This window comes from Rhodovibrio sodomensis (genome assembly GCF_016583645.1).
Taxonomy (GTDB): domain Bacteria; phylum Pseudomonadota; class Alphaproteobacteria; order Kiloniellales; family Rhodovibrionaceae; genus Rhodovibrio; species Rhodovibrio sodomensis.
In genome coordinates, this window is the sequence record NZ_NRRL01000024.1 from 1 (window position 1) to 53,898 (window position 53,898).

The window sequence follows — 53,898 nt, forward strand, 5'->3', positions numbered from 1 at the left end:
CCCGTGGCGCTGACCGCGCCCGCGCAGTTCGACGCGCTGCTCAGCCAACAGGCGGGGGCGTGATGACCGCGGCGACCGAAACCGACGTCCACAAGCTCCCGGCCCTGCTGAACGCCTTGCGCCTGCCCTCGTTCAAGGCGCACTGGCAGGAGGTGACCGAGATGGCCGACCACGAGGGCTGGGCGACCGCCCAGGCCCTGGCGCTGCTCGCCGAGTACGAACTCGCCGAGCGAGAGACCCGGCGGATCCACCGGAACCTCCAGGCCTCGCGATTACCCGCGGGCAAGACCCTGGCCACGTTCGACTTCTCGGTCGTCCCCGAGGTCTCCAAGGCGCGCGTGGACGCGCTCGCCGCCGGCGACTGGCTCGCCGGGGCGGGCAACCTGATCGCCATCGGCAACTCCGGCAGCGGCAAGTCGCATCTGCTCGCCGCCGTCGGTCACGCCCTGATCGAGGCCGGCTACCGGGTGCTGTACAGCCGCACCACCGACATGGTGCAGCGCCTGCAGGCCGCCCGCCGGGACCTCACGCTCGAACGCGAACTCGCCAAGCTGGACAAGTACCACCTGCTGATCCTGGACGACATCACCTACGCCCAGAAAGATCAGGCCGAGACCAGTGTGCTGTTCGAGCTGATCGCAAGGCGCTACGAGACCCGTAGCCTCGCTGTGGCGGCCAACCAGCCGTTCAGCGCCTGGGAACAGATATTCCCCGACCGGGCCATGACGGTCGCGGCGATCGATCGGCTGGTGCACCACGCCACCATCCTCGAGCTGAACGTCGAGAGCTATCGTCGGCGGACCGCCGTCAGCCGCCAAACCGACCCGGCTGACGCCGCGTCATCCGACAGCGACAGCCTCGGCGACAACCCCAGCGACAACAACCGAGAAGGAGGTGACGACACCGAAAGCTAAGCCCTCAACATCATCGACCCGCACCGGCTACGACCTTGTCGCTCAACCGGTCACGCTGCTTGACGCGCTACAGCGAGCGCCAGAAAAACCCGTGTTCCTTGCCGCATGTGCGCTGCTCCCCCGTGTTCCCGGCCCTGGCACGCCCGCGGACGGAACTGTCCGGCCATCGCGCGCCGAACAGCCCATGCCGAACAGCGCATGGTAGCGCGAGGCAGCCTGGATCGCCAGCCGCGGCCCCGATTTTTCGCGCCGGCGGCAGGCGGGGATTAGAGTCTTGGTAACCACTGATGTGCAGTCTGCACGCGCTATTCCACGCGATCAGACCAGGGGGCCCACGGACGATGGCAGCGGAGTCGGCCGAGCAGCTGCACGCGGAAATGCTGGCGCGCCTCGAGAAGGGCAGCGGCCGGTTCAGCAATCTGTTCCAGAACTGGATCAAGTTCGAGAACAACGGCGAGCGTCTGTTCAAGGCGCGCGGAGCCAACGGCGAGAGCTTCATGCTCCGGCGGCTGGCCGACTACGAGGTGTCCAAGGCCCTGGTCGTGCTCGAAACGGCGATGGCTTTCTGGGACGGCGAACGCTTCGCCCTGTACATCAACGCCGAAGACAACGACGGCAACGGCATCTGGCACTACCTGGCCGACAACCTGCGCCTGAACGAGGGGCGTGAGACGCTCAAGTTCGCGCACATCCTGATCAAGCTCGACGTCGACTTCGCCCGGCGCAACAAGTACGGCATCAGCCCGCTGGGCAAGATGCTGGTGCCCGAGCCGAAGTGGCAGTCGATCAACGCGCTGATCCAGACCAAGCACCTGCAGATCGTCAACGTCGAGAACGCGGTCGCCGAGCAGGCGAAGGGCGACCAGGGCGTACTGGCCAACCTGATGTGCGGGATCTTCGCGGGCGATTTGGCGGACAACCGCGCCCTGCTGTCCCAGCACGTGCTCAAGCAGGCGGTTCAGTCCAACACCGACAAGGAGCAGCGACAGGCGACCTGCCGGCTGTTCTTCGACTATATCAACGCCGAGGACGGCACGACCGCCTTCCACAAGCTGTTGGGCCAGGCCAACTCCGCGATGTTCGAGGATCTGCTGGGCCTGTTGATGCAGCAGACCGAAGAGACGGTGATGGGCATGTCGCCGCCCGACGTCGCGACCAAGAAGGTGTACCGGCAGGCCGTGCTGTGCCGGCGCCTGCTGAAGCGCGACAAGGCCAGGCGCACCCTTTTCGTGCACTGCATGATGCTGGGCAAGACCAATTATCTGCGCAAGCTGACGGGCATGCTGCTGAACGACGACCTGGCGATCAAAAAGCTGGTCCGCGGCGAGCCACAGCCGCAGCCCGTGGTTGTCGACAAGAGCTCGCCCGCGCCGCATAACCCGCTGCTGTCGGCGCTGCTCGCGCGCGACCGGCGCGGCGATACGCTGCTGCACCTCGCGATCCTGCAGAACGACCGGGAGGCGCTGGAGGTGCTGATGCAGGGCCTGGCGTCGAACGACGTCCACGCGATGCTGACCAAGGTCCCGGACGCCGCCGGCGCGGTCCCGGTCGAGATGGTCGAGCTGGAGAAGGCGAAGGCACGGCTGGGCCGCGCGGTCAAGGCCGGGCGGATGCCGATGGAGCTCGCCAACGCCCGGCTCAAGCGGCTGGCCAAGGTGGACAAGGAGCTGCGCAGCTACATCGCCGACAAGATCGCAGAGATCGAGGCGTTGGCCAGCGACACCACCGGCGGCACCCCGCTGGCCCCCAACTTCGACGTCCGCAAACTGGTCGGCGCGGCGTAGAGCAAAAAAAGCGCCGGCCAGGGCGAGGCCCGGCCGGCGCTGTCTCGGCTGACGTCGCTGAAGGCGGCGAGCCTAGCCCTGCAGGGCGCTCATCACGGCCTGCTTCGGGTCGCCGCCGTCGCGGGTCTTCACGCCGGTGAACACCAGCGGCCCGCCGCGGTCGAACCAGCGGTCGAGGATCTCAGGCTTCTCCCGGATCAGCTTCTTGCCGGCCTCCAGGTAGCTCATCTCCTGGTTGATCACGTACTTGCCGAGCATGTTCTGCTCGTCGAGCGTGAAGGTGTAGTTGGTCAGCAGCTGGCCGACGTTGGGGCACTCCCAGGCGTAGCCGGTGCGCACGGCGGTGTAGACCGTGGCGCCGCCCTTGTTCGGGCCCCAGTATTCCTCGCCGCCGGACAGGTAGGCCATGTCGATGTTGAGGTTCATCGGGTGCGGCTCCCAGCCCAGGAAGGCGGCCCACTTGTCCTGGCGGGCGTTCTTCTTCACCTGGGTCAGCATGCCGGCGGAGGAGGAGGGCAGCAGCTTCCAGTCGCCGAGACCATAGGCGTTGTCGGCGATCATTTCCTTGATGATCCTGTTGCCGTCGTTGCCGGCCTCGATGCCGTAGATCGTGCCGTTGAACTTCTCCTTGTATTCATCGAGGTCGGAGAAGTGCTTCACCCCGGCTTCGTAGGCGTTCTTGGTGACCGCGACGGTGTACTTCGCGCCGTCCAGGTTGGCGCCCAGGATGTCGATCGAGCCTTCCTTCATGTACTTGGCGATCATCGACTTCTGGGTCGGCAGCCACAGGCCGAGGAAGACGTCCCGCTGGTTCTTGGCGAGCGAGTTGAACATGATCGGCACGGAAGCCGTGATCAGGTCGGTCTCGTAGCCAAGCTGCTGCAGCACCCAGGCCAGAGTCTCGGTCTTCGCCGTCACGCCGGTCCAGTTGACCTGTTCCAGGCGCACGGTCCCGCAGGAATCGCCTTCCTGCGCGGCCGCCGGTCCAGTGACCAGCGCGGTGGTCGCCAGCGCGAACGCGCCGGCGGCGAACAGTTTCTTGAAGGTCATCAGTGAAGTCCCCTCGTTTGCCATCGTTGTTGTCAGGAGTGTTTGGTCTTCTTGGGCCTGCGGTCGCGCCGATGCGCGCGTTCCGGCCCCTGGATCGCGCGACCCGGGGCGCTGCGCACCCGACCGGTGCCCGTCTTTTTGCCGCCGCACGTGGCCCTGTGCGGCGGGCCGACGTGGCCGCAGTTCGTTCGCCCGCCGTGAGCCGCGCCGCGGTCAGGCACATGGCGCTTTCCGGCCGCGCATCGGCGGATCGGGCTGAGGCGCGGCCCGGGCGCTTGCTTAGGCCGGCGCGGGGTCGGCGGGCCCCGCGGCGCACCAGCGGCGGATAGCTTACGGCGCCGCCAGCGTCCCGGCCAGGATACGGTTTTTGATTGAACGTTCAAACAAAAAAAGCTACACGAGGGATTGCCGGGCGGCCAGCCGGCCCAGCCGCGGGCGTTCGCGCCGTAGGCCGTGCCCCGGATCGCAACGCGGGCAAGACCAACGCCGGGGCGGCTTGGACGCCTTCGGCCGTGCGGGTGTAGGCGGGCGTCGACACCGGGCGTCGACACCGGACGCGCGCCCATCCCGTCGGGTGGCGCCAACCGCCGGTTCACGAAGGGGGACGGTCGCCGATGCCGAAGCGTGGGATGGAGCCGGTCCGCCGGCGCCAGATGATCGACGCCACGATCCGCACGATCCACGAGGTCGGCTTCCCGAACACCTCGCTGGCCCAGGTCGCCCGGCGCGCCGGGGTCAGCCAGGGCCTGGTCGCGCACTACTTCCGCGACAAGGCCGGTCTGCTGGAAGCCACGATGCGCCACATCGCGGGCGAGCTGAAGGCGGAGGTGGTGCAGCACCGCCGGGGCCAGACCGACCCGCACGCACGCCTCGACGCCGTCCTGGAGGCGAACTTCTCGGCGCGCTCGTTCGCGCCGGAGAGCCTCAGCGCCTGGGTCGCGTTCTGGGGCCAGACGCACCGCAACCCGCAACTGGGTCGGATCCAGCGGGTCCTGCGGGTGCGGCTGAAAAGCAACCTGGCCTACGACCTGCGCCAGCTGGTGCCGAACGCCGAGGCGCGCCGGATCGCCCAGGGCCTGTCGATCTTCGTCGACGGCCTCAGCCTGCGCACCGCGATGGGCGAACGCGCCCTCGACCGGCAGGCCGCGCGCGCCTTCGCCTTCGACTATCTCGACACCGAACTCGCCAAGAACGGCGTCACACGGGAGCGCAGCCATGCAGCCCAAGGATGACCTGAAGCTCTACATCGGCGGCGGCTACGTTGCCGCGCAATCCGGAGAGACCTTCGAGACCGTCGACCCGGCGCGCAACACACCGATCTGCCGGGTGCACCAGGCCGGCCGGGCCGACGTCGACGCCGCCGTCGGCTCGGCCCGGCAGGGCTTCGAGGTCTGGTCGCGGATGACCGGCGCGGCCCGCGGGCGCGTGTTGCAGAAGGCGGCCGACCTGCTGCGCGCCCATCGCGACGAGCTGGCCCGGCTGGAAACGCTGGACGCCGGCAAGCCGCTGTCGGAGACGCCGGAGGCGGACGTCGATTCGGGCGCCGACTGCCTGGAGTACTTCGCCGGCCTCGCCAGCAAGCTGGGCGGCGAGTACCAGGAGGTCGACGACGCGTTCTTCTACACCCGGCGCGAGCCGCTGGGCGTGTGCGCGGGCATCGGCGCCTGGAACTACCCGCTGCAGATCATCTGCTGGAAGGCGGCGCCCGCGCTCGCCGCGGGCAACGCCATGGTGTTCAAGCCGGCCGAGCTGACCCCGCTGTCCGCCCCGCGCGTCGCCGAGCTGCTGACCCGGGCCGGGCTGCCCGACGGCGTGCTGAACGTGGTGCAGGGCTTCGCCGAGACCGGCCGGGCGCTGGTCAACCATCCCGGCGTCGCCAAGGTGTCCCTGACCGGCGAGGCGGAGACCGGCAAGCTCGTCGCCAGCGAGGCGGCGAAGAGCTCGCTGAAGCACCTCACCATGGAGCTGGGCGGCAAGTCGCCGCTGCTGGTGTTCGCCGACGCCGACCTCGACAACGCGGTGTCTGGGGCGATGCTGGGCAACTTCGCCACCCAGGGCGAGGTCTGCACCAACTGCACCCGCGTGTTCGTCCACGCCGACGTGGTCGACGACTTCCTGGACCGCCTGGTCAAGCGCACCAGGGCGATCAAGCTGGGCGATCCGTCGGACGCAAGCGTGCAGATGGGCCCGCTGATCAGCCGCGAGCACCAGAAGGTCGTGCTCGACTACATCGAGGCCGGCAAGCGCGAGGGCGCCAATCTGCTGGTCGGGGGCGGCGCGCCCGACGATCCCGCGCTGGCCGACGGCAACTACGTCCTGCCGACGATCTTCGATGGCTGTACCGACGAGATGCGGATCGTGCGCGAGGAGATCTTCGGCCCGGTGATGTCGGTCCTGACCTTCCGCGACGAGGACGAGGCGATCCGGCGCGCCAACGATACGCCCTACGGCCTTGCCTCGGGTGTGTTCACCCGGGACCTGAACCGGGCGCACCGCTGCGCGCGCGAACTGCAGTCCGGCATCTGCTGGGTCAACCACTACAACGTCACCCCGATCGAGATGACCTTCGGCGGCGCCAAGCAGTCCGGGCTGGGCCGGGAAAACGGCCGCCAGGCGATCGAGTACTACAGCCAGCTGAAAAGCGTGTTCGTCGCGACGGGCGACTGCGAAGCGCCGTTCTGAGCCTGAACCGACGCGCCCCGCACCCCGTCCGCCGCCCGACGCGTCCTGCCCAGGAGGCCACGGATGAGCGATACCCCCGAAAGCTTCGACTACATCATCGTCGGTGCCGGTTCCGCCGGGGCCGTCCTGGCGCACCGGCTGAGCGAGGATCCCGACACCTCGGTCCTGCTGCTGGAGGCCGGGCCGCCGGACTGGTCGGTGTTCATTCACATGCCCTCGGCCTTCGCCGAGCCGCTGAAGGGCCGGACGTTCAACTGGGCGTACTACTCCGAGCCCGAGCCCTACATGGACGACCGGCGGATGTACTGCCCGCGCGGCAAGACGCTGGGCGGCTCCAGCGCGATCAACGGCATGGCCTATATCCGCGGCCACGCCCGCGACTACGACCGCTGGGCGCGCACCAACGGCATGGAAGGCTGGGCGTTCCGGCACGTGCTGCCGTATTTCAAGAAGGCGGAGACGCACGAAACGCTGGCCGGCGACCCCTATCACGGCGAGTCCGGGCCGCTCTACGTCACCCGGGGCGAGCGCCGGAACCCGCTGCACCGCGCTTTCATCGAGGCGGGCCAGCAGGCCGGCTACCCCTACACCGACGACATGAACGGCTATCGGAACGAGGGCTTCGGCCCGATGGACCGCACGACGAGGAAGGGTGTGCGCGCGTCCACGGCCAACACCTACCTGCGCCCGGTCAAGGGCCGGCCGAACCTGACCATCCGCACCCGGGTGCTGACCAACCGGGTGGCGTTCGACGGCACGACCGCGACCGGTGTCGAGGTCACCTACCGCGGCCGGACCCAGACGATTCGCGCCGCGCGCGAGGTGCTGGTCTGCGCCGGGGCGATCAACTCGCCGCAGTTGCTGCAGCTGTCCGGGGTCGGTCGGGGCGACCACCTGAAGTCGATCGACGTGCCGGTGGTCTCCGACGTGCCCGGGGTGGGCGAGAACCTGCAGGATCACCTGGAGGTCTATGTCCAGCACAAGTGCAAGCAGCCGATCACGCTCTATTCCGCGACCAAGCCGCTGAACAAGGCGATGGTCGGGCTGCAGTGGCTGGCCACCCAGACGGGCCTGGGCGAGAGCAACCACTTCGAGGCCGGCGGCTTCATCCGCTCGGAACCCGGCGTCGAGCACCCGAACGTGCAGTACCACTTTATGCCGGTGGCGGTGAACTACGACGGCTCGGACGCCGCCGACTTCCACGGCTACCAGGCGCACGTCGGGCCGATGCGTCCGGAAAGCCGCGGGCACGTCAAGGCGCGCTCGAACGATCCCCGGCAGGCGCCGGAGATCCTGTTCAACTACAATCAGACCGAACGCGACCGGAAAGAGATGCGCGACAGCATCCGCCTGACCCGCGAGATTCTGGAACAGGACGCCTTCGCCCCCTACAGCGACGGTGAGCTGGAGCCCGGCCCGGACGTGAGGAGCGACGCCGAGCTCGACGCCTGGGTGCGGCAGAACGGCGAAAGCGCGTACCACCCCTCGTGCACCTGTCCGATGGGCCACGACGACATGGCGGTGGTCGACGGCGAGGGCCGGGTGCACGGCACCGAGAAGCTGCGCGTGGTCGACGCCTCGATCATGCCGTCGATCGTCTCCGGCAACCTGAATGCGCCGACGATCATGCTGGCCGAGAAGATCGCCGATCAGATCCGCGGCACCCACCTGCCACCGGATGATCCGCCGATCTGGATCCACCCCGAGTGGCAGAGCCAGCAGCGGTGAGCCGTGTGCCCTTCTCCCCTAACTGGTTCCCCTCCTCCCGTGGGAGGAGGGGCTAGGGGAGGAGGGACCACGAGCGCCGACGCCGCGGGCAACCTCCTCTCCCCAGCCCTCTCCTCCCAGATGGAGGAGCGGGGATTATTCGGCCCCCAGCCGCGCCAGCACCCATTGGCGCGCGGCCTCGACGTCCCCGACCGTCTCGCCCTCGGGCTCGCTCGGCCGGTCGATCATCACCACCGGCAGCCCCAGCGCACGCGCGGCGGCGAGCTTGGCGTAGGCGCCGTCGCCGCCGCTGTTCTTGGTGACCACGACGTCGATCGCGTGGCGTTCCAACAGCGCGCGGTCGTCGGCTTCCCGGAACGGCCCCCGGCCCGTCACCAGCGTAAAGTGCGCCAGTTCGAGCGGTGCCTTGGGCGGCTCCACCAGCCGCACCAGGAAATGCGTGTCGCCCAGGTGCGCGAACGCGGCCAGATCGGTGCGTCCGGTCGCCAGGAACACATTGGCGCCCTGACGTCCCAGCGCCTGCGCGGCTTCCGCGGCGTCGGCGACATGTTGCCAACGATCGCCCGCGACCGGCTGCCAGGCCGGGCGCTGCAGGCGCAGGCGCGCCACGCCCGCGGCCGTGCAGGCGGCGGCGGCGTTGTCCGTCATCTGGGCCGCGAACGGGTGGGTGGCGTCGACCACCAGGTCGATCCCGGCGGTCGCAAGGTAGGCCGCCAGCCCGTCGACCCCGCCGAACCCGCCGACCCTGAGCGCGCCCGGCAGGTCGCGCCCGCCGGTCGTCCGCCCGGCGAGCGAGCTGGTCACCGCGAGCCCGGGCACGCCGGCCAGCCGGCGGGCGAGGGCGGCCGCCTCGGCCGTGCCGCCCAGGATCAAGAGCTGTGTCGGACCGGCCGTCTCAAGCGCCAAGCGGGACCGCCTCGCTGCTGCCCAGACGGCTGCCGTCGCGGTCGAAGATCAGCACCTCGATCTTGACCTGCCCGCCGGCCGTTTCCTGCGCCACCGCCGCCGCGCGCGCCGCGACGACGTCGGCGAGCGGCAGTTCGTACGCGCGCGCCACCGCCAATACCTGCGCGCCGGTCTCGCAGGCCCGCGCCCGCTCGATCACCTCCGGCGCGGCGCCCAGTTCGCCCAGCACCTCGGCGAGGAAGCCGGTATCGACCCGGCTCTTGCCCGAATGCAGGTCCAGGTGCCCTTGGGCCAGCTTGGCCAGCTTGCCGAAGCCGCCGGCGATCGAGAGCTTCTCCACCGGGTTTTCGCGCAGGTACTTCAGCATCCCCCCGGCGAAGTCGCCCATGTCCAGAAGCGCGATATCGTCCAGGTCGTAGAGCGCCTTGACCGCCGCCTCGCTGGTCGAGCCCGTCGAGCCCGCGACGTGCCGCATTCCGGCTTCCCGCGCGACGTCGATGCCGCGGTGAATCGAATGGATCCAGGAGGCGCAGGAGTAGGGGATCACCACCCCCGTGGTACCGAGCACCGACAGCCCGCCGACGATCCCCAGCCGGCCGTTCAGCGTCTCCTTGGCGATCTCCGCCCCGCCCGGGATCGCGATTTCCAGCCGGACGTCGCCGGGATCGCCGTGGGCGCGGGCGACCTCGGCCACGTGGTCGGTCATCAGCTGCCGCGGCACCGGGTTGACCGCCGCCTCCCCGGGCGGGATTTGCAGACCGCTGCGGGTCACCGTACCGACACCCTCGCCGGCGACGAACACGACGCCGCTGCCGGGGGCGCCGCGGGTCACGGTGACCCGGATCAGGCAGCCGTGGGTGACGTCCGGATCGTCGCCCGCGTCCTTGATCACCCCGGCGGTGGCGCCGTCCGCGGCCAGGCTGTGGGTGGCGAGCGCGAACGCCGGCTGCTGCCCCTTGGGCAGCCGGATCGTCACCGGATCGGGGAACTGCCCGGTCAGCAGCGCGGTATAGGCGGCCTTGGTCGCCGCGGTCGCGCAGGCGCCCGTGGTCCAGCCCCGTCTCAACTCCCCGTCCGGTTTGCGTGCCATGACGCGGAACCTAGCGGTGTTTGGGGATGTGACCAAGGCGGGAAGGCGGCACGGCGCTTCGATACCCGTTCAGCGCGCTTCGACGCGGCGCTTCGGGCCCGCTCGGCATGAAGTCCAGAGTTTTCAACACCCTATACGTCATGCGGAGCGGCCGACCGCGGGTCGGCATGTCGACGCACGGCCGACGGGTATGGAAAACGCCCCGGCCGCTCACCCCGCCCCGCCCCACGCGCCTTGCCTGCATAGACCCCCTAGCCCCCACATAGCCCGGCGGTTACAGTGCCGGGCATGCATGATCTCCCGATCGATTTGCCGCAGATGCAGCCGGGCTGGGTGTGGCTCGTCGGCTCCGGGCCGGGCGACGCCGCGCTGATGACCCTGGCCGGCTATGGCGCGCTGCAGCAGGCCGACCACGTCGTCTACGACGCCCTGGTCGACCAGCGGATCCTCGACATGGCCGGGCCGCACACGGTGCTGGAGTACGCGGGCAAGCGCGGCGGCCGGCCGTCGGCCAAGCAGGTCGACATCTCTTTACGGCTGGTGCAGCTGGCGCGGGAGAACAAGCGCGTGCTGCGGCTCAAGGGCGGCGATCCGTTCGTCTTCGGCCGCGGCGGGGAAGAAGCGCTGAGCCTGGTCGAGGCGGGCGTGCAATTCCGGATCGTCCCCGGCATCTCGGCCGGGATCGGCGGGCTCGCCTACGCCGGCATCCCGGTCACCCATCGGGAGACCAATTCCGCCGTCACCTTCGTGACCGGCCACGGCACGACCGGCGAGGTACCGGACGGCATCGACTGGCATGCGCTCGCCAAGTCCTCGCCGGTGATCGTCGCCTACATGGCGATGAAGCACCTGCACACGATCACCAGCCGTCTGCTGGCGGGCGGGCGCCGCCCGGACGAGCCGGTCGCCGTGGTCTGCCAGGCCAGCACCAGCGGCCAGCAGGTGCTGGAAACCACCGTCGCGCGGGCCCATCAGGACGTCCAGGCGAGCGGGCTGCAGCCGCCGGCGGTCGTGGTGTTCGGCGAGGTGGTGCGGTTGCGCGCCGGGCTGGACTGGCTGGGCGCGATAACCGGGCGGATGCTCGAATCCGATCCGCTCGGCACCCGCGCGAAGCGGGAGACCGGGTGAACCCGGCCGTGGGCCCGACCGCCTCGTCGACGACACCGCCTGGCCTTCTGATCGCCGCCCCCGCGTCCGGCAGCGGCAAGACGCTGGTGACGCTCGCCCTGCTCCGCGCGCTGAAGCGCCAGGGCACGCGCGTCGCCTCACTCAAGGTCGGCCCCGATTACATCGATCCCGCGTTCCACACCGCCGCGAGCGGCCGTCCCTGCCTGAACTTCGACGGCTGGGCGATGCGGCCGGTCACCCGCGCCGATGTCCTGCGGCGTTTGTCGCGGGACGCGGAGCTGCTGCTGGGCGAAGGGGTGATGGGGCTGTTCGACGGCGCGGCCGGCGGCGCCGGCTCGACCGCTGAGACCGCGCGCCTGACCGGCTGGCCAGTCGTGCTGGTGGTCGACGCCAAGGGCACGGCCGCTTCCGCCGCCGCGCTGCTGGAAGGCTTCGCCCGGCACGACCCGGGGATCGAGCTCGCGGGCGTGATCTTCAACCGGGTCGGCGGGGACGGGCATGCCGCGCTGCTGCGCGCGGCGGCGGCGCAGGCCCGCGTCGCCTGCCTCGGCTGCCTTCCGCGCCGCGGCGACCTGGAGATGCCGTCGCGCCATCTGGGCCTGGTGCAGGCCGGGGAGCACGCCGACCTCGACGCCCGGATCGACGCGGCGGCCGACTGGCTAACGCCCGCGGTCGACCTGGACGCGCTGGCCGCCCTGGCCCGGCCGGCCGATCTGCCGGCGGCGCGCGCGGAGCCGAGGGTGCCGCCGCTGCCCCCGCCGGGCCAGCGGATCGCGGTCGCCCGCGACCAGGCCTTCGCGTTCGCCTACACGACCGTGCTGGATGGCTGGCGCGCCGCCGGCGCGGATGTCGTGCCGTTTTCCCCGCTCGCCGACGAGGCGCCGGAACCGGGCGCGGATGCGGTCTATCTGCCGGGCGGCTATCCGGAATTGCATGCCGGCCGGCTGTCGGCCAACGCCCGCTTCCTGGACGGCGTGCGCGCCGCGGCGGCGCGCGGCGCCTGGGTGTTCGGGGAGTGCGGCGGCTACATGGTGCTGGGCCGCGGTCTGGTCGACGGGGCGGGCATGCGCCACGCCATGGCCGGGCTGCTGGACCTGGAGACCAGCTTCGCCGCGCCGCGCCTGCACCTCGGCTACCGCAGCCTGGAGACCGCCGCGTCGACGCCGCTGGGCCCGGCCGGCGTCCGCCTGCGCGGGCACGAGTTTCACTACGCCGCCACCCTCAGCGAGACCGGCGCGCCGTTCGCCCGCGCGGCGGACGCCGCGGGCCGCGACCGGGGCGATACCGGCCTGATCGCGGGCAGCGTGGCGGGGTCGTTCCTGCACTTGATCGACCGGGCATAGCGTGCCGGCCGATGCTGCGGTGCAAGACGCCGGAGTTGACACGAACGTCCCGGTTGCCGAGAAGGGGGACCGGGCACCGGCGCGCGGGCGTTCAGCCTGTCGCCGCCGACACCAACCCAATCCCACGACAAGCCACGCTGGAGAGATCCGCCACATGCGTATGATTCGTTCTTCCCTCCTGGCGCTGCCGGCGCTCGCGCTCAGCGCGCCGGCGATGGCCCACCCGGGCGGCCACCACGGCGGCCTGGAGGCGCTCGCCTACCACCTGCACCCGCACGGGCTGGAAATCGTCCTGGGCGCGCTCGCGGTGGTCGTCGGCGGCCTCGCGGTGCGTGCCTGGCGCAAGAACGGCGACAAGTAGCCGCGCGCCCTGCGCGAGAGGCTTGAAGGCTGGATGGCGCTCTGACGGTTTACTGTGAGGGCAAGCCGCCGAAAGGTGGTTCCACTTTTCAGCGGCTTGCCCGGACGCGCTGACCGACCGCACGGGCACGCCTTAAATCTCACCGTCGCGGAGTTTGCGCTGGGCCTCGGAGATGAACGCGTCGGCATGGATGTCGGCGGCGGCGACGCCCAGGTCGTTCAGTGTCTTGGTGGCGGCCTCGACCATCGGCGGCGGCCCGGCGAGGTAGCCGACCGCGTCCTTCAGATCCGGCGCGTCGGCGCGCAGGGCGTCGGTCACGAAGCCGGTGCGCCGGTCGGTCGGGCCGGTCGGCCCGGACAGCACGGGGACGAAGCGGAAGTTCGGGTACTGGTCGGCCAGCAGGCCCATGCGCTCTTCCAGGTATACGTCGCGCTCGGCGCGCGCGCCGAAATAGAGGTGCACCGGGGCGCGGTGGCCCTGGGCCAGCGCTTCCTCGGCGATCGCGGCCATCTGGCCCAGCCCGGATCCGCCGCCCACCGCGACAATCGGTCCGGGCCGGCTGGCCCGCAGGTAGGCGTGGCCGAACGGCCCGCGGACGATCACGCGGTCGCCTTCGGCCAGTTCGCTGGCGACGAACGCGCTCGGCCCGCTGCCGATGTTGCGGATGTGGAAGGCGAGGTCGCGGTCGCCCGGCCGGCTGGCGATCGAATAGTCGCGCGGGTCGAAGCCGGGGAAGGCGACCCGGGCGTACTGGCCGGCGACGAAGTCGAACGGGCCGCCGTCCAGCACACGCAGGCGCACGATCCAGGTGTCGTGGGTCACCGCCTCCAACGCCGCGACGCGGCAGGTCGCCTCGCGAACCGGAAAATCCGGCGCGTCGGGGTCGATCGCGGTGTCGCCAGTGTCGGGCCGGGGCGCATTGTGGTGGCGCGCGTTGGGGTGGGGCTGCGTCATGTCAGGCGGATCGTTCGCTCGCGGTTGCTACGCTGCACAGGAGACTAGAGCAAGATGCTGAACGGTGAAGTCACCTTTCAGCTAAATCTTGCTCTTTCTTCTAGCAGTTAGAGCAAAATTCACGATGCAGGTCGACTTGACCTTCATCGATTTTGCTCTAGAGCCAACGCCCATGGCGGCCAAGGGCGCGCGCGCCTCGGCTGGGCTCGCGCCGTCGATCGCCGTGCGGACCGTCGATCGCCGTGCGGACATGAAAACGCCGCCCAGCACGGCGATGCAGGGCGGCGCAGTGCCGTCGGTCGCCCGGGCGGCACCAGGCTAGACGGTGAAGCTTTCGCCGCAGCCGCAGCGGCCCTTTTCGTTCGGGTTGTTGAACACGAACCCGCTTTCGATCTTGCCTTCCTGGTAGTCGATCTCCGAGCCGAACAGGAACATCACCGAGGCCGGGTCGATGAACAGCTTCACGCCCTTGTCGGCGATTTCGTCCTCGTTCTGGCGCTTCTCGGCGGCGTACTCGAAGTAGTAGGCCAGCCCGGAGCAGCCGCGCGGCTTGACGCCGATGCGCAGGCCGCTGACCGGCTGGTCGCTCTTGCTCATCAGGTGCTTGACGCGCTGCGCGGCGGCGTCGGTGAGGGAGATCATCGCGGGAGCGGCCATGCTATGCCTTCCCTTTATCCTAACTGATGCGCGGCGGCGACCATCGCCCGCGCCACTACTCGGTCTGCTGGCAAGTCTAACGCGGGACGCCCGAAAAGCCCAGGGCCTGGACGACCTCGCTGAGCCGCGGCCCGGCGTTCAGCGGTCGTGGCCTAGAAGCCCAAGGCCAGCCGTGCGTCCTCGCTCATCAGGTCCATCGACCAGGGCGGGTCCCAGGTCAGGGTGACCGAGACGCGCCCGGTGTTCGGCAGGTCGCTGACCGCCTGGGACACCATCGGCGGCATCGAGCCCGCGACCGGGCAGGCCGGCGCGGTCAACGTCATGACGATGTCCACGTCGCCGGTCTGTTTGATCTTCATGTCGTAGATCAGGCCGAGATCGTAGATGTTGACCGGGATTTCCGGGTCGAAGCATTCCTTCAGCTTCTCCACGATCTCGTCCTCGGTCGCGGGCGTGACCCCGTCCGGCAGGGGCTCGCCCGCGGTTGAGTTAAGCCCCTCGGTCTCCGTGGGGTCGACCGTGTCGTCGATGTTGTTCATATCGACGGTGTACATGGCGCCTCTCCCGGCCGCCGCCTTGTTGGGTGCTACGGGCGCGGCGGCCTTTTCTGTGTGCCCGTCTGCTCTGCCCTGGTTCGGACCACTCGCCGACCGGTCTGACCGGACGGCGGCGCTATTCGGTCGAAATTTCCTCGTTGCCGTGAACGGCGGCTTCCATCGTGTGCCAGGCAAGCGTCGCGCACTTCACCCGGACCGGGAACTCGCGCACGCCGGAGAGCACCTGCAGGCGCTCCATCGCGTCCTCGTCCACGCCCTCCGGCAACTGCGGATCGTCCTGGGTGCACATGTCGTGGAAGGCGTTGAACAGCGTCTCCGCCTCCGCGACCGGCTTGCCCTTGAGGATCTCGGTCATCATCGACGCGGAGGCGACCGAGATGGCGCAGCCCTTGCCCTTGAAGGACACGCCCTGGATTACGTTGTCGTCGTCCACCTTCAGGTAGACCACCAGCGTGTCGCCGCACATCGGGTTGTGGCCCTGAGCCAGGTGGTTGTACCCCTCCAGCCCGCCGAAGTTCCGCGGCTTCTTGCCGTGATCCAGGATCACGTCCTGATAGAGCTCGCGCAGCTCGTCCATCATCAGCCGAACAACTCCTTCACGACCTGCAGCGCGTCGGCCAGTTGGTCGACCTCCTGCTCGGTGTTGTAGATCCCGAACGAGGCGCGCACCGTCGAACTGAGGCCGTAGCGCTCCATCAGCGGCTGCGCGCAGTGGTGGCCGGCGCGGATCGCCACGCCCGCCCGGTCGACGATCGTGCCGACGTCGTGGGCGTGCGCCTGGTCCATGGTGAACGAGACGATCGCCGCCTTGTTCTCGGCACGGCCCCAAATCCGCAGGCCCTCTATGGCAGATAGGCGCTCGGTGGCGTACTCCAAGAGCCGGTGCTCGTGCGCGGCGACCGCCTCCAGATCGTGCGCCTCAAGCCAGTCGGCGGCGGCACCCAGGCCGATCGCTTCGACGATCGCCGGCGTGCCGGCCTCGAAGCCGTGCGGCGGCCCCTTGAAGGTGCTCTCCTCGAAGCTGACCGAGGTGATCATCTCGCCGCCGCCCTGGTACGGCGGCATCTGCGTCAACAGATCGTGGCGGCCCCACAGCACGCCGATCCCGGTCGGCCCGTACATCTTGTGACCGGAGAAGGCGTAGAAGTCCGCGCCCAGCGCCTGCACGTCGACCTTCTGGTGCGGAATCGCCTGGCAGCCGTCGACCAGCACCGGGATGCCGCTGGCGTGCGCCGCGTCGGCGATCTGGCGCACCGGCAGCACGGACCCGAGCGCGTTGGAGACCTGGCTGATCGCCACCATCCCGGTGTTTTCGTTGATCAGCTGGATCACCGCCTCGGGCCGGACGCTGCCGTCCTCCTCGACCGGCGCGACCCGCAGCGTGATGCCCAGCTGGTCGCGCAGCAGCTGCCACGGCACGATGTTGGAGTGATGCTCCAGCGCGGTGATCAGCACTTCCTGGCCGGGTTTCAGGAACGCCCGGCCGTACGACGACGCCACCAGGTTGATCGCCTCGGTCGCGCCGCGGGTGAAGATCACCTCGTCCGTCCTGGGCGCGTTGATGAAGCGGGCAACCTTTTCGCGCGCGCCCTCGTAGTGGTCGGTCGAAACCTGGGAGAGACGGTGCACGCCGCGGTGGACGTTGGCGTAGTAGGTCTCCATCGCCTCGGTCATCGCGGCGATCACCGGCCGCGGCTTCTGGCTGGAGGCCGCGTTATCCAGGTAGGCCAGCGGCTTGCCATAGAGTTCCTGGTGCAGAATCGGAAAGTCCGCGCGCACCCGTTCGACGTCAAGGGTGTTGCGCGCGGACCTCTGGTGCCCGCTGGCGTCGGTCGCGGCCACGTTGCTGTCGGCGTGCCGTGGCACGGCGGCGTCGGTCATGTCGCTCACGTGCGTCGTCCTCCAAGCGGTGCTGTCACGCTCCGGTAGGCTCTCGTCCCAAGGCCCCGGAATCCCGGCAGCCTGGGGCCGGCGCGCCGGCCGCCCGACGCGGCCCATGGCCGCGGACCCGTGGACCGGGGGGCGCCGGCGCGCCTCGCAGTCTTACTGCTCCGAGCGGGACAGCCAGTCGGTGACCCGGTCGAGGAACGCCTGACGGAGGTCCTCGGTGGTGATCTCCTGGACCACCTCGGCAAGGAAGGACTCCACCATCATGCGCCGCGCGACGGGGAAGGGGATGCCGCGCGAGCGCAGGTAGAACAGCGGGTCCTTCTCCAGCTCGCCCGCGGTGCAGCCGTGGCTGCAGACCACGTCGTCGGCGTAAATCTCCAGCTCCGGCTTGGTGTCGATCTCCGCCTGGTTGCTCAGCAGCAGGCAGCGCGACAGCTGGTTGCCGTCGGTCCGCTGGGCGTCCGGGTAGACGTGCAGCTTGCCGGCGAACACCGCGCGGCCCTTGCCCTCGAGCGCGCCCTTGAAGATCTCGCGGCAGTGGGTGTCCGGCACCGCGTGCTCGATCAGGGTGGTGTTGTCGCAGTGCTGCTTGCCGCGCTGCAGGTAGGCGCCGTTCAGCCGCGCGTCGGCAAAGCTGCCCTCCAGCTTAACGTGCGGCTCGTTGCGGGACAGCTGGCCGCCCGTCGTCAGCGTGAAGCTGTCGTAGAAGGCGTTCTCCTGCACCCTGGCGTGCAGGGTGGAGACGTGGAAGGCCGCGTCCGTCTCCGCGTTCAGCTTGTAGTGGTGCAGCTTGGCGCCCGGCTCCACCCGGATCTCGGTGACGTGGTTCGCCAGGGTGTTCGCCTCGCCGATGCCGACGTGGTGCTCGACCAGCGTGGCCTCGCTGTTCTTGCCGGCGACGATCAGGTGGCGCGGGTGGTAGGCGAGCGATTCGTCGTCGGCGGCGGCCAGATAGACGACCTCGATCGGCTCCTCGATCTTGGCGCCTTCCTCGACGTGCAGAACCAAGCCGTCCTGCATGAACGCGCAGTTCAGGTGGTAGAACGGCTGCTCGTCCTGCCCCTCGGCGATCTGGTCGATCTCCTCGGCCAGCAGGTTGGGCTCGGCCTCCAGCGCCTGGGCGAACGACATCACCTTGGCGCCCTTGGGCAGGCGGCCGAGCGACGACATCTCCGCGCGGAAACGGCCGTTGACGAACACCGCCCGGTGGCCGGCCTGCTCGCCGATCAGGGTCGGCACGCGGTCGAGGCCGAGGCTGGCGGTCATCGTGGTCGCGGGGTGGAAGACCTGCCGCTCCAGCGCGCGCAGGTTGGTGTACTTCCACTTTTCAACCCGCGGGGTCGGGAAGCCCAGCTCGTCGAACCGGGTCATCCCGCGCTCGCGCAGGTTGCTCAGCCACGGCAGGGCGCTGCCCGGCAGGCTGCCGGCGTTGGTGAGCGCCGTGTACTGCTCGTGGAACGGCTGGAGCGCGCTTTCGCTCATCGCGCAAAACCTCTCTCGGGACGCTGTTGGGGACGGGGGATCGCGCCGGTAACGGCGGGGAGGTCCGGCGTTACGCCGCCTTCTCCTCGCCGAACTGCGCGTAGCCCTCCGCTTCCAGCTCGTGCGCCAGGTCCTTGCCGCCGGACTTCACGATCTGGCCCTTGACCATGACGTGCACGTGGTCCGGGACGATGTAGTTCAGCAGCCGCTGGTAGTGGGTGATCACCAGCATCGAGCGCTCCGGGCTGCGCAGCCGGTTGACGCCGTCGGCGACCGTCTTGAGCGCGTCGATGTCGAGCCCGCTGTCGGTCTCGTCCAGGACGGCGAGCTTGGGCTCTAGCGCGGCCATCTGCAGCACCTCGGCGCGCTTCTTCTCGCCGCCGGAGAAGCCGGTGTTGACCGACCGGCGCATCATGTCCTCGGGAATGTTCAGCAGCTTGCAGCGCTCGCGCAGCTGCTTGGTGAACTTCATCGCGTCGAGCTCGTCCTCGCCGCGCGCCTTGCGGATCGAATTCACCGCCTCCTTCAGGAAGGTGGTCATGGTGACGCCCGGAATCTCGACCGGATACTGGAACGCCAGGAACAGCCCGACGGCCGCGCGCTCCTCCGGCTCCATCTCCAGGATCGACTGACCCTGGAACAGCGCGTCGCCGCCGGTCACCTCGTAGCCGTCGCGCCCGGTTAGGACGTGGGCGAGGGTCGACTTGCCCGAGCCGTTCGGGCCCATGATCGCGTGCACCTCGCCCGGATCCATCGAGAGGTTGAGGCCCTTGAGGATCTCGGTCCCCTCGATCTCGGCGCGCAGGTCCTTGATCTCCAGCATCGCCATCGTCGCGTGCTCCTTCGCAAAAAGTCGGGTGCGGGCGCATCCCGCCCGCGCTGTGTTGTTTTGAGTTGCCCCGGCGGGCGGCGGCCGCGCCGGACGCGGCCGCCTGCCTGAACCGGGTCGTTAGCCGACGCTGCCTTCCAGCGAGATGCCGACCAGCTTCTGCGCCTCGACCGCGAACTCCATCGGGAGCTGCTGCAGCACTTCGCGGCAGAAGCCGTTGACCACGAGCGCCACGGCGTCCTCCTCGCTGATGCCGCGCTGGCGGCAGTAGAACAGCTGGTCCTCGCTGATCTTGGAAGTCGTCGCCTCGTGCTCGACACGGGCCTGGTTATTCCGGCTCTCGATGTAGGGCACGGTGTGCGCGCCGCACGTGTCGCCGATCAGCAGGCTGTCGCACTGGGTGAAGTTGTGCGCCCCGTCGGCCTTCGGCGAGACGCGGACTAGGCCGCGGTAAGTCTGGTCGGCGTGGCCGGCGGAAATGCCCTTGGAGACGATCCGGGACTTGGTGTTCTTGCCCAGGTGGATCATCTTCGTGCCGGTGTCGGCCTGCTGGTAGTTGTTGGTGATGGCGATCGAGTAGAACTCGCCCACCGAGTTGTCGCCCTGCAGGATGCAGGAGGGATACTTCCAGGTGACGGCCGAGCCGGTCTCGACCTGGGTCCAGGCGATCTTCGAGTTGTCGCCCCGGCAGGCGCCGCGCTTGGTGACGAAGTTGTAGATCCCGCCGACGCCGTTCTCGTCGCCCGGGAACCAGTTCTGCACGGTGGAGTACTTGATCTCCGCGTTGTCCAGCGCGACCAGCTCGACCACGGCGGCGTGCAGCTGGTTCTCGTCGCGCTGCGGCGCCGTGCAGCCTTCCAGATAGGAGACGCTGGAACCTTCCTCCGCGATGATCAGCGTGCGCTCGAACTGGCCCGTGTTCTCCGCGTTGATGCGGAAGTAGGTCGACAGCTCCATCGGGCACTTCACGCCCTTGGGGATGTAAACGAACGAGCCGTCGGTGAAGACCGCGCTGTTCAGCGTGGCGAAGAAGTTGTCGGAGTAGGGCACGACCGAGCCCAGGTACTGCTTAACCAGATCCGGGTGGTTGTGGATCGCCTCCGACATCGAGCAGAAGATAATCCCCTGCTCCTCCAGCTTCGCCTTGTAGGTCGTGGCGACCGACACGCTGTCGAACACCGCGTCGACGGCCACGCCCGCCAGCATCTCCTGCTCCTGCAGCGGGATGCCCAGCTTCTCGTAGGTCTCCAGCAGCTTGGGATCGACATCGTCGAGCGACTGCGGCCGGTCCTTATCCTGCTTCGGCGCGGCATAGTAGTACGCGTCCTGGAAGTCGATCGGCGGGATGCTGCACTTCTGCCAGGAGGGGTGCTTCATCGTCAGCCAATGGCGGTAGGCCTTCAGCCGCCATTCGAGCATCCACTCCGGCTCTTCCTTCTTCTGCGAGATGAACCGGATGATGTCCTCGTTCAGGCCCTTCGGGGGACGCTCTTCGTCGATCTCCGTGACGAAGCCGTACTTGTACTTCTGCCCCGTGACCTCCTGGACCTGCTCGACCGTCTCGGCGGTAGCACCCATGGCTTGGTCTCCTGCTCTCTAGAGCCTTCGTGTGGGCCGTCCGTTGCGGGTGGCGTGTGCAAGCGCCCGGAAAGCGGCCTTGGTTGTCGTCGTGCGTGCGTCGTCGTCGGTGCGACTGGCGTTGCGTTGTACGTCCCGGCGATCCGCGTTGGATCGGGCGGCGCGTTATTCCGCGACCTGCGCGGCCGTGTCGCGCGCGAAGGCCGGCAAACGCGTCTGCTGGTCGGCGATCAGGTCGGCCAGCGTGACTTGCGAAAGCGCCTGGTGGATCACGTCGTTGACCCGGTCCCAGGTGCCGCGCATCGGGCACAGCGATTCGACCTCGCAGCCGGACCCGCCGTTGTCGACGCAGGCGGTCAGTGCGATCGGCCCTTCCAGCGCGCGGATGATCTCCGCCACCGTGATCTCGCCGGCGGTCCGGCTGAGGGCGTAGCCGCCGCTGGCCCCGCGGTGCGAGTCGACCAGCCCCTCGCGGGTCAGGACGTTCAGCACCTTGGCTACCGTGGGCAGCGGCACGGAGGTGTCGCGGGCGATCTGCTGCGCGCTGCGCAGGCCGTGTCCGCTGCCGTTCATCTGCGACATCACCACCACGGCGTAGTCTGTCAGGCGGTTGAGCCGGAACATTCTGCCTCCCAATCCCGACCGATTTGGTCCGGTATCGGGGAAGCTAAAAGATGGTGGCGGAAAATCAAGCCCAATGACGCATCCGACGATCCCGCGCGATCCCGCGGACGGCACGGCGTTGCGGCGGTGGTGGCCGGGCGGCTGGGGCGGGCGCAACGGTTTCGATCCCGAACCATCGCCGGCCCTCGGCGGCGCAACGGCGGTCCCGGCGGGGATCACGGCTCGTGGTGGGTCAGCACGCGCTCGATGTCGCCGGTCAGGTGCTTGCCGGGCAGCAGCTGGTTGAGCCCGATCCCGACCAGCGCCGACAGCGCCATGCCGGACAGCTCGACCACCTCGCCGATCGGCAGCACCGCCCCGCCGATGCCGACCACCAGCACGACCGAGACGATCGCCAGGTTGCGCTTCTCGCCCAGGTCGACCCGGCCCTCGATCATGGTGCGCAGGCCGCTTGCCGCGATGATCCCGAACAACAGGATCGAAACGCCGCCCATCACCGCCGAAGGGATGGTGTTCAGGAACGCCGAGAAGTTGCCCAGGAAGCCCAGCAGGATCGCCAGCACCGCCGCGCCCGCGATGACGTAGATCGAGAACACCCGGGTGATCGCGAGCACCCCGATGTTCTCGCCGTAGGTGGTGTTGGGCGGCCCGCCCAGGCAGGCGGCCAGCATGGTCGCCACGCCGTCACCGGAGAGCGAGCGGTGCAGGCCGGGGTTCTTCACCGTGTTGCGGCCGATCACCTTGGACAGCACGAACTGGTCGCCGATGTGCTCGGCCACCGTCACCACCGCGACCGGCACCAGCAGGAAGAACACCTCGGGCGGCACGCTGGTCTGCTGGGTCACGAACGGGATCACGAAGTCGGGCGCGCGCACCACGCTGGCCTCGAGCACCGGCGTGACGTCGACCAGCCCGGCCGCCGCGGCGATCGCGTAGCCGGCCAGGATCCCGATCAGCACCGGCAGCATCGACAGGAAGCCGGTCAGGAACACCGCCGCCATGATGGTGATCGCCAGCGTCGCCATCGCCACGCCGAAGTGCAGCGCCGAATAGTCGCCGCCGCCGGCCTGGTTGGTCGCCATGTCGACGGCGGTGGAGGCGAGCGACAGGCCGATCACCATGATCACCGGTCCGACCACGACCGGCGGCAGCAGCTTTAAAAGCCAGCCCACGCCGAAGCCGCGGATCGCTGCCGCCACGATCAGGTAGACCAGCCCGGCGGCGAATGCGCCGACCATCGCGCCGGACACGCCGGCCGCCTTGGCGCCCGCGGTGATCGGCGCGATGAACGCGAACGAGGACCCGAGGTAGGCCGGGATTTGCCCCTTGGTGATCACCAGGTAGGCGAGCGTGCCGAGCCCGCTTGTCACCAGCGCCACGGCCGGGTTCAGGCCGGTCAGCAGCGGCACCAGGATGGTGGCGCCGAACATGGCGAACAGGTGCTGCAGGGAAAGGATCAGCCACTTGCCGCCCGCCGGCCGCTCGTGCAGGCCGACCGCGGGCGTGACCGCCCCGTTCGCCGGGGTGTCGATCCGGTCGCTCATGAAGCAAGGTCCGCTTGGTCGTAAGGTGTCTCGGGCGGCGCCGGCCGCTGGGGCGATCGGGTGCGGCCATGGGATTGGGACGGGGGATTGGGACGGGCTGTCCCAGGGGTGGAGCGCGCCGGAGCCTAGCCAAATCACCGACCGACGCCAACCGCATGATTGGGGCGAAACGGCCCGCGGGCACGCTCGACAGCGGCGGTTGGGATCGACTATCACCGGGCGTTGATGGCCCCCGCGCGCGGCGACCGCCGACGTGGGTCGCCGCCGTGCCCGCCCGTTGGTCCGTTTAGTAAGGTGCGCGCCATGCCCGACATCGTTGCCGGCCGCGACATCACCGTCGTCGAGCATCCCCTGGTCCAGCACAAGCTGACGCAGATGCGCCGCAGGGAGACGCCGACCCCGGAATTCCGCCGCTTGGCGCGCGAACTGTCGCTGCTGCTGGCCTACGAGGTGACCCGCGACATCCCCCTCGACACGGTGGCGATCGATACGCCGGTCGCGCCGATGAACGCGCCCGAGGTCGCCGGGCGCAAGCTGTGCCTGGTGTCGATCCTGCGCGCGGGCAACGGCATCCTGGAGGGCATGCTGGACCTGATCCCGCACGCCCGGGTCGGCCACGTCGGCCTGTACCGCGATCCGGAGACACTGCGGCCGGTCGAATACTACTTCAAGGTGCCAGAGCTGCTGGAGGACCGGCTGACGATCGTCTGCGACCCCATGCTGGCGACCGGCCACACCGCCGCCGCCGCGGTCACCAAACTGAAGCAGCGCGGGGCGGCCAACATCAAGTTCCTGTGCCTGCTGGCCGCGCCCGAGGGGGTCGAGGTGCTGAAGGACGCGCACGACGACGTCCCGATCTTCGCCGCCGCCCTGGACGAGCGGCTGAACGACGACGGCTTCATCGTCCCCGGCCTGGGCGACGCCGGCGACCGCATCTACGGCACGGCTTAGGGCGCCTTACGCGCCCCTATTCGGGGGTTGGCAGGGCGCCGCGGCGGGTCCCCTCTCAGCCTGTAGGGGGAGAGGGACAGGGTCAGGTGGCTCTGCAGAGCCGCCGAAGCTTGGGACGCCTCGGAACTGCACGACCGTTTGAACCTCCTCACCCTGACCCGCTCCTCCCAGCGGCGGAGAGGTGACCGGCCGCCGCGCCCGTGCTCGAGCAAAATCGATGGAGGTCGAATCCACCTTCATCTTGCTCTAACCAACCCCACCCGTCGGCCGCCGGCGTTCGGCGCGCAGCAGCGGCCAGGCGAGCGCGCCGGCCGCGGCACTCATCGCCGCCATCGCCAGGAACGCGCCGCCGCCGGTCACGTCGTACAGCCAGCCCGCGCCCAGCATGGTTGCGCCCATCACGATCCCGCCGGAGGTGCCGGCGTAAACGCCCTGCGCGGTCGCCTGCAGCCCGGGCGGCGCGCTGCGGGCGATGTAGTGCATCGCGCCCAGATGCGCCGCCCCGAAGGTAAACGCGTGCAGCGCCTGCACCGCGATCAGCGGCGCCAGCTCCGTGGTCCAGGCGAGCAGGCCCCAGCGCAGCACGCCGGCCGCTGCGGCCAGCGCCAGCAGGCCGACCGGGCCCAGCCGGGCGAGCAGGGCGGCGCCGGCGGCGAACAGCAGCACTTCCGCGACCACCCCTTCCGACCACAGCCAGCCGACGGTAGCCGGGCTCAACCCGGCGGCCTGCCAGTGCACGGCGGAAAAGCCGTAGTAGACCGCGTGACTTGCCTGTAAGAGCGAGCCGATCGCCAGAAACAGCAGGAACCGCCGCTGGCCCAGCAGCGCGGACAGCGGCGCGCGGCTGGTCCGGTCGCGCGGGCGCGCGACCGGCGGCAGCCCGCGGGCGGCCAGCACCACCAGCACCAGGCCCGCCATCACGCCGTACAGCACGGCATCCGGGTCGAGCCGGGTCAGCAGGTCGCCCACGCCCAGCACGCCCAGGATGAAGGCGAGCGAGCCCCACAGCCGCAGCCGGCCGTAGTCGAAGCCGCGCTCGGCGACCGCCGCCATGGTCTGGCTCTCGCCGATCGGGATGGTGGCGTGGAAGGTCGGGAACAGCAGCAGGTGCACCGCCAGCACCGCCCAGAAGCCGGCCACTTGGGTGAACAGCGCGCCCGCGACCAGCGCCGTCAGCGCCAGGGCCGCCAGCACCGTGCGCCGCCGGCCGGTACGGTCGGCCAGCTGGCCGGCCAGGGGGTTGATCGCCGTCTTCATCCAGGTGCCGAGCGCCAGCACCGTGCCGATTTCCGCCCCGCTCAGCTCCCGGCTTTCCAGGAACACCGGCCAGAACGGCAGGTACACGCCCAGCGTCACGAACACCGCGCCGTAGAACAGCGCGAACGGCATGGCGGCGCGCAGGCGGGCGGGCTCGGGAATCAGCGGACGGGCGGTCATGGCGCGCGCACCATCGGGCGCCCGGTCCCGCCGGTCAACGCGGGCGCGTGCGAGCGGTGCCCGGGCGGCGCGTTGCCCAAACCAAAGGTGTTTCTAAGCAAAACATTAACTTTTCGCGCGTGTACTTCGGACCATCGCTGCGTCCCCCGGCCGGGCAGGGCGGGATGGGCACTCGGACGCGGGCTAAGGAGACATCGCATGTTTGATCTGACGTCCCGGCTGCGCGCCGGTGCCGCCGCCCTTCTGGCCGGTTGCTTGGCCGGTTCGCTGGGCGCAGCCGCAATTGCCGGTCCCGCCGCCGCGGCGGACCAGGTTCCGCCCAGTTACGTCGAGCAGGTGCGCGCCTGGAGCCAGGATCCGACGGTCCTGATCACCCTGCGCGCCTGGAACCAGAAGCACGCCGCCCTGACCCAGGCCGAGATCGAGCGGCTGGACCAGGACTGGCGCGCCCAGACGAACAGCGCGCAAAAGCCGTTGATCGCCGAGATCCTGGGCGCGCCGCTGTCGTCGCTGCTGCTGCGCCATCAGGCGGACAGCGGCGGTGAGCTGATCGAGGCGTTCGTGATGAGCCGGCACGGCCTCAACGTCGGGCAGAGCGCCGTCACCAGCGACTACTGGCAGGGCGACGAAGCCAAGTTCCAGCAGAGCTTCGGCCGCGGCGCCCGGGCGGTGCACTTCGGCGCGGTCGAGGTGAAGGACAGCGGCCGGCGCGCGCAGCAGGTCAGCCTGACCATCACCGATCCCAAGACCGGCGAGCCGATCGGGGCGATCACGGCCGAATTCGACCTCGACCTGATCGCCCTGACCTCGGGCAGCTAACCCCAGAGCGCCGAGGGTAGGCCCACCTCCCGCCGTGAATCCTGCCCTCGCATGAAGACCCGAGGGCGGGGGTCAGCCGTCGGGCAGGCCGTTTTGAGCCGCCTGCGTGCTGCCCGCATCGCGTGTTTTCCCGTCCCCGCCGAGCGACCGGAGCCCAAAAGCCATGATCGCGCGTATCCAGAACCAAAGCGTCTCCCGAAAGATCCTGTTGTCCTTCGGCCTGCTGCTGATCCTCAGCATCGGCGTGATGGGCTTCATCATGCTGCAGATTTCGGGCGCCGATACCGCCCGCCAGGAAGCCGCGCAAACCAGCCGCATGATGACCGCCCTGGACCACGTCGAGGCGGCGGTTCGCGACCAGCAGAACGGCATCCGCGGGTTCCTGATCAGCGGCGATTCCGGGAAGTTGAGCAGCTACGAAACCGGCACGAACGCCTACGCCGAATGGATCGACAGGCTGCGCGCCAGCCTCGCGGGCACGGACTACGCCGGCCGGGTGGACGAGATGGACGCGGCCGTGACGCGCTGGGTGTCCGAGGTCGCCGAGCCGCAAATCCGGCTGATGCAGCATCCGGACACCGTGCCGCAGGCCCGCGCGATGGAGGCGACCGGCAGCGGCGCCGAGGCGCTGCAGACCTTCGCCCGGATCGAGAACGAGCTGCGCCAGGCCGGCGCGGCGCGCATGGACGCCCGCAGCGCCGCCCAGGACGCGGCCTTCGCGCGGGTGTTCGCGGTCACGGCCGGCGGCACGCTGGCGCTGCTGGGGGCCGCGATCGCGTTCGGCATCGCGCTCACCCGCCTGATCGGCCGCCCGCTCGGGCGGATGACCCAGGCGATGACCAACCTGGCGAACGGCGACCGCGACACCGCGATCCCGGATACCGACCGGGCGGACGAGTTCGGCGGCATGGCCAAGGCCGTGCAGGTGTTCAAGGAGTCGATGGAGAAGGCCGAACAGCTCGCCCGCAGGACCGCCGAGGAGCAGGAGCAGAGGGCCCAGCGCGCGCAGCGGGTGGAGCAGCTGTCCGGCAACTTCGAGCAGGCGGTCGGCGCGTTGGTGCAGCGGGTCTCCAATTCGACGGATCAGCTGGCCCAGACCGCGAACTCGCTGTCCAGCCTGGCCGAGGAGACCGAGCGCCAGGCGACCGATGCCGCCAGCACCGCCGACCAGGCATCGAGCAACGTCGACGCGGTGGCAAGCGCCTCCGAGCAGCTCGCCTCCTCGATCGAGGAGATTTCACGCCAGATGGGTCAGTCGAGCGAGATCGCCGGTAAGACCAGCACCGAGGCCGGGCAGGCCAACGAAGTCGTCCAGGCGCTGAACAGCCGCGCGCAGGAGATCAGCGAGGTGGTCGGCCTGATCAACGAGATCGCGGAGAAGACCAACCTGCTGGCCCTCAACGCCACGATCGAGGCGGCGCGGGCCGGCGAGGCCGGCAAGGGGTTCGCCGTGGTCGCGCAGGAGGTCAAGCAGCTGGCCAACCAGACCGCCAAGGCGACCGGCGACATCGGCAGCCAGATCCAGTCGATGCAGACCGCCACCGGCTCCGCGGTCGAGGCGCTCGAGCGGATCATCGGCCGGGTCGGCGAGATCAACGAGATCACCACGGCGGTCGCGTCCGCGGTGGAGGAGCAGCAAGCCGCGACCGCCGAGATCGCACGCAACGTCGAGCAGGCGGCGACCGGGGCTAGCGAGGTCTCGCGCACCATCTCCCAGGTCAGCGACGCCGCCGCGACCAACGGCCAGAGCGCCCAGGACGTCTCCGCCGCGACGACCGAGCTGTCGCGCGAAACCGACACCCTGCGTCAGGAGCTCGACGGCTTCCTGACCGGGATACGGGCGGCGTGACAATATCGCGCCCGAGCCCATATACTGCGGTACGAGAGTTGAAAAGGGACCGTGGTGCCGATGGGCGCTCGCGTAAGAGATCAGCGTAAACGAGTGGTTCGCGCTAGCGCATCGCTAAATGCGTTCGGCGCATCTAAAGGCCCAAGGGACCCTAATGTGCCGCGGCGGTCGGAGAATGCCTTCCCGCACACGGACCCGGGGCACAGACCTCACCAAATGGACCCCCAGATTTACCGGGAGATGGAGGCTCCGCCCTCCTCTGGCTTGCGTGCGATCGTGTTGTGCGGGCTGGGTGCCGGCGCCGGGTTTTTGGTGTCCGAGGTCTTAAGCGCCCGTTTCGATTGGTCTGCGCTCGGCCTGATCGCCCTACTAGCAATCTTGCTGGTTGCTGTCGAAAGGGCTGTCTACGGCGCTCAACTCATCGCCCAGACTCTTAGGCTGCAGCGCCAAACGGAACGGGACCTCTCGCGTTTAAGGGACCTGACAGCCGTGTCATCGGCGGACTAAAAACGTTTGCCTCTGCCGCATTCCTTGCCGTCCCCGGGCACAGCGTCCGGTCGGTATCTCCGCCGGGCTATTATCCAATCTCATCTCCCGGAACTGGAGCGCGATCACAAGTGTGCGAAGCGGAAGGTTGGGTATGCCAGCCTCGCGCTTGGTATTTCGGCTTTTACTCTCTTCGGGGCGGCTCTTGCGTTCTGGCGCGTGCTGCTTGAGTTTTGGCTTGGCCACGATGTGTTTACGGCGTTCTGGTTTTGGGCCAGCGCGGTTCCGGGTGTAATCAGTCTGGCCGGCCTGAGCCTATAGGTCGGCCGGTTGGTCGACGCCAATCGCGAACGGCGGCACCTCGCTGCGGAAGTGCGTTTCTGCGTGAACGAGTTGCAGCGTCCCTGAGACCGGATGATCTAAACCGGCTTGACCAGCGCGTGGCGCTTCTTGCCGGCGGAGACCTTGACCACGCCCTCGTCGCTCACGTCCGCGAGGGTCACGGTGTGGTTCTGGTCGGCGACCTTGGCGTCGTTGACCCGCGCGCCGCCGGCCTTGATCAGGCGCCGGGCCTCGCCGCCGCTCGCTGCCATGCCGGCCTCGCGCAGCAGCTCGAACAGCGGCACGCCCTCGCTCAGACGCGCGCGGGCGACCTCGATGACCGGCAGATCCTGGCCCAGCGCCTTCTCCTCGAACACCTGCCGGGCGGTCTCGGCCGCGCTGTCGGCGGCCGCTTCGCCGCGGCACAGCTTGGTCGCCTCGTAGGCCAGCATCTTCTTGGCTTCGTTGATCTCCGCACCCGGCAGCGCCTCCAACTCCCGGATGCGGGCATCGTCCAGCTCGGTGAACAGCCGCAGGAAGCGGCCGACGTCGGCGTCCTCGGTGTTGCGCCAGTACTGGTAGTAGTCGTAGTGCGTGCAGTCCGCCTCGTTGAGCCAGATCGCGCCCTGCGCGGTCTTGCCCATCTTGGCGCCGGAAGCGGTGGTCAACAGCGGCGTGGTCATGCCGAACAGCTCCGCGCCGTCGACCCGGCGGGTCAGCTCGACTCCGCCCACGATGTTGCCCCACTGGTCGGAGCCGCCCATCTGCAGCCGGCAGCCGTAGTTCCGGTACAGCTCCAGGAAGTCGTAGGCCTGGAGCACCATGTAGTTGAATTCCAGGAAGGTCAGCGGCTGTTCGCGCTCCAGGCGCAGGCGCACGTTGTCGAAGCTCAGCATCCGGTTGACCGAGAAGTGCCGGCCATAGTCGCGCAGGAAGGCGATGTAGTTGATCTCGCGCAGCCAGTCGTCGTTGTTGACCATGACCGCGTCGGTCGGTCCGTCGCCGAACGTCAGGAACTGCCGGAAGATCGATTTGATCCCGGCCATGTTGTCCTGGATCTGCGCGTCGGTGAGCAGCTTGCGCTGTTCGTCCTTGCCCGACGGATCGCCGACCTTGGTGGTGCCGCCGCCCATCAGCACGATCGGCTTGTGGCCGCACTTCTGCAGCCAGCGCAGCGTCATGATCGAGACCAGCGAGCCCACGTGCAGGCTGGGTGCGGTGCAGTCGAACCCGATGTAGGCCGGCACCGGCGCGCTTTCGGACATCACCCGGTCCAGCCCGTCCCAGTCGGTCGTCTGGTACAGGTAGCCGCGATCCTGCGCGACCCTCAGGAAATCGGATTTGGGCGGCTGGCTCATGGCGATGCGGTCCGTCGTGTCGTAAATTGGGTGGGTCAAGCGCATGGTTGCGGCGGCGGGGCGCAGTTAGCACACTCGCCCGACCTTGCCAATTCGCCCGCGTTGGCCCCGGGCGCGCGGGCCGTCCGCCTCCTTCGACGCTGTCCACAGCCATCGTTCTTCGCCGATGCCCGACACCGCCCCCCGCCGCCTCGCGCTCGGCCTGATGAGCGGGACCTCACGCGACGGCATCGACGCCGCGTTGCTGGAGACCGACGGCCAGACGTTCGTGCGGGCGGGCGCCTGGCACTCCGCCGCCTATCCGGAAGCCTTCCGGCAGCGGCTGGCCGATGCGATCGCCGGACGCGGGGACATGGATACGGTGGAACGCGAGCTGACCGACCGGCACGCCGCGGCGGTCGACGCCCTGCTGGCCAAGGCGGGCGTGCCGGTACGGGCCGTCCGGGCGATCGGCTTCCACGGCCATACGGTGGCGCACGACCCGGCGATCCGGATGACCCGGCAGATCGGCGATTCCGGCCGCCTGGCGCGGCAGACCGGGATCGACGTGGTCGGCGATTTCCGGCTGGCCGACGTGGCGGCGGGCGGGCAGGGCGCGCCGTTCGCGCCCTATTACCACCGCGCCCGGGCGACCGGGCTGGACCGGCCGCTGGCGGTTCTGAACCTGGGCGGGGTCGGCAACGTCACTTGGCTGGGCCGGCGGTTCCACGAGATCCTGGCGTTCGACACCGGGCCGGGGAACGCGCTGCTGGACGACCTGGTCGCGGCGCGCACGGGCCGGGGCTACGACCGGGACGGCGAACTGTCGGCGACCGGGCAGGTGGACCGGGCGGCGCTGGCGGCGATGCTGGCGCATCCCTTCTTCGACCGCGCGCCACCCAAGTCGCTCGACCGCGACGACTTCACCGGCGCGGCGGTCGCCGACCTGGCCGACGCCGACGCGGCGGCGACCCTGGCGGCGTTCACCGCGGAGAGCGTCGCACGCGCCTGCGGCCAGCTGCCGGAGCGGCCGGTGGGCTGGCTGGTCACCGGCGGCGGCCGGCACAACCCGACGCTGATGCGCATGCTGGCCGCGCGCCTGGACGCGCCGGTAGAACCGGTGGAGGCGGTCGGTTGGGACGGCGACGCGCTGGAAGCGCAGGCGTTCGCCTATCTCGCCGTCCGCTCGTTGCAGGGCCTGCCGCTGTCCGGCCCGACCACGACCGGCGTGCCGAACGAGATGCCCGGCGGCAAGCTATACGCCGCTCGAAACGCCCGTTAGCCAAGAGCTGAAAGGTAGAAACACCTTTCAGCATCTTGCCCTGTCTTCAGGCTGTTACAGCAGAGTGCACGATGAAGGCCGGTTCAGCTTTCATCGTCGGTGCACTAATCCGCCGGGTCGGCGGCGGTGTCGGCGAGTTCGGGGACGTTGGACTGAAGGTAATCCGCGATGTTCTCGTTCAGCTCGTCGAGCTTGTGGGTGAAGAAGTGGTTCGCGGCCTGGACGATCCGGTAATCCACCGTGATGTCGCGCTGCTGGCTGAGCTTGTTGACCAGCTTCTGCACCGAGGGTTCGGGCACCACGTCGTCCTTGTCGCCCTGCAGGATCAGGCCCGAGGCGGGGCAGGGCGCCAGGAAGGTGAAGTCGAACATGTTGGCCGGCGGCGCCACCGAGATGAAGCCGTTGATCTCCGGCCGGCGCATCAAGAGCTGCATGCCGATCCACGCGCCGAACGAGAAGCCGGCGATCCAGCAGCTGCTCGAGCCCGGGTTGTAGGTCTGCAGCCAATCGAGCGCGCTCGCCGCGTCCGACAACTCGCCCTCGCCGCGGTCGAACTCGCCCTGGCTGCGCCCGACGCCGCGGAAGTTGAAGCGCAGTACCGAGAAGCCTTGCCGCGCGAACGTCTGGTAGATGTTGTAGACGACCTTGTTGTTCATTGTGCCGCCGTGCTGGGGATGCGGATGCATCATCAGCGCGATCGGCGGCTTTTCCCCGCGGCCGTGCTGGTAGCGGCCCTCCAGGCGGCCTTCGGGGCCGGGAAAGATAACGTCAGGCATCGAGCTCCCAATCCTGTGTCTTCGCGACACGTCGAAGCGAACGGCCGCGCGGCGTGCGGGGCCGGGCCCAGGCCGCGCGGGTGGCGCGCTTGATCGCCCCGGCGGGGCATATTATATCCGTCGAAACCCGTCGATTCCGGCGAGCCGTGCCGGCTGGTCCGCGTTGTCACCGCGACTCCGGCGCGAGGGCGGGGAAAATAGCACGACGGTCAAAGCCATGTTCAAGTCTCTGCGGGACGAAGTCGACGGGATGATGGCGCGCGACCCAGCCGCGCGCTCCCGCCTGGAAGTGGTGCTCTGCTATCCCGGATTCCAGGTCCTGGTCGCCTACCGGCTGGCGAACTGGCTGTGGCGCAGCGGTTTGCGTCTGCCGGCGCGGTTCATCTCGCACCTCGGCCGGATGCTGACTGGGATCGAGATCCACCCGGGTGCGAAGATCGGGCGCAACCTGTTCATTGATCACGGCATGGGTGTGGTGATCGGCGAGACGTCCGAGATGGGCGACAACGTCACCCTGTACCACGGCGTTACCCTGGGCGGCGTGTCGCCCAGCGAGGACAGCGATTCCCAGCGCGAGCAGAAGCGCCACCCAACCCTGGGCAACGGGGTGATCGTGGGCTCCGGCGCGCAGGTGTTGGGTCCGGTGCGGGTCGGCGAAAACGCCCGGATCGGCGCCAACGCGGTGGTCGCCAAGGACGTCGGCGCCGGCCAGACGATGGTCGGCATTCCGGCCAAGCCCGTGCAGGTGCACGGCGCGTCGGCGTCGGAAGAAAAGTTCGTCGCCTATGGCACGCCGACCGGCGAACTGCCCGACCCGGTCGCCCGTGCGATCGACGGCCTGTTGCAGGAAGTGCACGGCTTGCGCGCCCGGGTGAACGAGCTGGAAAGCCAGGCGGAAGCGCAGCAGCAGCGGGTTTCCGGCGTCGAGGACCAGGACGAGCAGGCAAGCGAGCAGCCGGACCGGATCACCGGCAAGTGCTAGCGCAGGCCGCCTGACCGGGCGGGGTCACTGCCCGGTCAGTCTGGGTCGAACGCAGCCGCCACGCGCAGTTGCGGGTGTGTGGGCGCGCCTCGATGATTTTGCTCTAGAGACCCTACGTCGTGTGGGTTTATCCTTGGGCCCTGCTGTGGCCCAAGCGCTGCGACGCGCGGGATCGCTTCCGCTGGCCTGGGCGTCAGCGGTACGGGTACACGTGCGCGAAACGGAGACCGAACGACATGAAGTTGAGTGCCAAGGGTCGCTACGCCGTGATGGCGATGTGCGACCTGGCGGGACAGAGCGGCGGCAAGCCGATCGCGCTGGCCGATATCGCCGAGCGGCAGGAAATCTCGCTATCCTACCTGGAGCAGTTGTTCGCCAAGCTGCGCCGGGGTGGGCTGGTGCGCAGCGTGCGCGGGCCGGGCGGCGGCTACCTGCTGGCGCACGGCGCCGACGACACCAGGATCGCCGACATCATCCTGGCGGTCGACGAGCCGATCCAGACCACCCGCTGCACGCCCGGTCAGCCGTTCGGCTGTCGCTCCAACAACCAGCGCTGCCTGACCCACGAGCTGTGGGAGGCGCTGGGCAACCAGATCTACCTGTTCCTGGCCTCGGTCTCGCTGGGCGACGTGGTCGCCGGCCGGATCGCCGCCGACCAGTTGGCCCGGCCGGAAGACGCCGTGCGTCCGCTGGCCGCCCAACAGTAGCGCGTCCGCCCCGCAATGCCGGTCTACCTCGACCATAACGCGACCGCGCCGGTCCGTCCGGAAGCCCTGGCGGCGATGACCGCGGCGTTGAACCAGGTCGGCAACGCTTCCTCCGTGCACCGCTACGGCCGCGATGCGCGCCGCCGGGTCGAGGATGCGCGCGAAGCGGTCGCCGGCCTGATCGGGGTGCGGCCGGGCGACCTGGTCTTCACCAGCGGCGGCACGGAAGCCAACAACACCGCGCTGCGCGGCCACGGCCAGGCGCGCACGCTGGTGTCCGCCGGGGAGCACGAGGCCGTGTTGCAGGCGCGCGCCGACGCCGAGACGATTGAGCTCACCCCGGCCGGGACGGTCGACCTGGACGCGCTGGACGCTGCGCTGGCCGCGGACCGCCGGCCGGCGCTGGTGTCGGTCATGCTGGCCAACAACGAGACCGGCGCGATCAACCCGGTCGACCGCGTGGTCGAGATCGCCCGCAAGCACGGCGCCCGGGTGCACTGCGACGCCGTACAGGCGCCGGGGAAGATCGCCGTCGACGCGCAGGCGCTGGGCGTCGATCTGCTCACCGTGTCCGGGCACAAGCTGGGCGGTCCGCAAGGCGCGGGCGCGCTCGCGGTGCTGGACGGCCGGCCGCTCACGCCGCTCGTCACCGGCGGCGGGCAGGAGCGCAAGCAGCGCGCCGGCACCGAGAACGTCCCCGCGATCGCCGGCTTCGGGGCGGCGGCGGCGGCCGCGCAGGCGGACCTGGACCGGATCGCCGGCCTCGCCGCTTGGCGCGACCGGCTGGAGGCGCAAGCGCGCGCGCTGTGCCCGCAGGTCCAGATCCACGGCGCGCCCGCGCCGCGCCTGCCCAATACCAGCTGCCTGGGCCTGCCGGGCGTGCGGGCGGAAACGCAGGTGATGGCCCTCGATCTCGCCGGGGTGGCGGTCTCCTCCGGCGCCGCCTGCTCGTCCGGCAAGGTTCACGCCAGCCACGTCCTGCGCGCCATGGGCGTGGCGGAGGCCGACGCCGAAAGCGCGATCCGCGTCTCGCTCGGCTGGACCAGCGCGGCGGCAGACGTCGACGCGTTCCTCGATGCCTGGGCCAGGCTGGTGCGCAAGCACGGCCTGGCTGCCGACGCGGCATAGAGGGTGCTTGCAGGCCACGCCAGTCCCCATTCGGCCGCTCCGACCGCGGAAGACGGCCTTATCTTATTGAAGAACCGAAAACCTCCTGAGGCGCTTTACCAAGTAAAGCGCCTCAGGAGGGCGCTGACGGCTGCCGAAGCGCCCGCGCCCCAATCACCAGCGCCGGCCGAGACCGTCCCGGCGGCAGCCCTTCCGGCGGCAACCCCGGCCGCGGCACCTGCCGGACCGCCCGGGTCGGTTGGAATTGCGGTCAGAACGCTTAGTTTCACCGTGTGATGCCCAGCGGCCAATCCCCGGTTTGACGCGGTCAAGGAGTGCAGCGAGACCATGACGGAGGCCGAGCAGGCACGTCCGATCTACCTGGACTACCAGGCGACCACGCCGGTCGATCCGCGCGTGGCGGAGGCGATGTGGCCGTACTTCACGCAGGCCTTCGGCAATCCGCACAGCGTCCACCACAGCTACGGCCGGGAGGCCGAGGACGCGGTCGAGGCGGCGCGCGCGGAGGTCGCGCGGCTGATCGGCGCGGAGCCGCGGGAGATCGTGTTCACCTCCGGCGCGACCGAGAGCAACAACACCGCGATCAAGGGCGCCGCGCGCTTCCACGGGCCGATGGGCAAGCGCCATGTCGTCACCGTGGCGACCGAGCACAAGTGCGTGCTGGAAAGCGCGAAGGCGCTGCAGAAGGACGGGTTCGAGGTCGAGATCCTGCCGGTCGAGCCGGACGGGCGGGTCGATCTGGACCGGCTGGCCGCGGCGATCCGGGACGACACGGCGATCGTCTCCGTGATGGCGGCGAACAACGAGATCGGGGTGCTGCAGCCGCTGGCCGAGATCGGTCGGCTGTGCCGCGACAAGCGCGTCCTGTTCCACAGCGACGCCGCGCAGGCGGTCGGCAAGGTCCCGGTCGACGTCAACGAAATGGCGATCGACCTGCTGAGCCTGTCCGGCCACAAGCTGTACGGGCCGAAGGGAATCGGCGCGCTTTACGTGCGCCGCCGGCCGCGCGCGCGGATCGCCCCGCTGCTGGACGGCGGCGGTCAGGAGCGCACGCTGCGCTCCGGCACCGTGCCGGCGCCGCTGGTGGTCGGGCTGGGCGAGGCGTGTCGCCTGGCGAACGCCGAGATGACGGCGGAGGCCGAGCGCCTCGGCGCGCTGCGCCAGCGGTTGTGGGACGGGTTGCGCGGGCACGTCCCGGATGCCTACGTCAACGGCAACTGGGAAGCGCGGCTGCCCGGCAACCTGAACGTCAGCGTGCCGGGGCTGGACGCGGAGACGCTGATCGCCGCCACGCCGGGGGTGGCGTACTCCACCGCCTCCGCCTGCTCCAGTACCTCGGTCGAGCCGTCGTACGTCCTGAGCGCGCTGGGGCTCGGCGACCGCGACGCGGCGGCGTCGATCCGGCTCGGCCTGGGGCGGATGACGACGCGGGCGGAGGTCGACCGGGCCGCCGAGGCGATCGGCCGCACCGCCGCGCGCCTGCGCGCCGAGGGGGCCGGACAGCTGGCGGACACGACGGCGGGCTAGGAACGCTTCGCCGCACGGGTGCACGGCGCTCGCGGTCCTGCCCGCGGGCGACGCCGCCGATGCCGCGCCGCTTTATCCCAGGCATGCGACACGCCGGTCGGCTGGATGCGAAATCGCCTCTGGCAGACGGGTGGGGCGGTCGGCTAGACAGCGCGGTGGCTCAAGCCGCGCCGGTCCAAGACTGGTCGTGAGCCTGGGTGCCGACGCCCGGGCCGCCGGTCGCAGGACGGCCCGCCGCACCACCCGCAACCGCGAAACAAGACGACGAGACAACGAGGTCGAATACCGCCATGCCGAAGATGACCTTCATCGAGAAGGACGGGAACCACAAGGTGGTCGATGCGCCGGTGGGCCTGTCGGTGCTGGAGATCGCGCACCGCAACGGCATCGATATGGAAGGGGCCTGCGAGGGCGCGCTCGCCTGCTCGACCTGCCACGTCATCGTCGAAAAAAAGTGGTTCAAGAAGCTGGACGAGCCGACCGAGGACGAGGAGGACATGCTCGACCTCGCCTTCGGTCTGACAAAGACCTCCCGGTTGGGCTGCCAGATCGTGATGCGCGAGGAGCTCGACGGTCTGGTCGTGCAGCTGCCGGAGCAGGTCACCAACTGGATGGACTAAAGCAAGATGCTGAAAGGTGAAGCCACCTTTCAACTGAATCTTGCTCTCTCTCCAAGCAGTTAGAGTAAAATTCACGATGCAGGTCGCCTCGACCTCCATCGATTTTGCTCTAGCCGGGTTCAGGAGCAGCGCAATGGCCGATCCGCACGCGAACGCCCCAGGCCCGATCGCCGCGAACAGCGTCGCGGCGGCGTTGCGGCGGGCCTGCGCGGACGACTGGGCCGCCTACGTCAACCACGCCTTCGTCCGCCGGCTGGCGGACGGGACGTTGGCGACGGCCAGCTACAAGCACTTCCTGATCCAGGACTATCTGTTCCTGCGCCAGTTCGCGCGCGCCTGGGCCCTGGCCGCCTATAAGGCCAGCGACCTGCGGGAAATGCGCGCCGCTTCCCAGACGGTCGACGCGCTGATCAACCAGGAACTGCAGCTGCACGTGGAGACCTGCGCTGGCTGGGGCATCTCCGAGGACGCGATGGCGGCCACGCCGGAAGCGCGCGCCAACATGGCCTATACCCGGTTTGTGCTGGAAACCGGGCTGGCGGGCGATCTGCTCGACCTGCTGACCGCGCTGGCGCCCTGTGTGATCGGCTACGCCGAGATCGGCGCGCGCCTGGCGGCCGATCCGGACACGGTGTGGGACGGGAACCCGTACCGGGAGTGGCTGGAGCTTTATTCCGGCGACGCGTTCCAGGAGGTTGGCCGCGGTGCCTGCGCCCAGCTCGATCGGATCGCGCAGGCCCGGATCGGCGGCGACGTCACGCAGAGCCCGCGCTGGGCGGAGCTGTGCCGGATCTTCGACCAGGCGACGCGGCTTGAGATCGGCTTCTGGGACATGGGGCTGCACCGGGAAACCTAGGGCAAGCTCGCGCCCGGCTGCCTGATCTTTGCCCGGTCGGGCCGCGCTGGCCTTTTGCCGGCCGCATGGCTATCTCCAGGGCATAGGCGTCGCATCCCGCGTGCGTGTTAAGACCGCAGCCCAAATGCCCGAATCCCACACCTCCACCCGGTCGGCCGACCGTCCCGCCAGCGCCGCGCGGCATGCCACGCTCCCCGCGCCCAAGCGCAAGGTCTGGCTGGACGGGGCGCTGGCCCCCTACACGCTGCGGCCCTGGTTCGACCGGTTTCTGCTGAAGTGGGTGACCAAGACCTATTTCCCGCTGTCGCGCGGCTGGGCGGCGGCGCGCTGGGCGGACGGCGACGTCGACGCCCTGCGCGCGGAGCTTGGGCGCTGCGGCGTGCGGGCGCCCAAGGAGGCGCTGCTCACCAAGCTCGCCGCGGCGCTGCCGCCGGCCGAACGGGCCTACCGCGACGCCGTGGCCGACTGGGAAGCCGCGTTCCATGCCGCCCGGCCGCCAGCGGATGCGCAGCTGGTGGCGGGCGAACGCCGCCGCGAACGCGCCGCCCAGCGGCTGATGGCCCAGCGTGCCTGGGTGGTGCCGATCCACCGGCGCGGCCGGTTGCCGGCGGTGGCGTTCGACATTCGTGACGCGCGCGCGGTCGTGGCCGCCCACGGCGCCCGCGCCGACGGCGACGTGGGCGCGTTTCCGGCGCCGGAAACGCCAATCGTGCGGCACAGCCATCGCGTCCCGGGGCCGGACGGCCCGGTCAGCTGGATCGACTGGCCGGCGCCGATGGCGGGCGTGCGCGACTTTCCCGCGGGCGACCGGGTACGCGCCCGGGTGGTGGAGCCGATGGACCGGCCGGATCCGCCCACGTTCATCCATCTGCACGGCATCGGCATGGAGCCGGAAATGCTGGTCGCCCAGCGCGACACCGTGCTGGAAATGGCGCGCCGGCACGCCGTCCGGGTGGTCCGGCCGGAGGGACCGTGGCACGGCAGCCGGATGGCCGCCGGCTTCTGGGGCGGCGAGCCGGCGCTGGCGCACGCCCCGCTGGGTTGGCTCGACCTGGTGCAGGCCTGGGTGGCGGAGGTCGCCCAGCTGGTCGCCTGGGCGCGCGCGACCTCGGCCGGGCCGGTCGCGATCGGCGGGCTGTCCCTGGGCGCGCTCAATTCGCAGGTGGCCGCGGCCGCCGCGCGCGACTGGCCGTCCGCGATGCGGCCGGATGCGCTGTTCCTGTGCATGACCAGCGGCGACATGCTGCAGGTCGGCTTCGAGGGCGCGATGGCGAAGGGACTGGGCGCCCTGCAGGCGGTCCGCGCGGCCGGCTGGGACCACGACGCCCTGACCCGGTTCCGCCCGCTTTTGGAGCCGCACGGCGCGCCCGTGATGCCGGCCGACCGGATCGTCATGCACCTGGGTCGGATGGATGCGGTAATGCCGTTCGACGGCGCGCGCGCACTCGCCACCCGCTGGGGCGTGCCGCAGCACAACCTGTTCACGCCCAGACGCGGCCACTTCACCGCGCCGATGGCGCTCCATATCGACCCCGCGCCGCTGGACCGGCTGGCGGCGGTGCTGAACCGGCTTTAGGGTCGCCGGTCCCCTCCGCCTTACTCACCCCTCATCCCAGTGGAGGAGAGGGGACTTTCCAGAGGAGGAGAGACGGCTACTTGCCCCGGTTCCAACCGAAAGCGCGTGGGCGATGGCCGTTGGGCCGTCTCGGTGTTATATCGCGCCCCAGAACGCGCCATTACGAATGAGACGAGCGAACACACGATGACCGATCTCGGCTTCGACAAGCCGGCCAGCCGGACCCGCGTGGTGGTGGCGATGAGCGGCGGGGTGGACAGTTCGGTCACCGCCGCGCTGCTGGCGCGCGCGGGCTACGAGGTGGTCGGCGTCACCCTGCAGCTGTACGACCACGGCGCGGCGGTGGGCAAGAAGGGCGCCTGCTGCGCCGGCCAGGACATCTACGACGCCAAGCGCGTCGCCGACCGCTTGGGCGTGCCGCACTACACCCTGGGCTACGAGGACCGTTTCCGCGAAAGCGTGATCGACGCCTTCGCCGACAGCTATCTGAACGGCGAGACGCCGATCCCGTGCGTGCGCTGCAACCAGACGGTCAAGTTCCGCGACCTGCTGGGAACCGCGCGCGAACTGGACGCCGACGCGCTCGCGACCGGCCACTACGTGCGCCGGGTGATCGGCGAGGCGCGCGCCGAACTGCACAGCGCGGTCGATGCCAGCCGGGACCAGAGCTACTTCCTGTTCGCCACCACGCAAGCGCAGCTCGACTTCCTGCGCTTCCCGCTGGGCGGCCAGCCGAAGGACGAGACCCGCCGGCTGGCCGAGGAACTGGGCCTGAGAATCGCCGACAAGCCGGACAGCCAGGACATCTGCTTCGTCCCCGACGGCGACTACGCCAGCGTGGTCGAGAAGCTGCGCCCGGGCGCCTGCGACCCGGGCGAGATCGTCGACCGCAGCGGCAACCTGCTGGGCCGCCACGACGGCATCATCCATTTTACCGTCGGCCAGCGCCGCGGCCTCAAGCTCGGCAACATGGGCGAGCCGATGTACGTGCTCGCGATCCAGCCGGAGAGCAACCGCGTCGTCGCCGGGCCGAGGCGCGCGCTCGCCCGCGATCTGGTGCACCTGCGCGAGCTCAACTGGCTGGACGGCGAGGCGCCCGCGGTCGGCCGGCCGGTCGCCGTCAAGCTGCGTTCGGCGATGCCGGCGGCATCCGCGCGCGTCGCGGCGGTGGGCGCGGGCGGCCTGAGCCTGCAGCTCGACGATCCGCAGTACGGCGTGTCTCCGGGCCAGGCGGCCGTGTGCTACGACGGCACCCGCGTCCTGGGCGGCGGCTGGATCGAGTCGGCCGAGCTGACGGCCGCCAACGCGCCGGCCGACGTCACCCCCGACCGCGCCGCCGCCCCGGCCTGAGCCGCCGCGCGCTTCCGGCGGGGTTGGCCGCACGCGCCGGCCTGCCTATGTCGCACGAGGAGGCGCGTCGGGCGAAGCTTGACAGGGCAAAGCCCGCCGCCCTATACGCGCATGCGCGCCGAACGGGGCGGTCCTCCCGCAACGGTGAATCAGCCCCTTCGTGGCGACAGTCCTCTGGGGCGGGGTAGCTCAGCTGGTTAGAGCACGGGAATCATAATCCCGGTGTCGGGGGTTCAAGTCCCTCCCCCGCTACCAACAGAAGCCCGCTAAGTCAGGCACTTAGCGGGCTTTCTTGTGAGTAGGTTTTAGGTCAGTTGAAAGCCTCAAGATAGGCGCGGGTCTTATATACTAAGAATTCTGGTTTCGGGGGTTCAAATCCCTGTGTCGCTACCAGTAACGGGAGCCCGCTACACCTCAGATCTGGCGGGTTTTTTCGTGCCCGTACCCCGCCTGCGCCCCGCAATCGTCATAGTTGAGCGCTGGCCAGCGGCGCCGTGATCGGTGACTCTGGCGGCTGTCAGGGACCATGCGACAGGGAGCGATTTCATCATGCGCAAGGCGATCGCTGCCGCGGGCGTGCTCGGGCTTCTGGTTGTGGCCGGCGGGCTCGGCTTCGAGGCCTATGCCGACCGGCAGATCAAGCAGGCGCTGGACGCCTGGCGGGCCGAGCTGCCGGCGGGCACCGAGCTGTCCTACGGCCGGATCGAGGCGGCGGGGGCCGACGGCGCGGTGCTGCACGCCGTGCGCTTCCGGACCGACCGGATGCCCCAGCCGGTCGCGGTGCGCGCCGAGCGCCTGCGCATCGAAGAGGTCACGTTCGACGGCGATCTGCTGCGGCGCGTCGGCCAGTTCGACTTCCAGGACGCGGTCGTGGAGAGCCTGGGCGGCACGCTGCGCGTGGCGGACGGCGACGGCCGTGACGTCGGCTTCACCGACGACTACCGGGTGCGGGCGGTGGGCGAGGCCCGGCTTAGCGACCTCGACGTCGCAGACGCCCAGGGCACGGCCAGTGCCGAGCGCGTCACGTTGCTGGGGCTGGACGCGGGCCGGTTGCGGCGCCTGGAGATCCAGGCGCTCGCGGTCGCCCAGCGCGCCCAGGGCGCGGGCGGTGCGATACGGCGCGTGCTGGTCGACCGCCTGCGGGTGCGCGACGCCGACGTCGACGACCTGCGGCGCCTGAACGGCCGGACCGCGGCGCCCGACCCGGCCCAGGTGGTGGCCGCGCTGCGCGGCGACGGCATCGGGCAGATCGGCCTGAACGGCCTGGAGGTGATCGAGCAGGGCCGGCGGATCGCGGCGCTGCAAGCCATGCAGCTGTCGCTGGCGACGCCGAAGGACGGCGCGATCACGTTCGATATGTCGTACACGGGCGGCTATGCCGACGCGTCGCATCCGCGGGCCGGCTATCCCATGCTGGCCGCGCTCGGCTATCAGGAGCTGCGCGGCGACGGCGGGCTGAGGCTGTCGTACCACCCGGAAGCCGGCAGCTTCGCGCTCGAGCGGCTGGAGATGGACCTGAGCGAGGTCGCGCAGTTGAGCCTGACCGGGCGCGTCGTCGGCATTCCGGCGGTGGCCGAGCTCGCCCAACAGCTGGAGCGGGACCCGCGGGCGCTGCAGGCGCAGGCCGCGCTGCAGGGCTTCACGCTGCGCCTGCAGAACCGCGGCGTGGCCAGCCGCCTGGTCGAGATGCGCGCGCAGCGGACCGGCCAGTCGCCCGAGACGGTGCGCCGAAACCAGGCGCAGATGATCCGCCAGACCGCCCGTGAGATGCAGCTGGCCGAGCTGGGGGAGCCGATCGCGCGCTTCGTCGAACAGGCCGGTACCCTGACGCTGACGGCCAAGCCCAGCCGGCCGGTGACCTTCCGGGAGATCCGGCAGCTGGGCCTGGGCGAGCCGCAGCGCCTGCGCGAGACGCTGAACCTGCAGGCCGCCCGCGGCGACTGACCGCCGCCTCGACCCGGGCGGGGCCGGGGTGATACTGGGCCCCGGCTGGCGGGCGAGGTGCCGCACGCGCCGCGCCGCACCCGACCCGATCAACCGAGCGCGCGTAAGGAGAGGGCATGCAACCGGGCGAGGTTGTCGCCGTGCAGGCGGGGCTGCTGCGCAACTCCGTCGACTTCCGGCTGCAGGACGAAATGCTGGTGACCCTTTGGTTCACCAAGAACTGGACCCTGGCGGACGCCGGCTTCATGGCGTTCACGGCCGACCAGAACCTGGCGCGCGGGGAGTATCTGTACCGCGCCGGCGCGGACGGGCTGGCGCGGCTGAAGGCGGTCGCCGGCGCCGACGCCGCCGGCGGCAAGAAGCGCGATCTGCTGCACGCGATCGGCCTGCACCTTGGGCAGGAGGCGGACAAGGACGGCCTGCAGGCACGTCTGGTCGCGATCGCGGGCGATTCCCGCTGAGCGCACCGTGCGCGTCACCCGGAAGCGGGTTTGTTGACGCGCAGGCGGTCGGCTTGAAACAACGCTGCCGGGACGCATAGGGCGGAACCAGCCCACCAGGGGCTTCACCCACCGATACCACAGAGGGGGACCAGACGATGGCGACCAAGACCGGCCCGGGGGCGGCGAGCAACACCGGGCGCGCCGCGGCGCAGAGCTACAAGGAGTTGATGAAGGAGCAGTTCAAGGTCGACGCGACCTGGCTCTCCGGTTTCGCGATCGTGATCGTGGTTGCGACGCTGGTGATGGCCGCGGCGGGCGTGCCGGCCGGCTGGCTCGCGGCGATCGCGGTGTTCCTGTCGGCGCTGGTGGTGATGGGGGCGGTCAACCACAAGCTGAGCCAGCTGATCGTCGCGGTGCAGCAGCAGCGATAACCCGCCCGACGGTGCAGCCATCGCAGCCGCACACGCACGCGGGCGACCGGAGGGACCCGCCGGCGCGCGGGGCATTTGACGCGCGCCGGCGGCCGCGGGACCATAGGCGCCATCGGAACATGCGGCAGACCATGGCGGCGCCGCCGGGGAGGATGGGCCTGTGAAATACGTCGTGCGCTTCGAGTTGGACGACGGGCGGATGGACGCCCGGGTGTTCGACGAGCCGGATCACGCCTACAGCTACTACTACCGCCTGGAAGGCGCCTGCTTCGCCGAGCGCACGGCGCGCTACAAGGGCGAGCGGGTGCGCATCGAACGGGTCAAACTGTTCAAGGTCGTGAGCGACGACGTCCGCGAGGCGCACACCCAGGGCCTGAGCGGCCAGGGCGAGGTGATCGACGATACCGACACCGAGTTGGACCTGGACCAGGAACTGGAGCTGTAACGGGCGCTCGGGGCGCTGCCACACCCATCAGCGATGCTTCGGACCGCGTTGCTGCGCACAGCTCCCCGGCGTGAAACCAGAGTATCTGGCTGCAAAACCGACGACGTCATGCTGAGCAGCCGCCCGCACGGGCGGCGTGTCGAAGCGCGTCCGACGGGTACGCAGGTGCGCACGGACGCCCGCCCCATGCGCCCGATTGCGCGCCCGCCCGCGGATGCCCATTTATCCGGGCGATGAACGCGCCTCTTGTGACAATCCCGCGGCGGCCCGGATGAACGATCTTTTATGGATCCTGCTGGGGATCGCGCACGTTGCCGCCGCCGCCAAAGTGACCGGGCACGCGCTTCTGACAAAAGAGGACAGCCGCGGCGCGGTCGCCTGGATCGGCATCGCCTGGCTGTCGCCGCTGATCGGCTCGGCGCTCTACGGCGCGTTCGGCATCAACCGGATCGCGCGCAAGGCGGGCCAGCTGTCCTACCTGTACCGCCCGGGGCGGCCGGCGCCGGAGCCGGGCGCGGGCCCGGAGCCGGAGGTTCCGGTCAACGTCGGCTGGATCGCCGAGGTCGGCCGGCGGGTGACCGGCCGGCGGCTGACCGCCGGCAACGCGGTGCAGCCTCTCGCCACCGGAGACGCGGCGGCGCACGCCATGCTGGAGGCGATCGGCCAGGCGCGCGAGAGCGTGGCGCTCGCCTCCTACATCTTCCAGGACGACCGCACGGGCCGGGCATTCGCCAACGCGCTCGCCGCTGCGCAGGACCGCGGCGTATCGGTGCGGGTGCTGATCGACGGGGTTGGCGGCGGCTACCTCAGCTACCCGATGGTCAAGCGCCTGCGCCGGATGGGCGTGCCGGTGGCCAGCTTCCTGCACTTCTGGCTGCCCTGGCGGATGTCCTTCCTGAACCTGCGCAACCACAAGAAGCTGCTGATCGTCGACGGCCGGCGCGCGTTCACCGGCGGCATGAACATCGCCGACGACACGATGGCCGAACCGCCGCAGATCCGCGACACCCACGCCGCCCTGACCGGGCCGGCGGTGCGCCACCTGATGGAATCGTTCGCCGACGACTGGAGTTTCACCACCGGCGAAATCCTGTCCGACGACCGCTGGTGGCCGGAGCTGCCGCTGGCCGGCCGCGTGGCCGCGCGCGGCATCACCAGCGGCCCGGACGAGGACATGGGCAGCCTGGAGACGCTGCTCGGCACCGCGCTGGTCGAGGCGCGCCGGCGGATCCGGATCGTGACGCCGTACTTCCTGCCCGACCGGCATCTGCAAATGGCGCTGTCGGTCGCCGTGCTCCGCCGGGTCGAGGTCGAGATCGTGATCCCCGAGCACACCAACAAGCGGTTGGTCGACTGGGCGGTGCGGGCCAATCTGGGCATGCTGGCCGGCGCCTCCTACACGGTGTTCCTGGCGCCCGAGCCGTTCGACCACAGCAAGCTGATGACGGTCGACGGCGCGCTCTGCCTGATCGGCAGCTCGAACTGGGACGTGCGCAGCCACCGGCTGAATTTCGAGCTCGACCTGGAGACCTACGACACCGAGCTGACGGCCGAGGTCGACCGCCTGATCGACGACAAGATCGCGGCCGCCCGCCGGCTGGACACGAGCCGCCTGGCCGACCGGCCGAAGTGGCAGCAACTGCGCGACGCGGGCGCCCGGCTGTTCCTGCCCTACCTGTAGGCCGCGCCTCGCGCGACCGACACCTGGGCGAGCGGATTGCCGCCGCGGCGCGGCAAACCATTTAGCAGTCGGAAACCGGTCCGCTATAGTGTGGTCGGCAGCCGGGCCGCACATCCACTCCCGGCAGCTTGGGGGCCCGATGCAGCATCAGCACCACCGCACCATCTTCCTGTCCGACTTCCACCTCGGCTCGCGTCTGGCGAAGGCGGAAGAGTTGCTGAGCTTCATCGCCAGCCACGACGCGGACACCTGGTACCTGGTGGGCGACATCTTCGACCTGAAGCGGCTGCGCCGGCGCTACTACTGGCCGCGCAGCCACGCCCGGGTAATCCGCGCGCTGCGGCAAAAGGCGCGCGCCGGCGCCCGGCTGGTCTATCTGCCGGGCAACCACGACCCCGAACTGCATGCCCGGATCGGGGTGCGCCGCCATCTGCCCGGGATCGAGGTGGTGCCGCACACCGTTCACGAGACCGCGCAGGGCCGCCGCCTGCTGGTGATCCACGGTGACCTGCAGGAGCCGCATCTGCCGCGCGCCAGCGCCAAATACGTCGCCGGCTGCACCGCCTACCTCCTGGGGGTCGGGGCGAGCGAGCTGGTCGGCCGCGGCCGGGCGGCGGTCGGGCTTGGCTACTGGTCGCTGTCAGCCGCGCTCAAGGACCGGGTGCTGCCGCGCGTCGGCCTGATCGCCAGGTACCGCGACAACCTGCTGCGCGCGGCCCAGGCCCACGGCTGCGACGGTGTGGTCTGCGGCCACATCCACCATGCCGGCGCGGAAGTCTCCGATGGCCTGCTGTACGTCAACTGCGGCGACTGGGTGGACAGCTGCAGCGCCGTCGTCGAGAGCACCCGGGGCGAGCTGTCGCTGGTCCGCTGGGCCGGCGTCCCCGACACCGCCCCGGCCGCCCGCCGCGCCTTCCGCCCGGAACCGCTGCCGGCGTGGTGAGCCTGGGCGACAACAAAATCGATGACAGCCGAACCAGCCCGTGTGCGAAATTCTCCAGTGACGGAGAAGAGCACGCGCAGCACGATCGGTTCGGCCCGACCCGCGAGCGCGCTACTGCTGGAACACCAGCGTCTTGTGCCGGTTCAGCATCACCCGGCGTTCCAGGTGGAGGCGGACCGCTCGGCCGAGCACGCGGCTTTCGATGTCGCGGCCGGTGGCGACGAAGTCGTCCACGCTCATGGCATGCGAGACGCGTTCGGTCTCCTGGTCGATGATCGGGCCCTCGTCCAGGTCGGGGGTGACGTAGTGAGCGGTCGCGCCGATCAGCTTCACGCCGCGCTCGTGCGCCTGATGGTAAGGCTTCGCGCCCTTGAAGGCGGGCAGGAAGGAATGGTGGATGTTGATGATCTTGCCGTACAGCCGCTTGGACAGCTTGTCCGAGAGCACTTGCATGTAGCGCGCCAGCACGACCAGGTCGGCCCCGGTGTCCTTCACCAGGGCGAGTAGCTTGTCCTCCTGCTCGGCCTTGGTCTCCCTGGTGACCGGCCAGTGGTAATAGGGAATGCCCTCCTGCTCGGCGATCGTGCGGGCGTCGTCGTGGTTGGACACGATCGCCGCGACCTCCGCGTCCAGCCAGCCGACCTGGATCTGGTAGAGCAGATAGCGCATCGCGTGGTCGAACTTGGACACCATGATGATGATGCGCGGCTTGCGTGCCGTCGCCATCACGCTGGCGCGCATGTCGAAGCGCTCGAACGCCGGCTTCAGCGCGCGCTCGACATCCTCGCGATTGGTGCCCTGCTGGGTCTGCATCGCGATGCGCATGAAGAAGCGGTTGGTCGCGTGGTCCCAGAACTGGTTGCTCTCGGCGATGTTGGCGCCGAGCGCGGCGAGCTCGGTGGTGACCGCCGCGACGATGCCGGGGCGGTCTTCGCAGGACAGGGTCAGGATGTAATCGGACGGCATCGGGTGGTGTCCCATCTCGCGCGGGTCGGAGCTGCGGCGCCATCGCCGGGCAGGCGGCGGCGCGGACGCCGCCTGCGGGTGCGTGGGTCGAAAGGTGCAGGGCGGCGATGCCGCGTGACGTTGTCAGCGCGACGTGTTCTGGCGCACAGGCGCCTTGGCGCGGTGTCGGCGGTATCCCTGCCCGGTCAGGCGGGGGGTTCCGGCATCGCCTAGGTCGCGCGCCGCCCGTGGTCGACACTTCGACGGGGCCGCTCAGGCGAGCTGCACGGAACGACGATACCGCTGTATCGGCCGATCACCCTCATCCGGAGCCGCCGACCGCTGGTCGGCGTGTCGAAGGGTCCAGGACGGGCGCTTGCGAGCCTGTGCGGAAAGCCTCTCCCAGGCGCCGGAGAGGGACGAGGCAGTCGGCGGCGCCCCGGATGACGCCGGCGTCTACCCGCGCCGTGTCAGGTCCGGCCCCGGCCCGAGCACGTCGTCCAGCTCGTACGCCGTGACCAGCGGGTCGTCGAGGTCGACCTGCACCTTCAGCCGCGCGAGCAGGCTGGGTCGGGCGGCGATCTCGGTGCGGATCGCGGGCGTTTCGCCGACTTGGGAGGTGCCGGTGATGGTGCCGTCGAACACGTTGCCGGTCGGTGCGATCGAGGCGAGGCGCGTCCCCACCTCCGCCGCGCCGCGGGCGTGCAGCCGGGCGAGCCGCGCCGAGGTGCCGGTGCCGGTCGGGCAGCGCCAGATCACCTTGGGATGGCCGTAGGCCGCGCAGCGTCCCTCGATCACCCCGTCCGCGCGCGTGTGCGACGGGCCCATGAAGTGCAGGAAGGGCGGCGGGCCGAGATCGCCCAGCGTCGGGTGCACGTCGGTGAAGCCGTCGCGCACGGCTTCCATGATCCGGAACGCGGTGTCGTTCAGCGCCGGCTCGTTCGCCCAGGTCAGCGCCAGGCCGAGCTTGTCCGCGTCCACCAGGACGTAGAAGCCGCCGGTGTACATCAGGTCGTAGCCGACCTCGCCCAGACCGGGGACGTGGACGCTGCGGTCGAGCGCGACCGCGAACGCGTCGTCGCCGCCCGTGCGCATCCGGCGCACCCGCCCGTCGACCAGCTCCGCGGTCAGCTCGACCGGCCCGCCGGGGGCCTCCAGCCGGACCGGCCGGCGGGTGACGCCGTCGGGATCGGGACGCTCGCCCTCGGGCGCCGGGACCAGGCCGGCCTCCACCAGCGCCGCGCCGGTGGCGAGCGAGTTGGAGCCGGAATAGACCGGGTAGCCCATCACCTCCATGATCACGAAGCCGAGCGAACAGTCCGCGCGCTTGGCCGGGACCACCAGGTCGACGCACATGTGCTCGGCGCCGTAGGGTTCGGAGATCAGCAGCCGCCGCAGACCGTCGGCCTTGTCCTCCAGGTGGCGCATCTGGTCGTGCACGCTCGCCCCCGGGACCGGCAGCACGCCGCCCAGGACCACGCGGTGCACGTCGCCGCCGACGGAGACGTCGACGACCTCGATCTCGCGCAGGCGGCTGTCACCCGCCATGCTTGGCGCCCACCTGCTCCCACTTGGAATCCGGCACCACGGCCATCTTGCCGACGTAGGTCTTGGACACGAAGTCGGCCTGCGCCCGGTGCAGGTCGGACAGCTTCCAGGTCTTGTGCAGGATCGACTTGATTTTGCCCTCCTCGATGTAGCGCACGACGCGGCGGAAGTCCTGCCGGCGGCCCTGCGAGGAGCCGTGCAGCTGCAAGTGCTTGAGGTAGAGGGTGCGGGTGTCGAGCGGCACCACGGCGCCGCCGATCGTCCCCGCGGTGGTGTAGCGGCCCTCCGGGCGCAGCAGCCGCAGCAGGCCGTTGAACAGGTCGCCGCCGACCAGGTCGGCCACGACGTCGATCTCCCGGCCGCCCATCGCGCTCTCCACCCGGTCGATGAAGGCCTGCTCGTCGACCCCGTTCGGGCCCTGGAAATCCTGGCGCGGGATCGTCGCCTCGGCGCCCAGTTCCTTGAGCACGTCTTCCTTGCCCCTGGAGGTCACGGCATAGGGGATCGCCCCGCGCGCCCGCGCGAGCTGGATGATCCCGGAGCCGACCCCGCCGGCCGCCCCGGTGATCAGCACCGTCTCGCCTTTGGCGAGGTCGGCGCGCGCGATCATATGCTCGCCGGTCTGGTAGGCGCAGGAGAAGGTGGCGAGCTCGGCGTCGTCCATGTCCGACTCGACCTTGATCGCGTTGCCGGTCGCGACCGTCATGTATTCGGCGAACCCGCCGTCGCGGCCGTGGCCGTAGTAGTCGATGTCGCGCAGGCTGTCGTCGCCTTCCGGGCGGTTGTAGATGCAGAAGTCGACCATGATCCGCTCGCCCACGCGGGTCTCGGGGACGCCTTCGCCGACGGCGACGATCTGGCCCACCGTATCCGCGCCCTGGATCCGCGGGAACTGCAGCGTGGACTCCTCGCTCGCGCGGGTGCGCCAGGTCGAGACGGCGTTGGGATCGTCTTCCGCGCCGTAGGAACCCTCGCGCACCTTGATGTCCGTGTTGTTCATGCCGCAGGCGCTGATTTCGACCAGCACCTCGCCCGGCCCGGGCCGCGGCACCGGCACGTCGTGCCGCAGCTCCAGCTTGTCCGGTCCGCCGTGGCCGGTCAGCAGCATGGCGGTCATCGTCTCGGGAATGGACATCGCGGCCGGTCTCCCCTGATAGGCGGTGCGATCGACGCCGGGCGGCGGCCGCCCCGGCCGATCTGCCGGGGGGGCATCCGGGCGTGTCTGTCCGCGTATAGGGGCTGGCGGCGGTGCGTTCAAGCAACGCAGGCGGCAGCGGTTCAGGCGCCGGGCGTGTGCGCCTTGATCTCGGCCTCGGTGACGTCTTCCGGCGGCTTGGGCAGCTTGGTCTGCCAACGCGCGCCCGTCATCGGCAGCGGGGCGACCACCGTTTAGACCGGCGGACGGCCGGGCGCGTGGCAGCGCAGCTGGGTGACCCTCACGACCGTGGTGTCGTCCAGACGCCAATGCCGCTGCGCCCAGCCCTTGATCCGGGCGATCGCGGCGGCCGACAGCGGCGGCGGCACGGCGCACCTGCCGTCCGCGGTGCCGGCGAGCAGGCGGGTGCCGTCGGGCGTCCAGCCGAGCGCACGCCAGCCGGCGCACGCCGATCGGCATCACCGCGTGCCGGCTGGCGAGCGTCGTGAAGGCCACCGCGCCCGCGGGCGGCCAGGGCCGCCAGGTAGCCGCGGGCCTTGGCCGCGATCGTGAGCGCGCTCAGGTCGTTCGGGTCAGCCAGGAACTGCGGCATGAGGGTGACGGAAAACGCGCCCGGGGTTGAGTGCCCGTCTTCGGCCGGCCCGCGCCAGGCGACCGTGGAGGTGCCCGGCGGTAGATCGTCGGGCCGGGCGGTGACGTCGGTCACCGGTGGGCCGCGACTGTATGCAACTTCAGTGCAGGCTGGTGGTCGGCGGCTGCTGCAGGTCGCGCAGCACCGGCTGCAGATCGTTGAAACGGGTGTCGTAGCCCGGTTCCCAGGGCAGGCGGCCCTCGGAATCCGGCCAGACCAGCTGCAGTACGCGGTAGCGGGTGTCGCCTTGCCGGCTCGCGGCCTCGTAATACCAGTTCGCCAGCCGCATCAGGTCGCGGGCCCGGTCCTCCACCGCCTCGACGAAGCTGAGGCCGAGGCCGTTGCTCAACAGGTCGGTGTAGCGCGTGTCGGTCTCCAGCGCCCCGTGCTGACGGATCCGCTCGCCGACCGTGTTCAGCAGCATGCCGGCGCTTTCGTGGCTGAGCCCGATCACGATCACCTCGGGATGCCCCAGCGTATCGCCGAAGCCCACCGTGTAAGCGTATTGCGGAAAGCCGTTGCGGGTGTCCTCGTTGACCCCGGCGATGTGCCAGCCGTGCTGCTCGACATTGCCGAGGATGGCGCTGCGGACTTGTTCCAGATCCATGGTGGCTCGCTTCGTGTCCGATGCGGGCGTGTGACGGTTCAGCCAGCGTTAGGCTGCTGGTAGGATCGGGCGGTTCGAGTGGAACCGAGCGCTTCAGCCTTGTCCGTCGGCCTTAGCGGGCGCCCAGTTCCAAGGCATCAGATCCGGCAGGTCGCTGGTCTTGGCCCGCCCGGAGACGATCTGTTCAAGCACATCGGCGAGATACGCTTGCGGGTCGACGCCGTTGAGCTTGCAGGTCTGGGTGAGCGACAGGACGATCGCCCATGTATGCCCGCCGCCGGTGTTGCCGGCGAACAGGAAATTCTTTTTCTGGACGGCCGCTGGCTTCATTTGCCGTTCCAGACTGTTGGTATCCAGCTCGACCCGGCCGTCGTCGAGGAACACCCTCAGCGCCTGCCAGTGCGTCAGGATCGGCTTGAGCGCCTTCGCCATGTCGCTCTTCGGCGACAGCTCGCGCAGCCGCGCTTCCAGCCAGGCGTGGAAGTCATCGAGCAGCGGCTTGCTCTTCTGCTGCCGGACCCTCCGCCGGGTCTCCGGATCGCACCTGCGGATCTCCGCCTCGATGGCATACAGCCGGGCGATCCACTGCAGCGCTTCGGTCGCCGTCGGCGCGTTGCCGTTGGCGTGCAGCTTGTAGATCGGCCGCCTGATATGCGCCCAGCAGTGCGCGAGCACGATCTCCCCGTTCGCCCGTCGCGCCGCGACGGCGTTGTAGGCGCGATACCCGTCGACCTGGAGCGTGCCGGTGAAGTCCTTCAGGTGCTTGGCGGGGTGGTCCTGGCCGCGGCCGGTGGCGTAGCGGTAGACCACCGCCGGCGGGTCCAGGCCGTTCCACGGCGTGTCGTCCCGGCCGTAGGCCCAGAGGTAAGCCTGCCGTGTGGTCGGCTTGCCCTTCTCCAGGGTGGGCGCCGGCGTCTCGTCGGCGAACAGCTTCGTCGACGCCATCACTTGGCGCATCAGTTCCGCGTGAACCGGCCGCAGATGATGCGCGGCAACCCCCACCCAGCGGGCGAGCGTGCTGCGGTCGAGGTCGATCCCCTGGCGGGCCAGCATCTCGGCCTGCCTATAGAGCGGCAGGGCGTCGGCGTACTTCGCCGTCAGCACCTGGGCGACGGTGCCGCAGGTTGGTAGGCCGCCGTCGACCGGGCTGGCCGGCGCTTCGGCCTGCACCGGGGCTCCTTCGCAGCTCCGGCAACCGTACGTCGGTCGCCGGATCACCTTGACGTAGACCTTGGCGGGTTCGGCATCCAGCTGCTCGGTCTTGGTCTCGTCGATGACGTGCAACTCGCCGCCGCAGCACGGGCAGCTGTCGTGCTCCGGCTCGATTACGACCTCGTAGCGCGGCAGGTCTTTCGGCAGCGCGCCCTGGTTCCGCCGCGGTGCCCGCCGGGCGCTGCCCGTGCCCGCCTTAGCGTTGCGTGCGGCCTCCTCGGCCCGGGCGATGTTCTCCTCGATGTCGTCGATCCCGAGCGCGTACTGATCGGGATCGAGCTGCTCGCTCTTGCGGCCCTGCTGGCGGCGGACGAAGTCCTTCAGCGCCTTCTTCAGGCGCTCGACCTCGTCCTCGGCATGCTGGGCGCGAGCGCGCTCGTGGGCGGCCGCCTGCTCGGCCTCGCGCTGACGACGGGCAAAATCCGCCTTCTCCTGCGCCAACTGGCGCAGGAGGGCGTGGCTCTCCGACAAGCTCTGGGGCAGCGTCTCGGGCAGGTCGTCCGCCATCGGCCCCAATTTATCGTGCCCCGACTCCGGCACGAAAGGGTAGATGTGGGACTAAGCCGCGCGCTGCGGCCGGTAGCGGCGCCCCGCCCGGACGCGCTGCCAGTCAACCCCGTCGAGCAGCACAGCCAGTTGGGCCGGGGTCAGCCGAACAGTCGTCTGATCGCGTGAGGGCCAAACAAAGCCGCTGGTTTCCAGGCGCTTCTGGTACATCCATAGACCCGTACCGTCGTGGCCGACGATCTTGATCCGGTCTTTGCGTTTGGCGCGAAAGACGAACAGGTCGCCCCCGAACGGATGCGC

General features: G+C 69.9%; 50 protein-coding genes and 1 tRNA gene. 28 read left to right on the forward strand and 23 right to left on the reverse strand.

Annotation, left to right across the window (positions count from 1 at the left end; all coding sequences use genetic code 11):
* Positions 1 to 62 precede the first annotated feature (62 nt).
* Together istB and CKO28_RS10715 are read left to right on the forward strand one after the other, a co-directional pair.
* Positions 63 to 914: an IS21-like element helper ATPase IstB gene (gene istB / locus CKO28_RS10710; protein WP_200340773.1), complete on the forward strand. Its 852-nt coding sequence runs from the start codon at positions 63 to 65 to the stop codon at positions 912 to 914.
* Between the two features lie 341 nt (positions 915 to 1,255).
* The gene (locus tag CKO28_RS10715; protein ID WP_200340774.1) at positions 1,256 to 2,698 is read left to right on the forward strand and encodes a hypothetical protein; all 1,443 of its coding nucleotides are present in this window, start codon (positions 1,256 to 1,258) and stop codon (positions 2,696 to 2,698) included.
* Positions 2,699 to 2,770: 72 nt separating this feature from the next.
* On the opposite strand, the gene CKO28_RS10720 is transcribed toward CKO28_RS10715, so the two are convergent.
* Positions 2,771 to 3,748 (reverse strand): glycine betaine ABC transporter substrate-binding protein, encoded by a 978-nt coding sequence (locus CKO28_RS10720; RefSeq protein WP_200340775.1) that lies wholly within the window; start codon positions 3,746 to 3,748, stop codon positions 2,771 to 2,773.
* Positions 3,749 to 4,362: 614 nt separating this feature from the next.
* On the opposite strand from CKO28_RS10720, the gene betI reads away from it, so the two are divergent.
* From betI to betA, 3 genes are all read left to right on the forward strand, one after another.
* Complete coding sequence (gene betI, locus CKO28_RS10725) at positions 4,363 to 4,980, forward strand: transcriptional regulator BetI (RefSeq protein WP_200340776.1); 618 nt, start codon at positions 4,363 to 4,365, stop codon at positions 4,978 to 4,980.
* Positions 4,964 to 6,430, forward strand: a complete 1,467-nt coding sequence (betB, locus tag CKO28_RS10730) for a betaine-aldehyde dehydrogenase (protein WP_200340777.1) — start codon at positions 4,964 to 4,966, stop codon at positions 6,428 to 6,430. The genes betI and betB overlap by 17 nt, the downstream gene beginning before the upstream one ends.
* Before the next feature lie 63 nt (positions 6,431 to 6,493).
* Positions 6,494 to 8,158, forward strand: a complete 1,665-nt coding sequence (gene betA / locus CKO28_RS10735) for a choline dehydrogenase (protein WP_200340778.1) — start codon at positions 6,494 to 6,496, stop codon at positions 8,156 to 8,158.
* Between the two features lie 135 nt (positions 8,159 to 8,293).
* On the opposite strand, the gene CKO28_RS10740 is transcribed toward betA, so the two are convergent.
* Both CKO28_RS10740 and CKO28_RS10745 read right to left on the reverse strand, forming a co-directional pair.
* Positions 8,294 to 9,064 carry a cobalt-precorrin-6A reductase gene (locus tag CKO28_RS10740; RefSeq protein WP_200340779.1) on the reverse strand — a complete coding sequence of 257 codons (771 nt, stop codon included), beginning with the start codon at positions 9,062 to 9,064 and terminating at the stop codon, positions 8,294 to 8,296.
* Positions 9,054 to 10,154: a cobalt-precorrin-5B (C(1))-methyltransferase gene (locus tag CKO28_RS10745; protein WP_200340780.1), complete on the reverse strand. Its 1,101-nt coding sequence runs from the start codon at positions 10,152 to 10,154 to the stop codon at positions 9,054 to 9,056. The genes CKO28_RS10740 and CKO28_RS10745 overlap by 11 nt, the downstream gene beginning before the upstream one ends.
* Positions 10,155 to 10,442: 288 nt before the next feature.
* On the opposite strand from CKO28_RS10745, the gene cobA reads away from it, so the two are divergent.
* The 3 genes from cobA to CKO28_RS10760 all read left to right on the forward strand — a co-directional run bounded on the left by cobA (position 10,443) and on the right by CKO28_RS10760 (position 12,986).
* Positions 10,443 to 11,282 (forward strand): uroporphyrinogen-III C-methyltransferase, encoded by an 840-nt coding sequence (cobA, locus tag CKO28_RS10750; protein WP_200340781.1) that lies wholly within the window; start codon positions 10,443 to 10,445, stop codon positions 11,280 to 11,282.
* A complete protein-coding gene (locus CKO28_RS10755) occupies positions 11,279 to 12,625 on the forward strand; it encodes a cobyrinic acid a,c-diamide synthase CobB (protein ID WP_338050102.1) in 1,347 nt (448 codons plus the stop codon). Before cobA ends, CKO28_RS10755 begins: the two co-directional genes overlap by 4 nt.
* 154 nt (positions 12,626 to 12,779) lie before the next feature.
* Complete coding sequence (locus tag CKO28_RS10760; protein WP_200340782.1) at positions 12,780 to 12,986, forward strand: hypothetical protein; 207 nt, start codon at positions 12,780 to 12,782, stop codon at positions 12,984 to 12,986.
* A 132-nt stretch (positions 12,987 to 13,118) separates the two neighbouring features.
* Here the strand turns inward: CKO28_RS10760 and CKO28_RS10765 are convergent, their stop codons facing one another.
* Positions 13,119 to 13,940: an FAD-binding oxidoreductase gene (locus CKO28_RS10765; RefSeq protein ID WP_200340783.1), complete on the reverse strand. Its 822-nt coding sequence runs from the start codon at positions 13,938 to 13,940 to the stop codon at positions 13,119 to 13,121.
* Between the two features lie 124 nt (positions 13,941 to 14,064).
* Here CKO28_RS10765 and CKO28_RS10770 point away from each other — a divergent pair, with 124 nt between their 5' ends.
* A complete protein-coding gene (locus CKO28_RS10770; RefSeq protein WP_200340784.1) occupies positions 14,065 to 14,262 on the forward strand; it encodes a hypothetical protein in 198 nt (65 codons plus the stop codon).
* On the opposite strand, the gene CKO28_RS10775 is transcribed toward CKO28_RS10770, so the two are convergent.
* From CKO28_RS10775 to CKO28_RS10815, 9 genes are all read right to left on the reverse strand, one after another.
* The gene (locus tag CKO28_RS10775) at positions 14,259 to 14,597 is read right to left on the reverse strand and encodes a HesB/IscA family protein (protein WP_200340785.1); all 339 of its coding nucleotides are present in this window, start codon (positions 14,595 to 14,597) and stop codon (positions 14,259 to 14,261) included. The genes CKO28_RS10770 and CKO28_RS10775 overlap by 4 nt on opposite strands.
* A 152-nt stretch (positions 14,598 to 14,749) precedes the next feature.
* Entirely contained in the window at positions 14,750 to 15,151 is a 402-nt protein-coding gene (locus CKO28_RS10780; protein ID WP_242480486.1) for an iron-sulfur cluster assembly protein, read from the reverse strand.
* Between the two features lie 118 nt (positions 15,152 to 15,269).
* The gene (sufU, locus tag CKO28_RS10785) at positions 15,270 to 15,734 is read right to left on the reverse strand and encodes a Fe-S cluster assembly sulfur transfer protein SufU (protein ID WP_200340786.1); all 465 of its coding nucleotides are present in this window, start codon (positions 15,732 to 15,734) and stop codon (positions 15,270 to 15,272) included.
* A complete protein-coding gene (locus CKO28_RS10790) occupies positions 15,734 to 17,035 on the reverse strand; it encodes an aminotransferase class V-fold PLP-dependent enzyme (RefSeq protein ID WP_200340817.1) in 1,302 nt (433 codons plus the stop codon). Before CKO28_RS10790 ends, sufU begins: the two co-directional genes overlap by 1 nt.
* 162 nt (positions 17,036 to 17,197) lie before the next feature.
* Positions 17,198 to 18,526 carry a Fe-S cluster assembly protein SufD gene (sufD, locus tag CKO28_RS10795; protein WP_200340787.1) on the reverse strand — a complete coding sequence of 443 codons (1,329 nt, stop codon included), beginning with the start codon at positions 18,524 to 18,526 and terminating at the stop codon, positions 17,198 to 17,200.
* Between the two features lie 70 nt (positions 18,527 to 18,596).
* Positions 18,597 to 19,349: a Fe-S cluster assembly ATPase SufC gene (sufC, locus tag CKO28_RS10800; protein ID WP_200340818.1), complete on the reverse strand. Its 753-nt coding sequence runs from the start codon at positions 19,347 to 19,349 to the stop codon at positions 18,597 to 18,599.
* A 126-nt stretch (positions 19,350 to 19,475) separates the two neighbouring features.
* The gene (gene sufB / locus CKO28_RS10805) at positions 19,476 to 20,933 is read right to left on the reverse strand and encodes a Fe-S cluster assembly protein SufB (RefSeq protein ID WP_200340788.1); all 1,458 of its coding nucleotides are present in this window, start codon (positions 20,931 to 20,933) and stop codon (positions 19,476 to 19,478) included.
* Between the two features lie 165 nt (positions 20,934 to 21,098).
* Complete coding sequence (locus CKO28_RS10810; RefSeq protein ID WP_200340789.1) at positions 21,099 to 21,557, reverse strand: SUF system Fe-S cluster assembly regulator; 459 nt, start codon at positions 21,555 to 21,557, stop codon at positions 21,099 to 21,101.
* A gap of 215 nt (positions 21,558 to 21,772) precedes the next feature.
* Complete coding sequence (locus tag CKO28_RS10815; RefSeq protein WP_200340790.1) at positions 21,773 to 23,101, reverse strand: uracil-xanthine permease family protein; 1,329 nt, start codon at positions 23,099 to 23,101, stop codon at positions 21,773 to 21,775.
* 303 nt (positions 23,102 to 23,404) lie between these two features.
* Here CKO28_RS10815 and upp point away from each other — a divergent pair, with 303 nt between their 5' ends.
* On the forward strand, positions 23,405 to 24,052 hold the full coding sequence (gene upp, locus CKO28_RS10820) for a uracil phosphoribosyltransferase (protein ID WP_200340791.1): 648 nt from the start codon (positions 23,405 to 23,407) through the stop codon (positions 24,050 to 24,052).
* A 246-nt stretch (positions 24,053 to 24,298) separates the two neighbouring features.
* On the opposite strand, the gene CKO28_RS10825 is transcribed toward upp, so the two are convergent.
* Positions 24,299 to 25,489 carry a 3-phenylpropionate MFS transporter gene (locus tag CKO28_RS10825; RefSeq protein ID WP_200340792.1) on the reverse strand — a complete coding sequence of 397 codons (1,191 nt, stop codon included), beginning with the start codon at positions 25,487 to 25,489 and terminating at the stop codon, positions 24,299 to 24,301.
* A 198-nt stretch (positions 25,490 to 25,687) separates the two neighbouring features.
* Here CKO28_RS10825 and CKO28_RS10830 point away from each other — a divergent pair, with 198 nt between their 5' ends.
* Positions 25,688 to 26,308, forward strand: a complete 621-nt coding sequence (locus CKO28_RS10830; RefSeq protein WP_242480488.1) for a hypothetical protein — start codon at positions 25,688 to 25,690, stop codon at positions 26,306 to 26,308.
* Between the two features lie 163 nt (positions 26,309 to 26,471).
* The gene (locus tag CKO28_RS10835) at positions 26,472 to 28,157 is read left to right on the forward strand and encodes a methyl-accepting chemotaxis protein (RefSeq protein WP_200340793.1); all 1,686 of its coding nucleotides are present in this window, start codon (positions 26,472 to 26,474) and stop codon (positions 28,155 to 28,157) included.
* A 905-nt stretch (positions 28,158 to 29,062) separates the two neighbouring features.
* On the opposite strand, the gene tyrS is transcribed toward CKO28_RS10835, so the two are convergent.
* Positions 29,063 to 30,322, reverse strand: a complete 1,260-nt coding sequence (tyrS, locus tag CKO28_RS10840; protein WP_200340794.1) for a tyrosine--tRNA ligase — start codon at positions 30,320 to 30,322, stop codon at positions 29,063 to 29,065.
* A gap of 166 nt (positions 30,323 to 30,488) precedes the next feature.
* Here tyrS and CKO28_RS10845 point away from each other — a divergent pair, with 166 nt between their 5' ends.
* Positions 30,489 to 31,583 carry an anhydro-N-acetylmuramic acid kinase gene (locus CKO28_RS10845; protein ID WP_207168799.1) on the forward strand — a complete coding sequence of 365 codons (1,095 nt, stop codon included), beginning with the start codon at positions 30,489 to 30,491 and terminating at the stop codon, positions 31,581 to 31,583.
* 104 nt (positions 31,584 to 31,687) lie between these two features.
* Here the strand turns inward: CKO28_RS10845 and CKO28_RS10850 are convergent, their stop codons facing one another.
* The gene (locus tag CKO28_RS10850; protein ID WP_200340795.1) at positions 31,688 to 32,359 is read right to left on the reverse strand and encodes an alpha/beta hydrolase; all 672 of its coding nucleotides are present in this window, start codon (positions 32,357 to 32,359) and stop codon (positions 31,688 to 31,690) included.
* A 217-nt stretch (positions 32,360 to 32,576) separates the two neighbouring features.
* Between CKO28_RS10850 and cysE the strand changes: the two genes are divergently transcribed.
* The 15 genes from cysE to CKO28_RS10925 all read left to right on the forward strand — a co-directional run bounded on the left by cysE (position 32,577) and on the right by CKO28_RS10925 (position 46,992).
* The gene (gene cysE, locus CKO28_RS10855) at positions 32,577 to 33,341 is read left to right on the forward strand and encodes a serine O-acetyltransferase (protein ID WP_200340796.1); all 765 of its coding nucleotides are present in this window, start codon (positions 32,577 to 32,579) and stop codon (positions 33,339 to 33,341) included.
* A 236-nt stretch (positions 33,342 to 33,577) separates the two neighbouring features.
* The gene (locus CKO28_RS10860) at positions 33,578 to 34,048 is read left to right on the forward strand and encodes an Rrf2 family transcriptional regulator (RefSeq protein WP_200340797.1); all 471 of its coding nucleotides are present in this window, start codon (positions 33,578 to 33,580) and stop codon (positions 34,046 to 34,048) included.
* A 15-nt stretch (positions 34,049 to 34,063) separates the two neighbouring features.
* On the forward strand, positions 34,064 to 35,176 hold the full coding sequence (locus CKO28_RS10865) for a cysteine desulfurase family protein (RefSeq protein WP_200340798.1): 1,113 nt from the start codon (positions 34,064 to 34,066) through the stop codon (positions 35,174 to 35,176).
* Between the two features lie 327 nt (positions 35,177 to 35,503).
* A complete protein-coding gene (locus tag CKO28_RS10870) occupies positions 35,504 to 36,703 on the forward strand; it encodes a cysteine desulfurase family protein (RefSeq protein ID WP_200340799.1) in 1,200 nt (399 codons plus the stop codon).
* A 290-nt stretch (positions 36,704 to 36,993) separates the two neighbouring features.
* Positions 36,994 to 37,323: a ferredoxin family 2Fe-2S iron-sulfur cluster binding protein gene (locus tag CKO28_RS10875; RefSeq protein ID WP_200340800.1), complete on the forward strand. Its 330-nt coding sequence runs from the start codon at positions 36,994 to 36,996 to the stop codon at positions 37,321 to 37,323.
* A 133-nt stretch (positions 37,324 to 37,456) separates the two neighbouring features.
* Complete coding sequence (locus CKO28_RS10880; RefSeq protein WP_200340801.1) at positions 37,457 to 38,179, forward strand: TenA family protein; 723 nt, start codon at positions 37,457 to 37,459, stop codon at positions 38,177 to 38,179.
* Positions 38,180 to 38,303: 124 nt separating this feature from the next.
* On the forward strand, positions 38,304 to 39,755 hold the full coding sequence (locus CKO28_RS10885) for an alpha/beta fold hydrolase (protein WP_200340802.1): 1,452 nt from the start codon (positions 38,304 to 38,306) through the stop codon (positions 39,753 to 39,755).
* 186 nt (positions 39,756 to 39,941) lie between these two features.
* On the forward strand, positions 39,942 to 41,105 hold the full coding sequence (gene mnmA / locus CKO28_RS10890; RefSeq protein WP_200340803.1) for a tRNA 2-thiouridine(34) synthase MnmA: 1,164 nt from the start codon (positions 39,942 to 39,944) through the stop codon (positions 41,103 to 41,105).
* A 178-nt stretch (positions 41,106 to 41,283) separates the two neighbouring features.
* Positions 41,284 to 41,360 (forward strand) — tRNA-Met (locus tag CKO28_RS10895).
* Between the two features lie 294 nt (positions 41,361 to 41,654).
* Complete coding sequence (locus tag CKO28_RS10900; RefSeq protein WP_200340804.1) at positions 41,655 to 43,049, forward strand: aq_1923 C-terminal domain; 1,395 nt, start codon at positions 41,655 to 41,657, stop codon at positions 43,047 to 43,049.
* A 116-nt stretch (positions 43,050 to 43,165) separates the two neighbouring features.
* Positions 43,166 to 43,510 carry a hypothetical protein gene (locus CKO28_RS10905; protein WP_200340805.1) on the forward strand — a complete coding sequence of 115 codons (345 nt, stop codon included), beginning with the start codon at positions 43,166 to 43,168 and terminating at the stop codon, positions 43,508 to 43,510.
* 137 nt (positions 43,511 to 43,647) lie between these two features.
* A complete protein-coding gene (locus tag CKO28_RS10910; RefSeq protein ID WP_200340806.1) occupies positions 43,648 to 43,923 on the forward strand; it encodes a hypothetical protein in 276 nt (91 codons plus the stop codon).
* A gap of 160 nt (positions 43,924 to 44,083) precedes the next feature.
* Positions 44,084 to 44,368, forward strand: a complete 285-nt coding sequence (locus CKO28_RS10915) for a hypothetical protein (RefSeq protein WP_200340807.1) — start codon at positions 44,084 to 44,086, stop codon at positions 44,366 to 44,368.
* Between the two features lie 271 nt (positions 44,369 to 44,639).
* On the forward strand, positions 44,640 to 46,049 hold the full coding sequence (locus tag CKO28_RS10920) for a phospholipase D-like domain-containing protein (RefSeq protein ID WP_200340808.1): 1,410 nt from the start codon (positions 44,640 to 44,642) through the stop codon (positions 46,047 to 46,049).
* Positions 46,050 to 46,188: 139 nt separating this feature from the next.
* Positions 46,189 to 46,992, forward strand: coding sequence for a UDP-2,3-diacylglucosamine diphosphatase (locus tag CKO28_RS10925; RefSeq protein ID WP_200340809.1), 804 nt, complete (start codon positions 46,189 to 46,191; stop codon positions 46,990 to 46,992).
* Between the two features lie 111 nt (positions 46,993 to 47,103).
* Here the strand turns inward: CKO28_RS10925 and purU are convergent, their stop codons facing one another.
* The 7 genes from purU to tnpB form a co-directional block, all read right to left on the reverse strand.
* Positions 47,104 to 47,958, reverse strand: a complete 855-nt coding sequence (purU, locus tag CKO28_RS10930; RefSeq protein ID WP_242480489.1) for a formyltetrahydrofolate deformylase — start codon at positions 47,956 to 47,958, stop codon at positions 47,104 to 47,106.
* A 435-nt stretch (positions 47,959 to 48,393) separates the two neighbouring features.
* Positions 48,394 to 49,485 carry a proline racemase family protein gene (locus CKO28_RS10935; protein ID WP_200340811.1) on the reverse strand — a complete coding sequence of 364 codons (1,092 nt, stop codon included), beginning with the start codon at positions 49,483 to 49,485 and terminating at the stop codon, positions 48,394 to 48,396.
* Positions 49,475 to 50,620 (reverse strand): alcohol dehydrogenase family protein, encoded by a 1,146-nt coding sequence (locus tag CKO28_RS10940; protein WP_200340812.1) that lies wholly within the window; start codon positions 50,618 to 50,620, stop codon positions 49,475 to 49,477. Before CKO28_RS10940 ends, CKO28_RS10935 begins: the two co-directional genes overlap by 11 nt.
* Before the next feature lie 254 nt (positions 50,621 to 50,874).
* The gene (locus tag CKO28_RS28855; RefSeq protein ID WP_274610948.1) at positions 50,875 to 51,009 is read right to left on the reverse strand and encodes a hypothetical protein; all 135 of its coding nucleotides are present in this window, start codon (positions 51,007 to 51,009) and stop codon (positions 50,875 to 50,877) included.
* Between the two features lie 363 nt (positions 51,010 to 51,372).
* Positions 51,373 to 51,879: a DUF4262 domain-containing protein gene (locus tag CKO28_RS10945; RefSeq protein ID WP_200340813.1), complete on the reverse strand. Its 507-nt coding sequence runs from the start codon at positions 51,877 to 51,879 to the stop codon at positions 51,373 to 51,375.
* Positions 51,880 to 51,972: 93 nt separating this feature from the next.
* Positions 51,973 to 53,598, reverse strand: a complete 1,626-nt coding sequence (gene tnpC, locus CKO28_RS10950) for an IS66 family transposase (RefSeq protein WP_242480490.1) — start codon at positions 53,596 to 53,598, stop codon at positions 51,973 to 51,975.
* A gap of 51 nt (positions 53,599 to 53,649) precedes the next feature.
* Positions 53,650 to 53,898: IS66 family insertion sequence element accessory protein TnpB (tnpB, locus tag CKO28_RS10955; protein WP_200340814.1), on the reverse strand; the 249-nt coding region annotated here is incomplete at its 5' end.

Excerpts from the sequence above, each read along its gene's own strand:
- istB (WP_200340773.1), top strand. The coding sequence starts at position 63 with ATGACCGCGGCGACCGAAACCGACGTCCACAAGCTCCCGGCCCTGCTG.
- CKO28_RS10715 (WP_200340774.1), top strand. The coding sequence starts at position 1,256 with ATGGCAGCGGAGTCGGCCGAGCAGCTGCACGCGGAAATGCTGGCGCGC.
- CKO28_RS10720 (WP_200340775.1), bottom strand. The coding sequence starts at position 3,748 with ATGACCTTCAAGAAACTGTTCGCCGCCGGCGCGTTCGCGCTGGCGACC.
- betI (WP_200340776.1), top strand. The coding sequence starts at position 4,363 with ATGCCGAAGCGTGGGATGGAGCCGGTCCGCCGGCGCCAGATGATCGAC.
- betB (WP_200340777.1), top strand. The coding sequence starts at position 4,964 with ATGCAGCCCAAGGATGACCTGAAGCTCTACATCGGCGGCGGCTACGTT.
- betA (WP_200340778.1), top strand. The coding sequence starts at position 6,494 with ATGAGCGATACCCCCGAAAGCTTCGACTACATCATCGTCGGTGCCGGT.
- CKO28_RS10745 (WP_200340780.1), bottom strand. The coding sequence starts at position 10,154 with ATGGCACGCAAACCGGACGGGGAGTTGAGACGGGGCTGGACCACGGGC.
- cobA (WP_200340781.1), top strand. The coding sequence starts at position 10,443 with ATGCATGATCTCCCGATCGATTTGCCGCAGATGCAGCCGGGCTGGGTG.
- CKO28_RS10760 (WP_200340782.1), top strand. The coding sequence starts at position 12,780 with ATGCGTATGATTCGTTCTTCCCTCCTGGCGCTGCCGGCGCTCGCGCTC.
- CKO28_RS10765 (WP_200340783.1), bottom strand. The coding sequence starts at position 13,940 with ATGACGCAGCCCCACCCCAACGCGCGCCACCACAATGCGCCCCGGCCC.
- CKO28_RS10770 (WP_200340784.1), top strand. The coding sequence starts at position 14,065 with ATGCAGGTCGACTTGACCTTCATCGATTTTGCTCTAGAGCCAACGCCC.
- CKO28_RS10775 (WP_200340785.1), bottom strand. The coding sequence starts at position 14,597 with ATGGCCGCTCCCGCGATGATCTCCCTCACCGACGCCGCCGCGCAGCGC.
- CKO28_RS10780 (WP_242480486.1), bottom strand. The coding sequence starts at position 15,151 with ATGTACACCGTCGATATGAACAACATCGACGACACGGTCGACCCCACG.
- sufU (WP_200340786.1), bottom strand. The coding sequence starts at position 15,734 with ATGATGGACGAGCTGCGCGAGCTCTATCAGGACGTGATCCTGGATCAC.
- CKO28_RS10790 (WP_200340817.1), bottom strand. The coding sequence starts at position 17,035 with ATGACCGACGCCGCCGTGCCACGGCACGCCGACAGCAACGTGGCCGCG.
- sufD (WP_200340787.1), bottom strand. The coding sequence starts at position 18,526 with ATGAGCGAAAGCGCGCTCCAGCCGTTCCACGAGCAGTACACGGCGCTC.
- sufC (WP_200340818.1), bottom strand. The coding sequence starts at position 19,349 with ATGCTGGAGATCAAGGACCTGCGCGCCGAGATCGAGGGGACCGAGATC.
- sufB (WP_200340788.1), bottom strand. The coding sequence starts at position 20,933 with ATGGGTGCTACCGCCGAGACGGTCGAGCAGGTCCAGGAGGTCACGGGG.
- CKO28_RS10810 (WP_200340789.1), bottom strand. The coding sequence starts at position 21,557 with ATGTTCCGGCTCAACCGCCTGACAGACTACGCCGTGGTGGTGATGTCG.
- CKO28_RS10815 (WP_200340790.1), bottom strand. The coding sequence starts at position 23,101 with ATGAGCGACCGGATCGACACCCCGGCGAACGGGGCGGTCACGCCCGCG.
- upp (WP_200340791.1), top strand. The coding sequence starts at position 23,405 with ATGCCCGACATCGTTGCCGGCCGCGACATCACCGTCGTCGAGCATCCC.
- CKO28_RS10825 (WP_200340792.1), bottom strand. The coding sequence starts at position 25,489 with ATGACCGCCCGTCCGCTGATTCCCGAGCCCGCCCGCCTGCGCGCCGCC.
- CKO28_RS10830 (WP_242480488.1), top strand. The coding sequence starts at position 25,688 with ATGTTTGATCTGACGTCCCGGCTGCGCGCCGGTGCCGCCGCCCTTCTG.
- CKO28_RS10835 (WP_200340793.1), top strand. The coding sequence starts at position 26,472 with ATGATCGCGCGTATCCAGAACCAAAGCGTCTCCCGAAAGATCCTGTTG.
- tyrS (WP_200340794.1), bottom strand. The coding sequence starts at position 30,322 with ATGAGCCAGCCGCCCAAATCCGATTTCCTGAGGGTCGCGCAGGATCGC.
- CKO28_RS10845 (WP_207168799.1), top strand. The coding sequence starts at position 30,489 with ATGCCCGACACCGCCCCCCGCCGCCTCGCGCTCGGCCTGATGAGCGGG.
- CKO28_RS10850 (WP_200340795.1), bottom strand. The coding sequence starts at position 32,359 with ATGCCTGACGTTATCTTTCCCGGCCCCGAAGGCCGCCTGGAGGGCCGC.
- cysE (WP_200340796.1), top strand. The coding sequence starts at position 32,577 with ATGTTCAAGTCTCTGCGGGACGAAGTCGACGGGATGATGGCGCGCGAC.
- CKO28_RS10860 (WP_200340797.1), top strand. The coding sequence starts at position 33,578 with ATGAAGTTGAGTGCCAAGGGTCGCTACGCCGTGATGGCGATGTGCGAC.
- CKO28_RS10865 (WP_200340798.1), top strand. The coding sequence starts at position 34,064 with ATGCCGGTCTACCTCGACCATAACGCGACCGCGCCGGTCCGTCCGGAA.
- CKO28_RS10870 (WP_200340799.1), top strand. The coding sequence starts at position 35,504 with ATGACGGAGGCCGAGCAGGCACGTCCGATCTACCTGGACTACCAGGCG.
- CKO28_RS10875 (WP_200340800.1), top strand. The coding sequence starts at position 36,994 with ATGCCGAAGATGACCTTCATCGAGAAGGACGGGAACCACAAGGTGGTC.
- CKO28_RS10880 (WP_200340801.1), top strand. The coding sequence starts at position 37,457 with ATGGCCGATCCGCACGCGAACGCCCCAGGCCCGATCGCCGCGAACAGC.
- CKO28_RS10885 (WP_200340802.1), top strand. The coding sequence starts at position 38,304 with ATGCCCGAATCCCACACCTCCACCCGGTCGGCCGACCGTCCCGCCAGC.
- mnmA (WP_200340803.1), top strand. The coding sequence starts at position 39,942 with ATGACCGATCTCGGCTTCGACAAGCCGGCCAGCCGGACCCGCGTGGTG.
- CKO28_RS10900 (WP_200340804.1), top strand. The coding sequence starts at position 41,655 with ATGCGCAAGGCGATCGCTGCCGCGGGCGTGCTCGGGCTTCTGGTTGTG.
- CKO28_RS10905 (WP_200340805.1), top strand. The coding sequence starts at position 43,166 with ATGCAACCGGGCGAGGTTGTCGCCGTGCAGGCGGGGCTGCTGCGCAAC.
- CKO28_RS10910 (WP_200340806.1), top strand. The coding sequence starts at position 43,648 with ATGGCGACCAAGACCGGCCCGGGGGCGGCGAGCAACACCGGGCGCGCC.
- CKO28_RS10920 (WP_200340808.1), top strand. The coding sequence starts at position 44,640 with ATGAACGATCTTTTATGGATCCTGCTGGGGATCGCGCACGTTGCCGCC.
- CKO28_RS10925 (WP_200340809.1), top strand. The coding sequence starts at position 46,189 with ATGCAGCATCAGCACCACCGCACCATCTTCCTGTCCGACTTCCACCTC.
- purU (WP_242480489.1), bottom strand. The coding sequence starts at position 47,958 with ATGCCGTCCGATTACATCCTGACCCTGTCCTGCGAAGACCGCCCCGGC.
- CKO28_RS10935 (WP_200340811.1), bottom strand. The coding sequence starts at position 49,485 with ATGGCGGGTGACAGCCGCCTGCGCGAGATCGAGGTCGTCGACGTCTCC.
- CKO28_RS10940 (WP_200340812.1), bottom strand. The coding sequence starts at position 50,620 with ATGTCCATTCCCGAGACGATGACCGCCATGCTGCTGACCGGCCACGGC.
- CKO28_RS10945 (WP_200340813.1), bottom strand. The coding sequence starts at position 51,879 with ATGGATCTGGAACAAGTCCGCAGCGCCATCCTCGGCAATGTCGAGCAG.
- tnpC (WP_242480490.1), bottom strand. The coding sequence starts at position 53,598 with ATGGCGGACGACCTGCCCGAGACGCTGCCCCAGAGCTTGTCGGAGAGC.